General features: G+C 71.0%; 46 protein-coding genes and 2 tRNA genes. 19 read left to right on the top strand and 29 right to left on the bottom strand.

Annotation, left to right across the window (positions count from 1 at the left end):
* The first annotated feature begins 378 nt into the window (after positions 1-378).
* From JMV16_RS12980 to JMV16_RS12965, 4 genes are read left to right on the top strand one after another with little or no spacing between them, the layout of a single operon-like run.
* Positions 379-645 (top strand): hypothetical protein, encoded by a 267-nt coding sequence (locus JMV16_RS12980; protein WP_201494704.1) that lies wholly within the window; start codon positions 379-381, stop codon positions 643-645.
* Positions 645-2,324, top strand: coding sequence for an esterase/lipase family protein (locus JMV16_RS12975; protein ID WP_201494703.1), 1,680 nt, complete (start codon positions 645-647; stop codon positions 2,322-2,324). The genes JMV16_RS12980 and JMV16_RS12975 overlap by 1 nt, the downstream gene beginning before the upstream one ends.
* Before the next feature lie 8 nt (positions 2,325-2,332).
* Positions 2,333-3,367, top strand: a complete 1,035-nt coding sequence (locus JMV16_RS12970; protein ID WP_201494702.1) for a T6SS immunity protein Tli4 family protein — start codon at positions 2,333-2,335, stop codon at positions 3,365-3,367.
* A gap of 14 nt (positions 3,368-3,381) precedes the next feature.
* The gene (locus JMV16_RS12965; RefSeq protein WP_201494701.1) at positions 3,382-3,915 is read left to right on the top strand and encodes a hypothetical protein; all 534 of its coding nucleotides are present in this window, start codon (positions 3,382-3,384) and stop codon (positions 3,913-3,915) included.
* Positions 3,916-3,980: 65 nt separating this feature from the next.
* Here the strand turns inward: JMV16_RS12965 and JMV16_RS12960 are convergent, their stop codons facing one another.
* Positions 3,981-4,937 carry an MBL fold metallo-hydrolase gene (locus tag JMV16_RS12960; protein WP_236580502.1) on the bottom strand — a complete coding sequence of 319 codons (957 nt, stop codon included), beginning with the start codon at positions 4,935-4,937 and terminating at the stop codon, positions 3,981-3,983.
* A 345-nt stretch (positions 4,938-5,282) separates the two neighbouring features.
* Between JMV16_RS12960 and JMV16_RS12955 the strand changes: the two genes are divergently transcribed.
* Both JMV16_RS12955 and ggt read left to right on the top strand, forming a co-directional pair.
* Positions 5,283-6,584 carry a PQQ-dependent sugar dehydrogenase gene (locus JMV16_RS12955; RefSeq protein ID WP_201494700.1) on the top strand — a complete coding sequence of 434 codons (1,302 nt, stop codon included), beginning with the start codon at positions 5,283-5,285 and terminating at the stop codon, positions 6,582-6,584.
* Positions 6,585-6,702: 118 nt separating this feature from the next.
* A complete protein-coding gene (gene ggt / locus JMV16_RS12950) occupies positions 6,703-8,670 on the top strand; it encodes a gamma-glutamyltransferase (protein ID WP_236580501.1) in 1,968 nt (655 codons plus the stop codon).
* Between the two features lie 38 nt (positions 8,671-8,708).
* Here ggt and JMV16_RS12945 read toward each other — a convergent pair whose 3' ends face one another.
* From JMV16_RS12945 to imuA, 4 genes are all read right to left on the bottom strand, one after another.
* The gene (locus tag JMV16_RS12945; RefSeq protein WP_201494699.1) at positions 8,709-9,131 is read right to left on the bottom strand and encodes a PH domain-containing protein; all 423 of its coding nucleotides are present in this window, start codon (positions 9,129-9,131) and stop codon (positions 8,709-8,711) included.
* Positions 9,132-9,196: 65 nt separating this feature from the next.
* Entirely contained in the window at positions 9,197-9,412 is a 216-nt protein-coding gene (locus tag JMV16_RS12940; protein ID WP_201494698.1) for a hypothetical protein, read from the bottom strand.
* Between the two features lie 102 nt (positions 9,413-9,514).
* A complete protein-coding gene (locus JMV16_RS12935; RefSeq protein WP_201494697.1) occupies positions 9,515-11,077 on the bottom strand; it encodes a Y-family DNA polymerase in 1,563 nt (520 codons plus the stop codon).
* Positions 11,037-11,864 carry a translesion DNA synthesis-associated protein ImuA gene (gene imuA, locus JMV16_RS12930; RefSeq protein WP_201494696.1) on the bottom strand — a complete coding sequence of 276 codons (828 nt, stop codon included), beginning with the start codon at positions 11,862-11,864 and terminating at the stop codon, positions 11,037-11,039. The genes JMV16_RS12935 and imuA overlap by 41 nt, the downstream gene beginning before the upstream one ends.
* A gap of 113 nt (positions 11,865-11,977) precedes the next feature.
* Between imuA and JMV16_RS12925 the strand changes: the two genes are divergently transcribed.
* Positions 11,978-12,223 carry a hypothetical protein gene (locus tag JMV16_RS12925; RefSeq protein WP_201494695.1) on the top strand — a complete coding sequence of 82 codons (246 nt, stop codon included), beginning with the start codon at positions 11,978-11,980 and terminating at the stop codon, positions 12,221-12,223.
* On the opposite strand, the gene JMV16_RS12920 is transcribed toward JMV16_RS12925, so the two are convergent.
* The 5 genes from JMV16_RS12920 to JMV16_RS12900 all read right to left on the bottom strand — a co-directional run bounded on the left by JMV16_RS12920 (position 12,207) and on the right by JMV16_RS12900 (position 17,264).
* Positions 12,207-13,166 carry a ketopantoate reductase family protein gene (locus JMV16_RS12920; protein ID WP_201494694.1) on the bottom strand — a complete coding sequence of 320 codons (960 nt, stop codon included), beginning with the start codon at positions 13,164-13,166 and terminating at the stop codon, positions 12,207-12,209. The two genes, JMV16_RS12925 and JMV16_RS12920, sit on opposite strands and share 17 nt — an antisense overlap.
* A 132-nt stretch (positions 13,167-13,298) precedes the next feature.
* A complete protein-coding gene (locus JMV16_RS12915) occupies positions 13,299-13,571 on the bottom strand; it encodes a hypothetical protein (protein ID WP_201494693.1) in 273 nt (90 codons plus the stop codon).
* Between the two features lie 161 nt (positions 13,572-13,732).
* The gene (locus tag JMV16_RS12910) at positions 13,733-14,839 is read right to left on the bottom strand and encodes an MFS transporter (protein ID WP_201494707.1); all 1,107 of its coding nucleotides are present in this window, start codon (positions 14,837-14,839) and stop codon (positions 13,733-13,735) included.
* Between the two features lie 86 nt (positions 14,840-14,925).
* Entirely contained in the window at positions 14,926-15,441 is a 516-nt protein-coding gene (locus JMV16_RS12905) for an ArsI/CadI family heavy metal resistance metalloenzyme (protein ID WP_201494692.1), read from the bottom strand.
* Between the two features lie 17 nt (positions 15,442-15,458).
* A complete protein-coding gene (locus tag JMV16_RS12900) occupies positions 15,459-17,264 on the bottom strand; it encodes a mechanosensitive ion channel family protein (protein ID WP_201494691.1) in 1,806 nt (601 codons plus the stop codon).
* 230 nt (positions 17,265-17,494) lie between these two features.
* Here JMV16_RS12900 and JMV16_RS12895 point away from each other — a divergent pair, with 230 nt between their 5' ends.
* A complete protein-coding gene (locus JMV16_RS12895) occupies positions 17,495-17,950 on the top strand; it encodes an META domain-containing protein (protein ID WP_201494690.1) in 456 nt (151 codons plus the stop codon).
* A 95-nt stretch (positions 17,951-18,045) separates the two neighbouring features.
* On the opposite strand, the gene JMV16_RS12890 is transcribed toward JMV16_RS12895, so the two are convergent.
* The 8 genes from JMV16_RS12890 to uvrC all read right to left on the bottom strand — a co-directional run bounded on the left by JMV16_RS12890 (position 18,046) and on the right by uvrC (position 25,029).
* A tRNA-His gene (locus tag JMV16_RS12890) sits at positions 18,046-18,121 on the bottom strand.
* A 30-nt stretch (positions 18,122-18,151) separates the two neighbouring features.
* Positions 18,152-20,065 carry a SurA N-terminal domain-containing protein gene (locus tag JMV16_RS12885; protein ID WP_201494689.1) on the bottom strand — a complete coding sequence of 638 codons (1,914 nt, stop codon included), beginning with the start codon at positions 20,063-20,065 and terminating at the stop codon, positions 18,152-18,154.
* Positions 20,066-20,261: 196 nt separating this feature from the next.
* A tRNA-Val gene (locus JMV16_RS12880) sits at positions 20,262-20,337 on the bottom strand.
* A gap of 9 nt (positions 20,338-20,346) precedes the next feature.
* Complete coding sequence (locus tag JMV16_RS12875) at positions 20,347-20,616, bottom strand: HU family DNA-binding protein (RefSeq protein WP_201494688.1); 270 nt, start codon at positions 20,614-20,616, stop codon at positions 20,347-20,349.
* 243 nt (positions 20,617-20,859) lie between these two features.
* Complete coding sequence (locus JMV16_RS12870; protein ID WP_236580500.1) at positions 20,860-21,765, bottom strand: DMT family transporter; 906 nt, start codon at positions 21,763-21,765, stop codon at positions 20,860-20,862.
* Positions 21,762-22,328, bottom strand: a complete 567-nt coding sequence (gene pgsA, locus JMV16_RS12865; protein WP_201494687.1) for a CDP-diacylglycerol--glycerol-3-phosphate 3-phosphatidyltransferase — start codon at positions 22,326-22,328, stop codon at positions 21,762-21,764. The genes JMV16_RS12870 and pgsA overlap by 4 nt, the downstream gene beginning before the upstream one ends.
* Positions 22,329-22,388: 60 nt before the next feature.
* Positions 22,389-22,814: a hypothetical protein gene (locus JMV16_RS12860; protein ID WP_236580499.1), complete on the bottom strand. Its 426-nt coding sequence runs from the start codon at positions 22,812-22,814 to the stop codon at positions 22,389-22,391.
* 196 nt (positions 22,815-23,010) lie between these two features.
* Complete coding sequence (gene uvrC, locus JMV16_RS12855; protein WP_201494686.1) at positions 23,011-25,029, bottom strand: excinuclease ABC subunit UvrC; 2,019 nt, start codon at positions 25,027-25,029, stop codon at positions 23,011-23,013.
* Between the two features lie 35 nt (positions 25,030-25,064).
* Between uvrC and earP the strand changes: the two genes are divergently transcribed.
* The 4 genes from earP to mnmC all read left to right on the top strand — a co-directional run bounded on the left by earP (position 25,065) and on the right by mnmC (position 29,783).
* Positions 25,065-26,141 carry an elongation factor P maturation arginine rhamnosyltransferase EarP gene (earP, locus tag JMV16_RS12850; protein ID WP_201494685.1) on the top strand — a complete coding sequence of 359 codons (1,077 nt, stop codon included), beginning with the start codon at positions 25,065-25,067 and terminating at the stop codon, positions 26,139-26,141.
* A gap of 124 nt (positions 26,142-26,265) precedes the next feature.
* Positions 26,266-26,820 carry an elongation factor P gene (gene efp, locus JMV16_RS12845; RefSeq protein WP_201494684.1) on the top strand — a complete coding sequence of 185 codons (555 nt, stop codon included), beginning with the start codon at positions 26,266-26,268 and terminating at the stop codon, positions 26,818-26,820.
* 117 nt (positions 26,821-26,937) lie between these two features.
* Positions 26,938-27,864, top strand: coding sequence for a heme-dependent oxidative N-demethylase subunit alpha family protein (locus JMV16_RS12840; protein ID WP_201494683.1), 927 nt, complete (start codon positions 26,938-26,940; stop codon positions 27,862-27,864).
* Positions 27,861-29,783: an FAD-dependent 5-carboxymethylaminomethyl-2-thiouridine(34) oxidoreductase MnmC gene (gene mnmC, locus JMV16_RS12835; protein WP_201494682.1), complete on the top strand. Its 1,923-nt coding sequence runs from the start codon at positions 27,861-27,863 to the stop codon at positions 29,781-29,783. The genes JMV16_RS12840 and mnmC overlap by 4 nt, the downstream gene beginning before the upstream one ends.
* Here mnmC and JMV16_RS12830 read toward each other — a convergent pair.
* Both JMV16_RS12830 and rpiA read right to left on the bottom strand, forming a co-directional pair.
* Positions 29,768-29,950 carry a hypothetical protein gene (locus JMV16_RS12830; protein WP_201494681.1) on the bottom strand — a complete coding sequence of 61 codons (183 nt, stop codon included), beginning with the start codon at positions 29,948-29,950 and terminating at the stop codon, positions 29,768-29,770. The two genes, mnmC and JMV16_RS12830, sit on opposite strands and share 16 nt — an antisense overlap.
* Before the next feature lie 34 nt (positions 29,951-29,984).
* Positions 29,985-30,644 carry a ribose-5-phosphate isomerase RpiA gene (gene rpiA / locus JMV16_RS12825; protein WP_201494680.1) on the bottom strand — a complete coding sequence of 220 codons (660 nt, stop codon included), beginning with the start codon at positions 30,642-30,644 and terminating at the stop codon, positions 29,985-29,987.
* Between the two features lie 38 nt (positions 30,645-30,682).
* Here rpiA and JMV16_RS12820 point away from each other — a divergent pair, with 38 nt between their 5' ends.
* Positions 30,683-31,723 (top strand): quinone-dependent dihydroorotate dehydrogenase, encoded by a 1,041-nt coding sequence (locus tag JMV16_RS12820; protein ID WP_201494679.1) that lies wholly within the window; start codon positions 30,683-30,685, stop codon positions 31,721-31,723.
* Positions 31,724-31,735: 12 nt separating this feature from the next.
* Here JMV16_RS12820 and JMV16_RS12815 read toward each other — a convergent pair whose 3' ends face one another.
* Positions 31,736-32,767 carry a hypothetical protein gene (locus tag JMV16_RS12815; protein WP_201494678.1) on the bottom strand — a complete coding sequence of 344 codons (1,032 nt, stop codon included), beginning with the start codon at positions 32,765-32,767 and terminating at the stop codon, positions 31,736-31,738.
* A 397-nt stretch (positions 32,768-33,164) separates the two neighbouring features.
* Here JMV16_RS12815 and JMV16_RS12810 point away from each other — a divergent pair, with 397 nt between their 5' ends.
* Positions 33,165-33,677, top strand: a complete 513-nt coding sequence (locus tag JMV16_RS12810) for a sigma-70 family RNA polymerase sigma factor (protein WP_201494677.1) — start codon at positions 33,165-33,167, stop codon at positions 33,675-33,677.
* Positions 33,674-36,271, top strand: a complete 2,598-nt coding sequence (locus tag JMV16_RS12805; RefSeq protein ID WP_201494676.1) for a serine/threonine-protein kinase — start codon at positions 33,674-33,676, stop codon at positions 36,269-36,271. Before JMV16_RS12810 ends, JMV16_RS12805 begins: the two co-directional genes overlap by 4 nt.
* A gap of 37 nt (positions 36,272-36,308) precedes the next feature.
* Here JMV16_RS12805 and JMV16_RS12800 read toward each other — a convergent pair whose 3' ends face one another.
* Genes JMV16_RS12800 through JMV16_RS12785 form a run of 4 tightly spaced genes read right to left on the bottom strand, consistent with a single transcriptional unit; the run spans position 36,309 to position 40,344 of the window.
* The gene (locus tag JMV16_RS12800) at positions 36,309-37,115 is read right to left on the bottom strand and encodes an alpha/beta fold hydrolase (RefSeq protein ID WP_201494675.1); all 807 of its coding nucleotides are present in this window, start codon (positions 37,113-37,115) and stop codon (positions 36,309-36,311) included.
* 37 nt (positions 37,116-37,152) lie between these two features.
* Positions 37,153-38,958 carry a gamma-glutamyltransferase family protein gene (locus JMV16_RS12795; protein ID WP_201494674.1) on the bottom strand — a complete coding sequence of 602 codons (1,806 nt, stop codon included), beginning with the start codon at positions 38,956-38,958 and terminating at the stop codon, positions 37,153-37,155.
* A 37-nt stretch (positions 38,959-38,995) separates the two neighbouring features.
* Complete coding sequence (locus tag JMV16_RS12790; RefSeq protein WP_201494673.1) at positions 38,996-39,634, bottom strand: 3-oxoacid CoA-transferase subunit B; 639 nt, start codon at positions 39,632-39,634, stop codon at positions 38,996-38,998.
* 2 nt (positions 39,635-39,636) lie between these two features.
* Complete coding sequence (locus JMV16_RS12785; protein ID WP_201494672.1) at positions 39,637-40,344, bottom strand: CoA transferase subunit A; 708 nt, start codon at positions 40,342-40,344, stop codon at positions 39,637-39,639.
* A gap of 134 nt (positions 40,345-40,478) precedes the next feature.
* Between JMV16_RS12785 and JMV16_RS12780 the strand changes: the two genes are divergently transcribed.
* On the top strand, positions 40,479-41,150 hold the full coding sequence (locus JMV16_RS12780; RefSeq protein ID WP_201494671.1) for a glutathione S-transferase family protein: 672 nt from the start codon (positions 40,479-40,481) through the stop codon (positions 41,148-41,150).
* Here the strand turns inward: JMV16_RS12780 and JMV16_RS12775 are convergent.
* The gene (locus JMV16_RS12775) at positions 41,132-41,506 is read right to left on the bottom strand and encodes a hypothetical protein (protein ID WP_201494670.1); all 375 of its coding nucleotides are present in this window, start codon (positions 41,504-41,506) and stop codon (positions 41,132-41,134) included. The two genes, JMV16_RS12780 and JMV16_RS12775, sit on opposite strands and share 19 nt — an antisense overlap.
* 3 nt (positions 41,507-41,509) lie before the next feature.
* Here JMV16_RS12775 and JMV16_RS12770 point away from each other — a divergent pair, with 3 nt between their 5' ends.
* Positions 41,510-42,799: a sensor domain-containing diguanylate cyclase gene (locus JMV16_RS12770; RefSeq protein ID WP_201494669.1), complete on the top strand. Its 1,290-nt coding sequence runs from the start codon at positions 41,510-41,512 to the stop codon at positions 42,797-42,799.
* A gap of 55 nt (positions 42,800-42,854) precedes the next feature.
* Here the strand turns inward: JMV16_RS12770 and JMV16_RS12765 are convergent, their stop codons facing one another.
* From JMV16_RS12765 to JMV16_RS12755, 3 genes are read right to left on the bottom strand one after another with little or no spacing between them, the layout of a single operon-like run.
* Positions 42,855-43,274, bottom strand: coding sequence for an acyl-CoA thioesterase (locus tag JMV16_RS12765; RefSeq protein WP_201494668.1), 420 nt, complete (start codon positions 43,272-43,274; stop codon positions 42,855-42,857).
* On the bottom strand, positions 43,264-43,968 hold the full coding sequence (locus JMV16_RS12760) for a YceH family protein (protein ID WP_201494667.1): 705 nt from the start codon (positions 43,966-43,968) through the stop codon (positions 43,264-43,266). Before JMV16_RS12760 ends, JMV16_RS12765 begins: the two co-directional genes overlap by 11 nt.
* A 24-nt stretch (positions 43,969-43,992) precedes the next feature.
* Positions 43,993-44,775 (bottom strand): SDR family oxidoreductase, encoded by a 783-nt coding sequence (locus tag JMV16_RS12755; RefSeq protein WP_201494666.1) that lies wholly within the window; start codon positions 44,773-44,775, stop codon positions 43,993-43,995.
* 144 nt (positions 44,776-44,919) lie between these two features.
* On the opposite strand from JMV16_RS12755, the gene JMV16_RS12750 reads away from it, so the two are divergent.
* Together JMV16_RS12750 and JMV16_RS12745 are read left to right on the top strand one after the other, a co-directional pair.
* A complete protein-coding gene (locus tag JMV16_RS12750) occupies positions 44,920-45,588 on the top strand; it encodes an ABC transporter ATP-binding protein (protein WP_201494665.1) in 669 nt (222 codons plus the stop codon).
* The coding region (locus tag JMV16_RS12745; RefSeq protein WP_201494664.1) for an ABC transporter permease at positions 45,585-46,775 on the top strand (1,191 nt) is incomplete at its 3' end. The genes JMV16_RS12750 and JMV16_RS12745, both read left to right, overlap by 4 nt.

Below are 46,775 nucleotides of genomic sequence, written 5' to 3'. Positions count from 1 at the left end.
GTCATGAGACCTGATGCATTGTCACCAACACATCTGGCACTCGCCTTCAAACGCCCACGCTTATCGGCTGTTGATTGTTAAAGAACTTCGCCTTCCACCTTGCGGCTTGGGCGGCGCTGACTTGTTAGTGATCAGCGAAGCCCTGAACTATGACATCGGTTTCGGGGCCTGTCAACACCCCCGCGAAAATATCTTCAGAGCACAGCATCCGGTGATGCCTGGCACAAGAGGCTGCCTGGCAAGGTGTACGCGCGGCTGCCGGGCCCAGCCCCTGAGCCCGCCCAGCACCGACAGGACGCCCCTGCGGGACAACCCGAGGCGGACGCTACACTGAACCCATTATCTTGCCCGTGGCCACCGCGCCCAGCCATCGACCGCATGACCCAGCTCGGCGAAGCCATCGCAATCGGCCTGCTAGACCCGACCCCCGACCCACTGAGCGACGAGACCATCACCTTCGATGAGCAGTTCCAGTTCGTCGACCACGCAGGCGAGCCGCTGGGCCCGGCACGCTACGAGGTATTGAAGTCCGACGGGTCTCGCCTCAGCGGCGTCTCTGACGACCAGGGCCGCCTTCCGCGTGTCGATGATGCCAGCCCCCTGGTCGTGCGGGTGCGCTTCCTGGGCCTGGTGCGGTCGACTTGATGGCTGCAGAGGAAGAGCGCTTCCGGTATGCGGCGCCGGACCCCGACGGCACGCCTGCCTCGCTGTGGGCGCTGACGCCGACGGCCCGAACCGACCTCGTCAAGTTCGTCGTACGGCCCTGCGTGCTGCCGGTGGTCTTTGTGCCCGGCATCATGGGTTCCAACCTGCGCAGCAAGTCCACCGGCAAGTCGGTGTGGCGGCTCAACGCAACCTTCGGCCAACCGTTGGGGCTGCTGTGGAGCACCGCGATGAAGGGCCCGGGCGAACGCCAGCAGTTGCTGCACCCGGACCGCGTCGAGGTCGATCCGGACGGCGACGTGCCGGCGGTGACCAGCATCGGCGACAAGGCGGCGGTGCGCCGGCGCGGCTGGGGCAGCGTCGGCGAGACCAGCTACAAGGACTTCCTGGTCTGGCTCGAGGTTCACCTCAACCAGCTCAACCCCAATCCGGCTCTCTGGCGCGACTTCCACCAGACCGAGGCCACGATAGGCCCGCTGCCGACGCCCGGCGCCAAGCCCAAGCTGAGCCCGGGCGTGAAGATGGGCCTGAAGGGCCAGCCCTTCGGCGCCGAGTTGGGCTTCGAATCGCTGAAGACAGACGACCTGCTGGCGCGCGCCCGCTATCACATGCCGGTCCATGCCTGCGGCTACAACTGGCTGGCCTCCAACCAGCTGGCGGCCCAGGAACTTGCCAAGAGCATAGACGGCATCATCGAGCAGTACGACCGCGACCCCTTCTGGTGCCAGCAGGTGCTGCTGGTCACGCACTCGATGGGCGGCTTGGTGGCGCGTGCCTGCGCCGGCCTGCCGGGTATGGCGGTCAAGATTGCCGGCATCGTCCACGGCGTGATGCCGGCCGTCGGCGCGGCGGTGGCCTACCGCCGCTGCAAGGTCGGCATGGGCGACGAGGACTACGCGGCCGGCCTGGTGATCGGCAGCGACGGCCAGGAGGTGACGGCGGTCTTCGCGCAGGCGCCCGGCGCGCTGCAGTTGCTGCCCAGCAAGGACTACACGGCGCGCTGGATGCGCGTGGCCCAGGCCAGCCAGCCCGCGCTGGCGCGGCCCGCTGCCGACCCCTATGGCGAGATCTACCGCCGCAAGGATGTCTGGTGGGGCCTGGTGCGCGAGGAATGGCTCAAGCCCAGTGGCGGCGCGCCCATCAGCTGGACCGGCTTTCAGAAGAACGTCGACAAGGCCGAGGCCTTTCATGATTCGATTGCCGGCAATTACCACGGCAACAGCTACGTCATCTATGGCGTCGATCCGGAACAAGGCTCGTTCGAGAAGGTGACCTGGAAGCTGACCCAAGGCCTGCGGCCCGACGACAAGCCGGCACCCTCGGCCGCCGAGGTGACGGCCCTGTCGCCAACCCAGGTGCGCCACGATGGTTCAGCCACGATGTACGTGGGCGGACGAACCGAATTCATCGCCTCGCCCTTCGGCTTCGGATCCACCGTCTACGAGACCAGTTACTGGGAACTGCACTGCGAGAAGCAGGACGGCAGCGGCGACGGCACGGTGCCGGCCAGCTCCGGCCGCGCGCCGCGGCTGCAGGGCGCCGTGAAGCAGCAGTTCGCGATGACCGGATTCGGCCACGAGCCGGCCTACAAGAATGCCGAAGTGCAGCGCGCGACGCTGTACGCCATCACGCGCATCGCCGCGACGGCGAAGAAGCCATGAGCGGGCGCATGAGCGGACACGGACGGCGGCGTCTGCTCTCTGCGCTGCTGGCGGCCTCTGCCCTGCCTGCCGTGGCCGCAGCCCGGCGCTTCGCCAACCCATCGGAAGCCCCCCAGATGAAGACCCATGCCGCCGGCCGTCACCTGATAGCCCTGCCCGCCGGCTTCGAGATCCTCGAAGGCAGCGAGGCCACGCTCTACTTCGGCCTGGACGCTGAGGCACCGCAGGTACGCCTGACGCTGCTGGCCACCCAGGCCTCGCCGGCGGCCTGGACGGCACGCGTGCAACAGCGCGTCAGGGCGCTGGGCCAGGCGCGCCACCAGGCCCTGAGCCGGCCCATGCTGGTGCTGGAGCGCGCCCAGCCGGGTGGCCGTGCCCATCTGATGCGCTCCCATGAAGACCCGCAGCTCACCCATGTGCTGCGCAGCGAGGTCTTCTGCCTGGTGGGCACGGCCATCGCCCATCTCGAGGCCGAGAGCTACCGCGTCGCGCCCGACGAAGCCGAGCAGCGTCTGCTGGCGCTGGCCACACAGCTGGCCTCGCCCGCGACCGAGAGCGCGCCCGGGCCCGGCCTGGCCCTGGGCCCGCTGCGCCTGGCGGCTGACCATGTGCAGGAAATCGCCAACCTGAACTACCGCCACACGGCGCACGCCGATCTGCTGTTCTCGCTGCGCATCGATGCGATGGCGGCCAACGCCCAGCCCGGCTTGCTGCAGCGCTGGGACCGCAAACTGCCGCTGCTGGCGCGCGCCATGCCCGGCACGCCGCGCACGTTGCGGCGCGGCCCGCTCACGCTGGCCGGCATGGCGGGCGAGGAATTGCTGACGCAGGCCAAGCTGGACGGCCGCACGGTACAGAAGTTCTCGGCCGAGTCGTCGCGGCCACGACCCTCGCTGGCGACGCCGCTGCTGACGCTGGCGCTGGACACCGAGCCCGTAGGCCCGCCGGAGCGCTGGCCCGCGCCGGCCTGGGGCGAGGACGAGGCGGTGCAGGCCTGGGACGCCGTCGCGCGCTCGCTGCGCCCGCGGCCTGGCGCCGTATAGCGGGCCCGCCGCCCATGTACCACCTGATCGAGGGCGCTGTGGCCGCCGGCGAGCGCACGGCCGCGCTGACACTGGAAGCCGTCGATGCGCAAGACGCGCAGCGCGACTGGATTGCCGGCCACGCCTTTGAGGCGCCACCGCTGCAGCCGTTGCGACTGCGCGCCTCGGCCCGGCCCGGCACCATGCTGCCGGCGCTGCGCCAGACGCCAGTGCCGCTGATGACGCGTGCCCTGCATGCGGCGATGTGCGAGGCGGGCGTGGCCAACATCGACGTCTATGCGGCGCAGATCGTCGATGCCGACGGCTGCCTGCTGTCCGATGAGCACCTGGCCTTCAACGTCGTGGGCACGCTGCGCAGCGGCCCGCCTTGCGACGGCGCGCGGCTCACCACGGTGCGCCTGAACGCGGCCGGGGCCGGCTCGCTGCTGCTGTTTCGCGTCGTCGATGCGCCCTATGCGCTGGTGGCCACCAGGTTGCTGCGCCGGCGCCTGCCGCCGCAGGCCCTGGCCCAGCTGCGCTTCACGCGGGCGGCCGAGTGGGCCGGCTGAGGGTTCGGAAGCCGGCCCTGCCATCGGGCCAGGCGACGGACTTCATCAACCGATCCGGCTGAGGCTCAACAGCCGGCCGTGCAGCGGGCGTCGGCGTCGAACTCCATGGTCTTGCCCGACAGCGGCACATGCACCGGCACCTTGACGGCCTTGATGAAGGTCTCGGTCTTGCTGCCGGGGCGTACCTTGCCACCGACCGTGCCGACCTCGTTGGCGTGCGAGGCAATCACCGCCGCCGGCTTGACGAGGTTGTTGATCACGTAGGCGGCTTCGCCCGGGCCGGTGGTGAAGCCGTCGCCGATGTTCATCACCGCCAGGCGCGCGGCGTAGTGGTTGCGCACGGTGTCCTGGTCAACCGTGATGCCGGTGTCGCCCGAGAGATAGGCCACCAGCCCGTTGCTGAAGCGCAGCACGTAGCCGGTGGCCATGCCGACATCGCCGGCGATGCCGGCCTCCTTCATCATGCGGCCGAGGTCGCCGCCGATGAAGTCGGGGTCGACGCCATTGCTGTGCAGCGCGTTGACCGTGGCGATGCGCACGCCGTTGATCGTGACGCTGCCGCCGAAGCGGGCCAGCACGGAGTTGGCCGGGTCGCCGCCATTGGCCCTGAGCTTGGCGGCGAAGAAGGCCGGCATCTCGCTGCCGGTGACGATGCGGGCCTTCTTGGCCAACGCGATGTTGACGGCGCTGGTGTTGGGCAGGGCCGAGACCGAGGCGTCGGGCTTGTCGCAGGCGCCTGAGTTGGGCGCCTTGGCGTGGGCATTGCCGACGTGGTCGCCGTGCATGTGGCTAACCAGGATGATGTCGATCTTGCCCAGCCGCGGATCGCCCGCGCCGGCCACTGTGCGACCCGGGTCATAGAGGATGCGCGTGCCATTGGGATCTTCGAAGACCAGGGCGCGATCCTGCGGGCAGAACTCGCCGTCGACGCCGCCCAGCGGCGTCACCTTGACGGAATCGGCCAGGGCCGGCTGGGCTGCGGCAACGAGGGCCATGACCAAGGCAATGAGGGTGTGCTTCAAGGCTGTCTCCTCAGGGGGCAAGAGGGCGGTTGAACCTGGACGCGAAGGGCCGCATCCCGGCAAGGCCCTCGCGGGCGGAGCCCAGCGGGCCAGTATCCCGGCCGCTTCACACCAGAGTCAACACTTGCGCCGCTATCGCAAACACTGAGACCAACGGGCTCGGGATCACAGCGCTCCGCACTAGCATGCCCCGGCGATGGCGAGACCCGCACCGCCCTCGCTGGTCGAGGCTTCGGCGGCCACTGCCGAAGCGCCTGCGGCGCGGATCGGCGCCGCGGGCGACATCGGCGATGGCATGGGCCTGCGCGGAGATAAGACTAACTTTCATACTGCCGGGAGATTGGCATGGGCAAGACCAGTGCTTTGGCCAGCGCGGTGGCGCTGGTGGGAGACGCCGCGCTGCGCTGGCGGCGCTTGCGCGGCGACGCCGGGCCTCAGGCCGTCGGCAGCCAGCCGGCCATCCCCGAGGCCAGGCCGCAGGGACGCATCCCCACGCTCAAGATGCCCACCGCCCAGGGCTGGGCCGCGGGGCAGACGCCGCAGGCCGCACCGGGCCTGAGGGTCAACGCATTCGCGAGCGGCCTGAAGCACCCGCGCTGGCTCTACCGCCTGCCCAATGGCGACATCACCGTGGCCGAGGCCTTGCAGAGCGAGGGCCGGCCGCGCACGCTGTTCGAGCACGCGATGAGCAGCACGATGAAGCGCGCCGGGGCCATCGGCGACAGCCCCAACCGCATCACGCTGCTGCGCGATGCCGATGGCGACGGCGTGGCCGAGACGCGCACGGCCTTCGCCGAAGGCCTGCACCAGCCCTTCGGCATGGCGCTCGTGGATGCCAGCTTCTACATCGGCAACACCGATGGCATCGTGGCCTACGACTACACGCCCGGCGCCACCCGCCTGGCCGGCAAGGGCCGCCAGCTCGCCCGCTTCAAACCCGGCGGCCACTGGACGCGCAGCCTGCTGGCCAGCACCGACGGGCGCCACCTCTACGCCGGCGTGGGCTCGCTGACCAATATCGCCGACGGCGGCATGGACGAGGAACTGGGCCGCGCCTGCATCGTCGAGCTGGACCTGCAGACCGGCCGCACCCGCCCCTACGCCACCGGCCTGCGCAATGCGGTGGGCATGGCCTGGGAGCCGGTGCAGGGCAAGCTCTGGACAGTGGTGAACGAGCGCGACGGCCTGGGCGACGAGACCCCGCCCGACTACCTCACCTCGGTGGCCGAGGGCGGCTTCTACGGCTGGCCCTATTGCTACTGGGGCCGCACGGTGGACGCACGCGTGCCGCAAGACCCGGCCCTGGTGGCACGCGCGCTCAGGCCCGACTACGCGCTGGGCGGCCACACCGCCTCGCTGGGCCTGTGCTGGCTGCCGGCGGGCTGTCTCCCAGGCTATGGGCCGGGCATGGTGATCGGCCAGCACGGCTCGTGGAACCGCAGCACCTTGGCCGGCTACCGTGTCGTCTTCGTGCCCTTTGCCGAGGGCCTGCCCGCGGGGCCGCCGCGCGACATCCTGAGCGGCTTTCTGGCGCCCGACGAGAAGCACGCCTACGGCCGCCCTGTGGGCGTGGCCCTGGCCGCCGACGGTGCGCTGCTGGTGGCCGACGACGTGGGCGATGTCGTCTGGCGGGTCAGCGGGGCCTGATGAAGCCCCACAGCCGACACGGCACCGCAGTGCGGGAGAGACAAGGCCGGCGGCCGGTGCTTGAATGCACGCCGTGCCAACCGGCACGACGAAAAGAATCCACCGGAGACGAACACCCATGAATCCCGTGATCCCTGCGCTGATGCGCCGCGGCCTGCGCGGCAGCCTCGCCGCACTGGCCGCCGCTGGCCTGTGTACCGCCTTTGCCCACGAGACCGTACCCACGCCGGGACTGCCGCCCGGCATCACGCTGCCACCCACCAGCGAAGCCGTGCCGCCGGCGCCGGCCTGGGATGGCCAGGCTTACCGCGGCGGCGTGGTCTCGGTGTCGCATCCGCTGGCAGCCAAGGCCGGCGCCGACGTGCTGGCGCGCGGCGGCAATGCCATCGACGCCGCGGCGGCGATCCAGTTCATGCTCAACGTGGTCGAGCCGCAGTTCTCGGGCATAGGCGGCGGCGGCTTCATGATGGTCCACCTGGCCCGCCACAAGCGCAGTTTCGCCATTGATGCGCGCGAAAAGGCCCCCGCCGCGGCCACGCCCGCGCAGTTCCTGCTCAGCGGCGTGGCGCCGGCCCAGCTCTTCGGGGTGGCCTCCACCAGCGGCCTGTCCGTGGGCGTGCCGGGCACGCTGGCCGCGGTCGACCTGGCGCTCAGGCGCTGGGGCACGACGCGCCTGGCCGACGCCATCGCGCCGGCCGCCGCGGTGGCCGAGAACGGCTTCGCGATCAACCGCTTCCTGGCCGCCAACATCGCCAATGACGGCGGGCGCACCAGCTTCCAGCCCGAGACCGCGGCCGTGTTCCGTCCCGGCGGCGTGCCGCTGGCCACCGGCGCCGTGCTCAAGCAGCCTGATCTGGCCAGGACGCTGCGCCTGATCGCCAGCCAGGGCCCGGGCGTCTTCTATGGCGGCGAGATCGGCCAGGCCATCGTCGCCGCCCAGCAGCGCTCGCGCTCGCCGGTGGCGGCCGAGGGCGCGGGCCGCATGACGCTGCAGGATCTGAAGGACTACCGCGTCGTCATCCGCGAGCCGGTGCAGGTGGACTACCGCGGCTGGAAGGTGACCTCGATGTCGCCGCCGTCGTCGGGCGGCCTCACGGTGGGCCAGATGCTGCTGATGCTGCAGGGCTTTCCCATCGGCGATGCAGCGCGCGGCTATGGCTTCGGCAGCCCGGCCACGCTGCATGCGATGACCGAGGCCATGCGCCTGGCCTTTGCCGACCGCGCCGTGTGGATGGGCGACGAGGACTTCGTCCATGTGCCCAAGGCCGGATTGCTGAACCCCGACTACGTGGCCACACGCGCGGCCTTGATCAACACCAGCGCGCGCATGGCCACGCCCGCCGCCGGCAACCCCCTGCCCTATGACGCCAGTTTCAGCGGCAACAAGGCCACGCGCCTGGCCGCCGACGAAACCGACGAGCACCGCCCCTCGCACACCACCCACTACACGGTGGTCGACAAGTGGGGCAATGTGGTGAGCTACACCACCACCATCGAGGCCACCTGGGGCACGGGCATCACGGTGCCGGGCTATGGCTTCCTGCTCAACAACGAGCTGACCGACTTCAACTTCACGCCCACCGCCAATGCCGCCACCGGCAACCCCGGCGCCAACGACGTGGCCCCGGGCAAGCGCCCGCGCAGCTCGATGGCGCCGACCATCGTCTTCCGCGGCGACAAGCCGGTGATGGCCTATGGCTCGCCCGGCGGCGCCACCATCATCAACTCGGTGCTCAATGTCACGCTCAACCTCATCGACCACGGCATGTCGATCCAGCAGGCCATCAACGCGCCGCGCCTGTCGGTCACCAGTGCCGCCGGCGGCATCAGCTGCGAGGGCGTCGAGGCCTTCATGCAGCCCAGGTTCAGCATCGCCACGCAGGACGCGCTGCGCGCCCTCGGCCACACCGGGCTGGGAGCCCCCGGCAGCAACGGCTGCCTCAACCCGATAGGCTCGGTGCAGGGCATCGTGATCGACCTCGAAAGCGGGCGCCAGTACGGCGGCGCCGACCTGCGCCGCGAAGGCACGGTCATCGGCCTCAAGCCACGCAAGGCCGATGGCGCGAAAGGCTCCGAAGACGATTGATGCCCGGGGCGGGAGCGGCACGCCGCTCCCGCAGGCCTTCACACGCCACTCTTGGCAGAGTCCTGGGCCTCGATGAAGGCGCGGCGGAAGGCCATCGGCGCGGCGATGCCGGCCAGCGGCGCATGCGAGGTGCCGGTGCCCGAGATGACCAGCGTGCCATGGTCGAACATCCGGCCCAGGATGCCCTGGTCGACCTGGATGCTCTCGACCTTGGACAGGTTGACCTCCACCGTCTGGCGCCGGATGAAGCCGTGCTTGACGATGACGCGCCGCGTCGTCACCGCCAGCTCGGTGGACTTGAAGCGCACATGGGCCACGGCCAGGAACACGAGGCCCAGCCCGAAGACCGGCAGCAGCAGCAGGCCCAGGCCGATCAGATGCCACAGCGACCACAGGCTGATGTGGCCGACGTGGACCAGCCTCTCGTCCTTGACCAAGGCCCCTTCGACATAGCTGGACATGCGGTGATCCCGGGCTGCGTTGGCGTTGAGTGTATCGACCGCGGCGTCGCGAGCCGCCCAGGCGCTCAGCTGCGCCACATCTGCCAGATGGCGACGATCAGGTGGCCCCAGACGAGGATGTCGATGCCCAGAAAGGCGAAGACGCGCGTGACATTCCACAGCGTGCGGGCACGGCGCGCGGCCTCGTCGCGCCCCGTGAACGCATAGATCAGCAGGAAGAACACCGAGGGGACCAGCGTTCCGACGATGAGAACGCCCATGACCCAGTAGAAGATCGTCATGGCCGGATTATCGCCGGGCCTTCCGGCCCGCCCCCGCGCCCTGAGGCATCGTTGGTATGACGTTTGCCACCGCCCGCACCAGTCCCGCGGCCGGCCGGGCCTTCAGCCGAAGCGCCCCTGCAAGAACCAGTTCGCCGCCGCAGCGGAGGCGGCCAGGCCCACTGCGTCGGCCGAGAGGCGGCCACGGTAGACCCACAGCAGCGCGCCATCGGCGGCCTGGGCGATGAAGTAATCGCGCACGGCCAGATCGCCGTCCCACCAGCCGGTCTCGATGCGCTCGGGGCCGCTCAGCAGTTGCAGCGGCCGGCCTTCGAACAGCGGCTGGGCCTCGCGCTCGGCCAGCGGCTGCGGCGTGGGCAGCAGCCAGGCCGGGCGGTGCAGCGGCAGCGCCGATGGCGCTGGCGGCCCCTCCTTCGCGCCACCTTGGACGCCCCCAGGCCCGCCCGCATGGCCACCACCCAGTGCCGGCACCGCGCAGCTGGCGCGTTCGGGGCGGTGGTCGGCCACCGCCACCAGGCGCAGCACCTGGTCGTCGCCCAGCCGCGCACGCAGGCGTTCGAGCAGGCGCAGCAGCCCTTCGGCGGCGCCCGCCGCGCTGGGAAACAACTCGCCATTGGGCGCGGCGCCGGTGGCGAGCCGGCTGCAGTGCAATTGCAGTTCGAGCGTGGGCGCGGCCAGCGTGAGGCGGGCCAGGCGTTCGCGCAACAGCAGCTGCAGATGGGCCGGGTCCAGCGAAGGCTCGGCCAGGGCCACATGCAATTCGGTGGCCGGCACGGGCGCGTCGCGATGACGCTCGTGCAGCATGCGCAGCGTGAAGCCGGCCACGCGCGCCTGCCGCGCCCGCGCCCAGGCCAGCAGGCGCGCCAGCAGCAGCGCGCCGGCATGCAGCAGCTGAGCCGCATTGTCGGCACGGGCGTGCAGCTCGAGCCGGCTGTCGAAAGTGGGCGTGGGCTCAAGGGCCAGGCGCGGATCGGGCTTGCGGCCGCAGGCGCGGTCGAACTCGTCGAGCAGGCCCTCGCCGAAGCGCCGCGCCAGGCCGCCGCGCGGCAGCGCGCGCAGCTCGGCCAGCGTGTTCAGGCCCATGCCCTGCAACGCCTCTTGGTGCTCGCGGCCGGCGCCGAGCAGGCCCACCGGAGCGGCATCGAGCAGCGCCTGCAGCGCCGGCAAATGGGTGGCCTGGGCGCCCAGCACGAGATCGCCGCGCCCGGCCGGCGCCCATTGCGCCAGCAGCGCCGAGCCCAGGGCCGTGGGCGCGGCCGCCATCTGCACGCGGTGGCCCAGCGGCGCCAGCGCGTCAAGCAGTTGCTGGCGCAGCGCTGCCAGGCCGCCGAAGAGGCGCAGGCTGGCCTGCACCTCGAGCAGCACGGTCTGCCCGTCCTGCAGCGCGACCATGGGCGTGAAGGCCAGCGCCGCGTGTACCACCGCCTGCAACGCGGCGGCATCGCGCGTGGTGTCGCTTTCGGCCAGCAGCAGATCGGCCGCCAGCGCCAGCGCGGTGGCGCGCCGGATGCCGGGCCGCAGGCCGCGAGCCGCCGCGGCCGCGTTGACGGCGCAAACGACGTTCTCAGCGATCAGCGCCGCCGGGCGAGCGCGCGCCGCCGGCGCGAGCGTGGCGCCGAAGGCCTCAAGCGAGAGCAGAGGCAGGTGCAGCGCCAGCCACAGCATGATGGGCAGACGCGGCCCCGCGCAGGGCGCGCGCCAGGGCCGGCGGTGACAGCACCGGCGGCAGCGCCAGCCGCAGCGGCTGGGCCAGCGGCGGGCCGCGGCGCTTGAGCAGGGTGAGGCGCAGCTCGTCGGGCCCGGCGCAGGCCAGCGCCAGGCGCAGTGGCGCCGCGCTGGGGCGCAGGCGGGCCTCGTCGCCGCGCAGCAGAAAGGCCGGGCCGTCGTGGCCCTGGGCCGCCAGTTGCAGCCGCCGCAGCGCATCGGCCGGCAGCCGCGCCGGCAACCAGGCCAGCACGGCGCCGAGATGGCCGCTGGCCAGCGCCTGCTCCAGCGCCCACAGCAGATCGGCCACCGGCAACCGGCCCTGGCGCGAGCGCACGATGACCAGGCGCCGCAGATCCAGCCCCAGCGCCGCCAGCGCCCAGGCGCAGGGCGCGGCCGGCGGGTCCAGCCACAGCAGGCTGCGCTGCTCCTGCTGCACGGCCGCCAGCGCCGGCGCCAGCAGGCGCAGTTCACCGACGCCCGGATGGGGCAGCAGCAACTCAGTCAGCGCGGAAGCCGGCCAGCCGCCGCCAGGCAATTGCACGTCGAGTTCGGCATAGCCGCTGGCATGCACCGCCTGCTGCTGGCGGCCGAGCTGGTGGGCGCGCCACAGCGCCGGGTGCAGGCTTTCGGGTGCGGCTCTGGCCGGTGCAGATTTTTCGGGCGCGGCCCGCGCCACCGCGCCACGGGCCAGGGCGGCGGGCGCGGCGTGGGGCGAAAGGCGGGTTGCGGGGGCGGGGGCGGGCATCACCCGAAAGACTGTATATCCATACAGTCATTGCCGCAAGCCTGGCGCGGCGCGCTGGCCGTGCTGGTGGAGTAGGCTCAGGCACCGTCCGTGCCGCTGCGAGGTTCTCTGCCTTGGGCAAGCTCTCCACCCCCCTGCCGTTCGGCCTCACGCTGCCGACGCCGGCCTACCTCTTCGGCGCGCTGCTGTTCGGCATCCTCGGCCTGGCCGCCTTCCGCTACGGCCGCCAGAACGAGCGCCCGCGCGCCAAGTGGATGGGCGTGGCGCTGATGCTCTACCCCTACCTCGTCGCGCAGACCTGGCTGCTCTACCTGATCGGCGTGCTGCTGTGCCTGGCCATCGTCAGCGAGCGGGGCTGAGCGACGCGCCGGCCTCGGCCAGCTTGACCAGGGCGTGCAGGGTCTGGTTGACCGGCGTGGCGATGCCCAGTTCGGCGCCGCGGCGGGCGATGTAGCCGTTGAGGTGGTCGATCTCGCTGGCCTTGCCGCGCGCCATGTCCTGCGCGGTGGACGAGAGCTGGGCCGGCATCGCGGCGGCGATGCCCTCGGTGGCCTTGAGCGCATCGGCCAGCGCCAGCACCTGGCCCTCGGCCGCAGCCACCGCCAGCACCTCGCGCACCACGGCCTCCTGCACGGCGCGGATGGCCGGCTGCGCAGCCAGGCGCCCATAGGGCTGCTGGACCAGGCCCGAGATCGCGTTGTAGGCGCAGTTGACGACCAGCTTGCGCCACAGCTCGGCCATCACGTCGGGGGCGATGCGCACCGGCACCTGGGCGCGGGCAAACAGCTCGGCCACGGCCTGCAGGCGCTGCTGCAGGGCGGCGTCCTGGGCCGCGGCGGCGTCGCGCGGGCCCACCACCAGATCGCCGCGGCCGAAGTGCTGCACGACGCCGGGCGCCGGCATGGCCGTGGCCACATAGACCACCACCGGCACCACCGTCTGTCGCAGATGGCGCGCCAGCGTGGCCGCGTTGTCGACGCCGTTCTGCAGGCTCAGCACCAGCGCGCCCTCGGCCAGCAGCGGCGCGAGCTGGCGCGCCACCGCCTCGGTGTCGGTGGACTTGACGCAGACCAGCACCAGGTCGGCCGCGGCGGCGGCGGCCAGCTCGGTGGTGGCGGCCAGGCGCACGGTCTCCGCCGTGCCGCCACGCTGCAATTGCAGGCCGTCGCGGGCGATGGCCTGCACATGGGCGGCGCGGCCTATCAGCGTGACGGGATGGCCGGCGCGCGCCAGCATGGCGCCGAAATAGCTGCCGACGGCACCGGCGCCGACAACCGCGGTGGAGTGCAAGGCCTGGGACATGGTGGAACGGGCATGGAAGGCGCGCTGCGCGGGGCGGCCAGTATGCCGGGGCGCGCACGGCCCGGTGGGCGGCGCGCAGAGCCAGGGACGGCGCGGCCGGGCCTGCCGCCGCGCCAGTGGCTGATCAGCCGATCAGAAAAGCAGGCCGCTGTGGACGTGGCCGACGAAGGCCGGTGAGACTTCCATGCGCGCCACGAGCAGGCCGATCTCGCTGCCGAGATTGCGGCTGTCCATCAGCGCCTCGAGCATCTCGACCTCGCCGACGCCATAGCGCGCGCACATCACCGCCACTGCCGCGATCTTGGCGGCCGCGAAGGCTGCCTCGTAGCGCGGGCCCTGTTGGGCATCGAGGCCGTTTTCCTCGAGATCGCGGATCATGTCCACGAGACTGAGACTGGGATGCATAAGGACTCCTCGGACTTTCGTTCGAGCGCCGCAAACTGCCCGAAGCGGACTCCGCCGGCACCCCCTCGGCGCGATATGCGGCGGTGCCTGCCCGGTTATTCGGCAGCAGACCACCGCTGTGAAGCCGCACGCGGAAATGCAGGACTTGTGTCACGCAATTGTCACGATGGGTGCATTGACGCCGGGCTGCGCAGCGCAAGAAGCGCTGCAAAGGCCGCCAGGCCCAGGCCGGCGGTGAACCACAAGGCACCGGCCTGCAGGCTGTCGATCACGATGCCGAAGAGAAACGGCGCCAGGGCCTGGGCCACGCGCGACGGCAGCATCAGCCAGCCCTGGCGCGCGCCATAGCCGGCGGGGCCGAACAGCGCCAGCGGCAAGGTGCCCTTGGCAATCGTCAGGATGCCGTTGCCGGCACCGTGCAACACCACGAACAGCGGCGCCAGCGCGGGACCGCCGAGCAGCAGCGCGATCGCGCCGACGGGATGGGCCAGCGCGGCCAGCCGCGCCGACAGCAGCGGGTGTACATGGCGCAGCAGGCCGAACTCGAGCAGGCGGCCGGCCACCTGGGCCGGGCCGACCAGGGCCCCCACCGCCACGGCCACGGAAAGGCTGGCACCGGCCGCCTGCATCATGCGCGGCAGATGGGCGGCCATGGCGGTGCTGATGAACCAGGCCGCCGCGAACACGAAGGCCAGCAGCACACTGGCCACCCACACCGACCGGCCCGGCGGCAGATCGCCAGCCGCCGCGGCGGCAGCCGGCGTGCCGCTGGACGCAGCGTCCGGGTGCGGGCCCGCGGTCGGCAGCACGGCGTTCAGCGGCAAGCCCAGCAGCAGGTGCAGCCCGGCCCAGGTGAAGCAGGCGCCACGCCAGCCGTAGCGGGATTCCAGCCAGGCCGAAAGCGGCCAGCCCACCGTGCTGGCAAAGCCGGCCATCAGCGTGATGCCGGTGATGGCGTTGCGCGAGCGCTGGCCGTACAGGCGCACCAGCGACGCGAAGGCTGCCTCGTAAAGCCCGCTGCCCATGGCCACGCCCAGCAGCGCCCAGGCCGCGAACAGCGCCAGCGCGTTCTGCACCAGGCCCAGCGCGGCCAGCGCGGCAGCGAACAGCACATTGGTGGCCATCAGCACCGGCCGGCCGCCATGGTGGTCGATCAAGCGCCCGGCCCCAGGCCCGACCAGGGCCGAGACCGCCAGCGCCACCGAAAAGGCCGCGTAGACCGTCGGCGTGGCGACGCCGAGATCGCGCGCCATCGGCTCGGCCAACATGGCCACCAGGTAGTAGGAGGAGGCCCAGGCCAGCGTCTGCGCCAAGCCCAGCGGGACGACGACGCGCACCGTCCCGCGGCCCAGGCTCAGCAGCAAGTCTTGGCGGCCTTGACGGCGATGCCTAGGGGTTTGCCACCCGGCTTGCGGGCCTGCTGGCCGCTCTGCGCCTCATCGGGCGTCGGTGCGCAGCAGGCCGATGCGGCCTCGGCCGTGGGAGCCGAAGCGGCCTCGCTGAAGACGGGGATGCTGCCCAGCGTGTGGAAATGCTCCCAGGCGATGCCCTGGGGATCGGTGATCCAGTGCTTCTCGCTGCGCGCATAGCAGCAGGTGGTCTGGCCCTCGTCGCGCAGCGTCATCTCGGCGGCCTGGGCGCGCGCCTTGAGCGCGGCCAGTTCGTCGGCGTCGTCGGTCTGGAAGCCGAGGTGGTCGATGCCGGGCCGGCTGCCGCGCGTCGAGATCGCGAAATTGATGCGCGGGTCTTCGAGCATCCACTTGGCGTAGTCGCCCTCGACGCGGGTGGGCGCGGCCGCGAACAGCCGGGAATAGAAGACTATGCTCTGGTCGAGGTCGTCGACGTGCAGGTGGACGTGGAATCGCTTCATGGTGCGGACCTTCGGGTTCAGCAGGGATTGGGGGGTTCGAGCGGCCGCGGCGGCGGCGGCGGCGCGGCGGCCCCGGCCGCGGATCGGGGCAGGCCGTCCGGCCCCGCCGGGCTCTGCACCAGCGCGGGCGACCAAGCCTCGCGCGGCACCACCTGGGCCGGCGCCGGATCTTCGACATAGTGCGGCGACATGATCTGCACGCCGTTCTCGTTGAAGACATCCTGCACATTGGCGTGCAGGCGGCTCATGAGTTCGGAGCGGCGCAGGGCAGCGCTGCCCTGTGCGCACAGCCGGTACTCGACATAGAAATCCGACAAGGCCGTCTGCACCACATAGGGGGCTGGCTGCGCGGCCACGCCGTCGGTGCGCCGCGCGGCCTCAAGCAGCATCGCATGCACCTGGCGCCAGGCCGTGGCATAGCCGATGGTGACGCTGGCCTGCAGCAGCACCTGTCCGGCCGGCGCCAGGCGCGAGTAGTTGCGCACCGACTGTCCGACGATGGCCGCACTGGGCAGGCTCACCTCTTCGCCCATGCCGGTGCGCAGCTTGGTGGCGAACAGGCCGACCACGGCCACCGTGCCCTCGGCCTCGCCGATCCTGACGTATTCGCCGACGCGCAGCGAACGCGAGTACATCAGCGTCAGCCCCGACATCGCCTGGCCCACCACGCCCGAGGCGCCCAGTGACAGCATCAGGCCGGCCAGCACGGTGACGCCCTTGAAGGCCTCGGTGCCGGCACCCGGCAGATAGGGATAGGCCATGGCCAGCGCGAACAGCCAGATCAGCAGCATGGCGATGCGGCGCGTCGGTCCGGCGGTGTCGATGTCCAGCCAGCTGACCTGCAACTCGCCCCGCTCTACCCGCAGCATGAACAGGCTGGTGGCGCGCACCGCCAGGCGGGCAATGAAGAAGATCAGCGCCGCCGTCAGCAGGCCCGGGATGGCATCGGCAGCGGCCAGCGCGAACTGCTTGAGCAGGTCAAGCAGCCAGACCGCCGAGCGCTCGCCCCAGGGTCGCGTGTAGGCGAACTGCCGCAGCACGAATGTGGCCCAGACCTGCAGCAGCAGCAACGCCAGGCCCCAGGTCAGGACGGCGGCCGTGATGCGGGCGCCCGATTGCGCGCTGTCCGCATAGGTCTTGATTACCGCCCCGACCGTCTGCTCGCGATGCCAGCGCTCGAGCCTGCGGTCCAGGCGCGCCAGCGCCTGACGGCGCAGCCACAGCAACAGCCGTATGAGGGCATAGGCAATGGCGCTGGCCAGCGCAGCATAGGCCGCGCCCCAGGCCAGCCGGCGCGTGTCGCGGATCTCGCGCGCTTCCTGCAGCGCGGTTTTCAGGCGGCCCTCGACTCTTTGGGCCGCGACATCGAGCAGCGCCTCGGGACGCGGCCCGCTCACATCGTCGGCCACCAGGAAGAAAAGTGGCAGGCCATCGCAGTCGAAGCGCACCGCGGCACCGGCAGCCGAACGCGTGACCGCGCCGCCGCAGCCGCTTTCCACCGCGTCGGCCAGCGCTGCGCGGGCCATTGCCGCGCGCTCCGCCGCCGAGTCACCCAGCAGCCTGGCGCGGAAAGTGACAATGCGGCGCTGGTTCAGGTAGACCGTGTTCGCATCGATGGCGTCCGGTGTTCCGGCACGGGCTTCGGGTTGCAGCACGGCAGGCGGCGGCGCCACGAAGGGCTCTTGCGCAACGGCTGATGCGGCAGCGAGCAGGCCCAGCAGCCCTGCCAGCGCCATCCACAAGGCGCAGCAGCGACGCGCGGCACCGAAGACATCAAGGCGCACACTGCCACGGTGCGCGGCACTTGCACAGGTCAGCAACAACAAGCGCCTCCCCGGGGTTGATGGGTCGTCTGCCCTTGTCCACATGGCGGCTGGCCGACCCTTGAGGGGCGCCAGCCACTTCGGCACATGCGGTGCAACGATGATACGGTCATGTGCCACGGCAAGGCCCCGGGTGCGGCCGAAGTGCCCACGCCGCGTGCAGGCGGCCTCCGACCTTTGGGCTGCAGTAAGCTGGTGCCATGAAACCGCTTTGCGCGCTGATGCTTCTCATGGCATGGCCGTGGCTGGCCGGTTGCGCCACGCACCCGGCGCCGCTGGCACCGGCCTCGCCGCTGGCGGGGACACGATGGCAGCTGCTGGCCATCGAGTCGATGTCGGACGAACAGCCCACGGCACGACCGGCCGAACCGGCGCGCTACACCTTGTCGTTCGGCGCCGACGGCCAGGCCCGCCTGGGCCTGGACTGCAACCGCGGCAGCGCCAGCTGGCAGGCCAGCCCGGCCCCAGGCGACACGCCGGGCCGCCTCTCGGGCAACCTCGTCCTGGGGCCTCTGGCATCGACCCGTGCGATGTGTGCGCCGCCCTCACTGGAGCCGCGTCTGGCGCAGGCCCTGCCCTATGTGCGCAGCTACCTGCTGCTCGAGGGCCGGCTGCACCTCACACTCATGGCCGACGGTGGCGTCCTGACGTGGGCGCCGCTGGCCCCTGCGCAGCAGCCACCCTGAACCACCGCGCCGGCAAGATGCTGGCGGCATTGCTGCCGCGACGGCCCCAAAAAGCAATCAAGGCCCCTGAGGGCCTTGATTTCAATGCTGCGTCTTGGGGTGGCTGATGGGACTCGAACCCACGACGACCAGAATCACAATCTGGGACTCTACCAACTGAGCTACAGCCACCACCGAACTGCGAATTATAGCGAACTCCGCTCAGCGCACCGGCGCCGAGGCGCTCTCGGCGGGCGCATCGGCCTCGGCCTTGATCTCGGCCTTGAAGCGCTTCTTGAGCGCCTTCAGGTAGGCGTCGCCCTCGGCCATGGCCCAGGCCTGGGTGTACTGGCCGCGCAGGCCAGCGTCGTTGGCCTGGGCATCGTCCAGCGGCAGCACCTTGGTCACGCGCAACACGGCATAGCCTTCGGGGCCGAGGTCGACGCCTGCGGCCACGGGCAGCTTGGCGGCATCGGCACGCATCGCGGCCTCGACCACCGCACGCGGCACGCCGGGCGCCTGCAGGCGCGAAACCACGGCCGCGGTGGGCAGGGCGAGGGCGGCATCCTTCTGCGCCTCGGCCAGACGGGCCTGGCCTTCGGTGCGCGCCAGCGCCGCCGCCTGCTCGCCAGCGACGCGCTCGCGCACGGCCTCCTTGACTTCAGCCAGCGCCAGCGTGCGCGCCGGCGTGTGCTGCAGCACGCGCGCCGAGACGAGCCGGTTGGTGCCGGTCTCCACCGCATCGGTGTTGCGCTTGTTGGTGATGGTGTCCTTGGCGAAGATGGCATCGAGCAGCTTGGGCGAAGCCAGCGGGCCGGCCTCGCCGGGCTGGGCCGTGCGACGCACGGTGGCGGTGCGCTTCTCGAGCTTGAGCTTGTCGATCACCGGCTGCAGGCTGTCGGATTGCTCGTAGACGGTGTTGGTGAACTGCTCGGCCAGTTCGGGCCAGCGCCGCTGCGCCGTCGTCTTGAGCAACTCGAGCTCGATCTCACCGCGCGCCTCGGCAAAGGGCCTGGCATTGCCGCCACGCGCAGCCGTGACCATGATGACGTGGTAGCCGAAATCGGTCTCGACGATGTCACTGATCTTGCCCGGCTCGAGCGCGAAGGCGGCGTCCTCGAAGGCCTTGACCATGGCGCCACGGCCGAAGAAGTCGAGATCGCCGCCCTGGGTGGCCGAGGCCGTGTCCTGCGAGTTCTTGCGTGCCAGATCGGCAAAGGCGGCGGGCGTCTTGCGTGCCTCGGCCAGCAGCGCTTCGGCGCGTTCGCGCGCCTTCTTGCGCTCGGCCTCGGGTGCGGCCTTGTCGGCCTTGATCAGGATGTGGCTGGCGCGACGCTCGGGCGGCGCGGTGAAGCGCGCGGCGTTGTCGTCGTAGAACTTCTTGAGGTCGGCATCGGAGAGCTTGAGGCCCTTGGCGATGGTGTCGAGGTCGAGCATCACGTACTCGATCTGGGCCGACTCGGCGGCCTTGAAGCGGGCCTCATTCTTCTTGTAGTAGGCCTCGAGATCGGCGTCGCTCGGGTTGACGCGGGCGCGGTAGGCGGCCGGGTCGAAGCGCTGCCACTGCAGCTCGCGCTTCTGCAGCAGCGGGTCGAGCCCGGCCAGCGCCACGCCCGGGGTCGCGAACGAGGTGCGCAGCACACCCGACACCACCTGCTGCACCGCGAACTCCTGGCGCAATTGGGCGGCGAACATCTCGGAATTCATGCCCTGGGCGGCGAGCAACTCGCGGTTGACGCTGCCATCGGGGTTGCGCATGCCGGCGAACTGCGGGTCGGTGACGAAGAGGCGCTGCAGACGGGCGTCGCTGGGCGTCAGGTGCATGGCTTGGGCGGCGGCCAGCAGCACGCGATCACGCACCAGGCCCTCCAGCGTGTCGCGGCGCGCCTGCGGCGTGTTGAGCACCGCGGTGTCCAGGCCCGGCTGCTGGCGGCGTGCGCGGTCGACCGTGCGGTCGTGGGCCGAATCCCATTCGGCACGGGTGATGGTGCGGCCGTCCACCTTGGCCACGGTGGCGTTCTCGGCGCCCGTGAAGCGCGTATAGCCCTGCACCCCGAAAAAGACGAACGACGGGATGATCAGCAACAGCATGAAGCCGAGCACCCACCGGGTGTGGTCGCGGACGAAATCGAACATCGAAATACCTCGGGGAGGACGTGACGGAAGCAGCCGCCAGCGCTGTCGCGGGCTGCAGGGCGCACAAGTGGCGGTGCCAGCGGCCAACAAAAAGGCGAACCGCGGTTCGCCTGGATGATGGAGCGGCCCTGCCAGGACCGCCTGCCGCGCGGCACCCGCGCGTGCAGCCGCAGCGGGCCGCGCATTCTATCCGACGTGGTGGGTGCTGACGGGTTCGAACCGCCGACCTACGCCTTGTAAGGGCGCCGCTCTACCGGCTGAGCTAAGCACCCGGTCGGAAATCACATGGCGTCGCGCAGTCCCTTGCCGGGGCGGAACTTGGGCACCTTGGCGGCCTTGATCTTGATGGCGTCGCCGGTGCGCGGATTGCGGCCGGTGCGGGCGGCGCGCTTGGGCGCGGTGAAGGTTCCGAAGCCGGTAATGGTGACGCTGCCGCCCTTCTTGAGCGTGACCTTCACGGCGCCGATGATGGCCTCGAGCGAACGACCGGCAGCGGCCTTGGAGATGTCGGCCTGCCTGGCAATGTGTTCGATCAGTTCACTCTTGTTCACGTCGCACGTCCCTCTGGGTATGTCTCGAATTTGTCTCGGTATGGATATCAGCTTGCCCGGCGGCCTGGCTCGCAGGGGGCCGCCAGGGGGTCTGAACCATTAAATCCCCGGGGCCGAAGCGGTGTCAAGCGGAGCACGGATTCTAGGCGCAACTGCTGCGCTTACCTGTAGCCGGACACCCCCTCAAGGGTGGTGTCTGCACGGCGGAACCTCCGGACCGAAGTCGACGCCGGGCGCACCTGATCAGGACGGCCGACTCGCGGGCTGGGCGGCGCGCACCACCAGTGCCACGCCGGCGGCGGCCAGCACCAGGCCGGTGAGCACGGCGGCACCGAGGGTCTCGCCGAACAGCATCCAGGCGAAGAGCGCGGTGCAAGGCGGCACCAGGTACATCAGGCTGGTCACCGCGGTGGCGGCGCCGCGCTGGATGAGCATGTAGAGCAGCGAACTGCCACCCAGCGTGAGCACCAGCACCGACCAGGCCAGGGCACCGATCAATTGCGGGTGCCAGACCATGCCGCCGCTTTCGAACAGCGACAGCGGCAGCGTGATCGCCAGGGCCGCCAGCAGCTGCACCGTGTTGGCGGTGCGCACGTCGCAGCGCGCCACCCAGCGCTTCTGGTACAGCGTGCCGGCGGTGATGCTGGCCAGCGCGAACAGCGCGCAGGCGATGGTGAGCGGCGCGGCCTCGCCCACGCCCAGCTTGTGCCAGACCACCAGCACCAGGCCGGCCAGGCCCAGCACCAGGCCCAGCCACTGCGTGCGCGAGACATGGTGGGCATGGCCGCGGGCGCTGATCCACAGCGCCGTGATCAGCGGCTGCAGCCCCACCACCAGGGCGGTGAGCCCGGCGCCCAGGCCCAGCTTCACCGCCACCCAGACGCCACCCAGGTAGCCACCGTGCATCAGCATGCCGGTGACGGCCAGATGGCCCCATTGCCGCCGCCCCTGCGGCCAGGTGGCGCGGGCCAGGGCTATCCAGACCCCGAAGGCGGCGATGGACAGCGCATAGCGCCAGCTCAGGAAGGTGAGCGGCGGCGCGTGCGGCATGCCGTAGCGCGCGACCACGAAGCCGGTGCTCCAGATCAGCACGAAGACCGCGGGCATGGCGCGCAGCGGCAGGGCCGCGCCGCCGCCGGCGCCCGTCATTGGGCGCGGGCCTTGATCTCGGGTATGGCGCGACGCAGGTAGTAGATCATCGACCACACCGTCAGCACCGCCGCCACATAGACCAGCACCGTGCCCCAGAGGTGGGTGTCGAGCACGCCGAAGAGATGGCCGTCGTAGAGCAGGAAGGGGATGGCCACCATCTGCGCCACCGTCTTGAGCTTGCCGATCATGTGGACGGCCACGCTGCGCGAGGCGCCGATGTGGGCCATCCATTCGCGCAGCGCCGAGATCGCGATCTCGCGCCCGATGATGATGAGCGCCACCAGCGCGTCGACGCGGCCGTGCTCGAGCAGCACCAGCAGCGAGGCGCAGATGAGGAACTTGTCGGCCACCGGGTCGAGAAAGGCGCCGAAGGACGAAGTCTGGTTGAGGCGCCGCGCCAGCCAGCCGTCGAGCCAGTCGGTGGCCGCGAAAAGCACGAACATCGCCGTCGCCACCAGGTTCTTGGTGGCATCGCTCCAGCCCAGGTAGTACACGCCCACGATGAGCGGAATCGCGGCGATGCGCGCCCAGGTCAGGATCGTCGGGATGGTGAGGAACATCGGCGGATTGTGCCCAAGCGGCGAGCACCGCGCCGCGGTGGCGCGGATTTCTCGCCCGCCTCAGTTGCGGTCGAGGGTGCGCGGCTTGAAGCGCAGGTCGTCGTCGAAGAGAAAGGTCTCGACCACCTTCCAGGGCTTGGGCAGCCTGGAGACATCGCCATAGGGCGCGGCGCGGCGCACCGCGGCGATGGCCAGCGCCGTGGCCTCGTTGCCGGTGGTGGGCTTGCGCAGCACGTTGATGCTGCGCACGCTGCCGTCGGCGTTGAGCTCGACCTCGAGCACGGGGATGGCCAGCAGGCGGTCGGGCGCGCGTGCGGTGTAGCTGGTGTCGGGGTGGGCCGCCACCAGGCGCAGCGCCATCTGCAGGCGCAGGTCGTCGGTGTTGCGCGGCGTGGGCGGCGCGCCCAGCGTCACGTAGCGGGGCGAGCCCGGCTTCTTGCTGCCGGCGGCTGCGGCCTGGGCGGCTGGCGCCGGAGCCGGTGTCACTGCGGCAGGAGCCGGAGCGCGTGCTGTGGAAGGCGGCGCGGCGGGGGCCGGCGCGGTGGCAGGCGCCGGGGCGGGCTTGGGCGCGGGTGCGGGCGCCGTGGCGCAAGCGCCCAGCAGCACCAGTGCGCCCCCCGCGGCGGCAAGCCAGGCAGCGTGCGTGGTGCGGCCTCGCAACCGGCTCCGGGGCGTCGAATCGTCAATGCAGTACACGGTAGATCTCCTCGGCCAGGTCCCTGGATATGCCTTCGACGCTGGACAAGTCCTCGACGCCGGCGTTGGCCACGCCGCGCAGTCCGCCAAAGCGCTGCAGCAGGCGCGCCCGCTTGCGCGGGCCGACGCCGGGAATGTCCTCGAGCTTGCTGCCGCCGGTGCGCACGCTGGCGCGGCGGGCGCGCATGCCGGTGATGGCGAAGCGGTGGGCCTCGTCGCGGATCTGCGCCACCAGCATCAGCGCCGCCGAGTCATGGCCCAGCGCCACCTTGGGCCGGCCATCGGCGAAGACCAGCTCCTCGAGGCCGACCTTGCGCCCTTCGCCCTTCTCGACGCCGGCAATCAGGGCGATGTCCAGACCCAGTTCCTGGAAGACCTCGCGCGCCATCGACACCTGGCCGCGGCCGCCGTCCACCAGCACCAGGTCGGGCAGGCGGGCCAGGCCCTTGCGCGACGCGGGTGCGGACTCCACGGCTTCTGGGGCTTCGGCCTTGCCGGCGGCCACGGCCTCGGCCAGGCGCGCATAGCGCCGGGTCAGCACCTGGCGCATCGCGGCGTAGTCGTCGCCGCCAGTGACGCCCTCGATGTTGAAGCGGCGGTACTGCGCGCTCTGCATCTGGTTGTTCTCGAACACCACGCAGGAGGCCTGGGTCGCCTCACCCGCCGTGTGGCTGATGTCGAAGCACTCGATGCGCAGCTGCGCGGTGTCGGCCACGTCGAGTTCCAGCGCGTCGACGAGGGCGCGCGTGCGCGCCTGCGCCGAGCCTTCTTCGGCCAGCAGCCGCGCCAGCGCCAGTTCGGCACCCTTGGCGCACATCTCGAGCCAGATGCGCCGCTGCTCGCGCGGCTGGTGCTGGGCGCGCACGCGCACGCCGGCGGCCTCGCCCAGGGCTGCGAGCAGGGCCTCGTCGACGGCATGGCTGGTCACCAACTGCGGCGGCACCGGCTGGCCGATGTAGTGCTGGGCGATGAAGGCCTCGAGCACCGCCACCTCGGGCCCGCGCACAGGGTCGGCGGCTTCGTCATCGCCATCCTCGTCGGTAGGGCGGGAGCCCAGCGCCGCGCCTTCGTCGACATGGGTGGGAAAGTAGGCGCGGTCGCCCAGGTGGCGGCTGCCGCGTACCATGGCCAGGTTGACGCAGGCGCGCCCGCCGGCCACCTTGACGGCCAGGATGTCGACGTCCTTCTCGGCCGAGGAAAAGCTGCTGGCCTCGACGCTCTGCTGGTGCAGCACGTTGGACAGCGAACCAATGCGGTCGCGCAGCGCCGCCGCGCGCTCGAACTCCAGCGCCTCGGCGTGAGCCATCATCTGCGCCTGCAGGTCGCTCACCACCTCATGCGGATCGCCAAGCAGAAAGCGCTCGGCATCGCGCACATCACGCGCGTAGTCCTCGGGGCTGACGAGGCCCACGCAAGGGCCCGAGCAACGCTGGATCTGGTACAGCAGACAAGGCCGCGAGCGGTTGGCGAAGACGCTGTCCTCGCAGGTGCGCAGGCGGAACACCTTCTGCATCAGCTGGATCGTCTGCTTCACAGCCCAAGCGTTGGGATAGGGGCCGAAGTAGCGGTGCTTGCGGTCGACCGCGCCGCGGAAATAGGCCAGGCTGGGGTAGCGGTGCGAGACGATCTTGAGATAGGGGTAGCTCTTGTCGTCGCGGAACAGGATGTTGAAGCGCGGCGCCAGCGCCTTGATGAGGTTGTTCTCGAGCAGCAGCGCCTCGGCCTCGGTGCGCACCACGGTGGTTTCGAGCCGCGCGATGCGCGCCACCATCTGGCCGATGCGGGTGCCGCCGTGGTCCTTGTGCAGATAGCTCGAGACGCGCTTCTTCAGGTTGCGCGCCTTGCCCACGTAGAGCAGGCCGTCCTGGGCGTCGAACCAGCGGTACACCCCGGGCAGGCCGGGCAGGGCCGCAACCTCGGCGAGCAGGCGTTCGCGCGCCGCGGCCTGGGGGTCGACTGGCGCCGGGTCCGCCTTGCCTTTGTCCGTTGCCTGCTTGTTGCTCATCGGGCGCGATTTTGACCGCCTTCGATAATCCCGCGATGCCCGCCCCTGCCGTCCCTGTCGAGCCGCCAGCCCTGCAGTGGGATCTCTTCTGCCGCGTCATCGACAACTACGGCGACGCCGGCGTCTGCTGGCGCCTGGCACGTCGCCTGGCCGCCCTGGGCCAGCGCGTGCGCCTGATCATCGATGATGCGGCGCCGCTGGGCTGGATGGCGCCCGCGGGCGCGGCCGGCGTCGAGGTGATGCCGTGGCCGGGGCCGGACGATGTCGGCGACGTCGTCGTCGAGGCCTTCGGCTGCGACCCGCCCGCAGCGCATGTGGCGCGCATGGCCGAGCAGGCGCGGCCTGCGGTGTGGATCAACCTCGAATACCTCAGCGCCGAGCCCTATGTCGAGCGCTCGCACGGCCTGCCCTCGCCGCAGCGCAATGGCCTCACGAAGTGGTTCTTTTTCCCCGGCTTCACCGCGGCCACCGGCGGCCTGTTGCGCGAGGCCCACCTGCTGGAGGGCCGTGCCGCCTTCGACCACCAGGCATGGTTGGCACGCCTGGGTATCGAAGCGCAGCCCGGTGAACGGCTGGTGAGCCTGTTCTGCTACGCCAACAGCCACCTTCCGGCGCTGCTGCAGCAACTGGCGATGGCGCCGACGCTGCTGCTGCTCACGCCCGGCCACGCGCAGCGGCAGGTGAGCGACGCGAACCTGCCGCCCGGCCTGCGCACCGCCCGCCTGCCCTGGCTGACCCAGGACGACTTCGACCGCCTGCTGTGGGCCTGCGAGCTGAATTTCGTCCGCGGCGAAGACTCTCTGGTGCGCGCTGCCTGGGCCGGCGCCGCCTTCGCCTGGCAGGCCTATCCGCAGGACGACGGCGCCCATGCCGCCAAGATCGCAGCCTTGCTGGCGCAAATGCAGGCGCCACCCGAGATGGCGGCCTGGTGGCGGGGCTGGAACGGCATCGCCACCTTGCCCGAACTTCCGGATGCCGCGAACCTGCAAAGCTGGACCGGCGCGGTACAGGCTTGGCGCTCGCGCCTCGTCGATCAGGCCGGCGGCGCCGACCTGGCCGAGCGCCTGCTGGCCTTCGTTCACGGGAAATCCCGCAGTCACCCAGCCGCCTAGGCTAGAATTGCGGGCTTTTCGCCCCGCGCTCCATTGGAGCCGCCTGGTGGCGTCCCGCGCCGCCGCGGAGTTTTCAGCAACCCTGGAGCCGGCGCACACACCTCAGCTAGATCCGGAATCAGCCATGAAACTCGCACAGGAAATCCGCGCCGGCAACGTCATCATGCAGGGCAAGGACCCGATGGTCGTGCTCAAGACCGAATACAGCCGCGGCGGCCGCGGCGCCGCCACGGTGCGCATGAAGATGAAGAGCCTGCTCAATGGCTTTGGCGCCGAGACGGTCTTCAAGGCCGACGACAAGATGGACCAGATCGTGCTGGACAAGAAGGAGTGCACCTACTCCTACTTCGCCGACCCGATGTATGCCTTCATGGATGCCGAGTACAACCAGTTCGAGGTCGAGGCCGAGAACATGGGTGACGCCATCAACTACCTCGAAGACGCCATGTCGGTCGAGGTCGTGTTCTACGACGGCAAGGCCATCTCGGTCGAACTGCCCACCACCGTGGTGCGCGAGATCACCACCGATCCCGCCGTCAAGGGCGACACCTCGGGCAAGGTGCTCAAGCCGGCCAAGCTGGTGGGCACGGGCTTCGAGATCAGCGTGCCCATCTTCGTCGAGAACGGCGACAAGATCGAAATCGACACCCGCACGCACGAGTACAAGAAGCGCGTCTGAGCCCGCAGGCTCGGCAACGACGAGGCGCCCTGCGGGGCGCTTTTTTGCTGAACCGCGAACAGGCGCCCCGCGGGGCGCCTTTTTCATGGTCACGGCGCTGCGGCATCATCGCCGCCCATGAGCTTCGACTTCGACGCCGCCGTCACGGCGCCCTTTCGCATGCAGCCGGGGCTGCGCCGCCTGGCCCCCGGCAGCGCCCAGCTCACTGCGGTGGCGCCCGGCTCGCGCCACCAGCGCGAAAAGCTGGCTGTGCTGTCGGCCTTCTGGCCTCAGGCCCTGTGTACCGTGCCGGGCTTCGATGCCGCGCCGGCCCTCGATGCGCTGTGCGTCCAGGCCGCCGCCGAGCACCCCGCGGCCTGGCGCTGGGACGGCGAGCGCGCCACCGCGCTGGGCTGCGTGGTCAGCCGCGCCGGCCAGGTCGAACACGAGACCGCCGGCACCTTCGGCCTGGGCGACGAGATCCCGCGCTGCCTGCTGGGCCTGCCCGCGCCCTGGCGCCTTGCCGGGCTGCTGAGCCTGGCGTTTGCCGAAGACTTCGCCATCATCGACGGCCGCCGCGCCACCCTGCCCTGGCTGGCCGTGGCCCTGCCCAGCCACTGGGCACCCGAAGCCAAGATCGGCCGCCACTTCGCCGAGGTACACGCGCCGGTGGCCGACGGCGACCTGCTGCGCAAGGCCGGCGATTCGCTGATGCGCCTGGTGAGCGGGCACCAGCGCTGGGAGCGCTTCGTCTGGAACGTCACCGACCAGCCGCGCCTGCACGCCCACCCCGACCGCTGCGACCCCGAACGCTGGCGCCACACGACGGTCGATTGCGCCTGGTTCCGCAGCGAGCGCCAGACCTTCATCCCGCTGCCGGCGCCGGGCCAGGCCATCTTCACCATCGCGGTCGAGGTGCAAGCGCTGGCCGCCGTGCTGGCAACGCCCGGCCGCGCCGCGCGCCTGCATGAGGCCATCGCGACCATGAGCCCGGCGGTGCTGGCCTACCGCGGCCTCACCGCCGTGCGCGAGCCCTTGCTGGCCTGGCTGCGGGCTCGGCCATGAAATCGCTGCCACTGGAGCCGGCGCAGATCGAGTTCAGCGCCGACGGCGGGCCGCCGCGTGCGCCGCGCTATGGCGATCTCTACCACCCCCAGATTGGCGCGCTGGCCCAGGCCCGCCACGTCTTCCTGGGCGGCAATGGCCTGCCGGCGCGCTGGGGCGGCCGCACGCGCTTCGTCGTGCTCGAGACCGGCTTCGGCCTCGGCAACAATTTTCTGGCCACCTGGGACGCCTGGCGACGCGACCCGGCACGCTGCGAGCGTCTGATCTACGTCTCCATCGAGCGTCATCCGCCGTACCGCGTTGACCTGGCGCGGGCCCATGTCGCATCGGATTTGCCGGATCTCGCGGCCCAGCTCGTCGCCGCCTGGCCGCCGCTGGTGGCGGGCCTGCAGACGCTGGAATTCGAGGGCGGCGCGCTGCAGTTGCTGCTGGGGCTGGGCGATGCCTCCGAGTTGCTGCCCGGCCTGCGCCTGGCCGGCGACGCCTTCTACCTGGACGGCTTTGCGCCGGCGCGCAATCCGCAGATGTGGCAGCCGCGCGTGCTCAAGGCCCTGGGCCGCTGCGCCGCGGCCGGCGCCACCGCCGCCACCTGGAGCGTGGCGCGCGAACTGCGCGAGGGCTTGCAGACAGCGGGCTTCGCGGTCGATCTGGCGCCCGGCATTGGTGGCAAGCGCGAGATCACGCGGGGCCGCTTCGCACCGCGCTATGCACCGCGTCCGCTGCCCACGGCGGCGGTGCCCGAGGCCCGCAGCGCCCTCGTCGTCGGCGCCGGTCTGGCCGGCGCCGCGGTGGCGCTGGCACTGGCGCGGCAGGGCCTGGCGGTCACGGTATTCGAGCGCCGCGCCATGGCAGCGGCCGAGACCTCGGGCAACCCGGCCGGCATCTTCCACGGCAGCGTACACGCTGACGACGGCCCCTACGCGCGGCTGTTCCGCGCCGGCGCACTGGCGGCGCAGCGGGAATTCCTGCAGGCGCTGCGCGAGGGCGTGCCCGGCCGCATCGACGGCCTGCTGCGCCTGGCCGAGGGCGAGGGCGGCGGCGAGTTGCTGCAGCGCCTGGGCCTGCCGGCCGACTACGTGGCCGCGCTGGATCGCGCCACCGCCTCGGCGCGCGCCGGCGTGGCGCTGCCGCAATCGGCCTGGCTGTATGGTGGGGGTGGCTGGATCTCGCCGGCCGACTGGGTGCGCCACGCCCTGGCAAGGCCCGGCATCCGGCTCGTCACCGACGTCGATGTCGCGGGCCTGGAGCGCTGCGAAGACGGCTGGTGCCTGCGCGGTGGCGATGGCGCGGCGCAGGGCACGGCGCCCATCGCCGTGCTTGCCAACGCCGCCAGCGCCTCGGCCCTGCTGGCGCCGCTGGGCCATGCGGCCTGGCCGCTGGGCCTGACGCGCGGGCAGGTCAGCTTCTGGCCAAAGGCATCACCCGCCACCCGCCTGGCGCTGCCCGTGGCCGGCGACGGCTATGCGATTCCGCTGCCTGATGGCGGTCTGCTCTGCGGCGCCACGCGCCAGGCCGATGACGTCGACCCCGGGCTGCGCGAAGACGACCACCGGGACAATCTGCGCCGCCTGCAAAGCCTCACCGGCCTTTCGGGGCCGGCCGAGGCCGAGCTCTGGCAGGGTCGGGTCGGCTGGCGCCTGGCCAGCGAAGACCGCCTGCCCATCGCGGGCGCCCTGCCCCTGCCGGCGCTGCCGCCGGGCACGCGACAAGACCAGGCGCGATTGCTGCCGCGCGAGCGGGGGCTTTTCGTGTTGACGGCGCTGGGCGCTCGCGGGCTGACGCTGGCGCCACTGCTGGGCCGCTTGATCGCCGCCCAGGCCACGGGCGCGCCGTGGCCGCTGGAGCAGGATCTGGCCGACGCGGTCGACCCGGCGCGCTGGATCGTGCGCGCCGCGCGGGCGGCTCAGCCCGCGGCTTGACCCGGGCCGGCCGGGGCCGCGCCCTCCTCGGGCTCTTCGGGTTCGTCGGGCATGGGGGGCAGGCCGGCGGCCTTGCGCGCGGCCTTCTCGCGTTCCTTCTCTTCCTTCTTCTTCTTCTTCGCCAGCTCGCGTTGGCGCTTCTCGAACGAGTAGTTGGGTTTGGCCAAAGCGGAGTCCTCAGGGATACGGGGTGGCCCCCGATTAGAACACCAAGGTCTGCACGCCCTGCGCCGTGCCCAGCAGGCAGACGCTGGCGCGATGGCGCGCGAAGATGCCCACCGTCACCACGCCCGGCCACTGGCTGATCTCGGCCTCCAGCGCCAGCGGGTCGGTGATGGCCAGGCCGCTCACGTCGAGCAGCGGGTGGCCGTTGTCGGTGACGACGCCGGGCCGCAGCCGCGCCGTGCCGCCCAGGGCCGCGAAGCGCCGCACCAGGCGCGGCGCCGCCATCGCGATCACCTCCACCGGCAGCGCAAAGCCGCCCAGCACCGGCACGCGCTTGGACTCGTCGGCGATGCAGACGAAGCGCTCGGCCAGATCGGCGACGATCTTCTCGCGCGTGAGCGCGGCGCCGCCGCCCTTGATCATGCAGCCCGTGCCGTCGATCTCGTCGGCGCCGTCCACGTAGACAGGCAGCCGTTCAACCTCGCTGGCCTCGAGCACCGCGATGCCGTGGCCGCGCAGCCGCGCCGTGCTGGCCACCGAACTCGACACGGCGCCCTTGATGCGCTCCTTCATCGTCGCCAGCGCGTCGATGAAATGGTTGACGGTGGAGCCGGTGCCCACGCCCACCAGTTCGCCGGGCACCACGTATTGCAGAGCGGCGCGGCCGACCAGCGCCTTGAGTTCGTCTTGCGTCATGCGCCGATTATCGGCGGCCCTGCGGAGACAATCGGCCCATGCCGCTCGTCCCCTATGCCCTCGCCCGCCCCTTCCTCTTCGGCCTCGACCCCGAACGCGCCCACGAGCTGACGCTGGACAGCCTGGAGCGCATGCAGCACACGCCGCTGCGCTGCCTGTGGCAGGCCGAGCGCGTGAGCGACCCGGTGACGCTGGCCGGACTGCGCTTTCCCAACCGCATCGGTCTGGCCGCCGGGCTGGACAAGAACGGCCGCTGCATCGACGGCCTGGGCGACATGGGCTTCGGCTTCATCGAGGTCGGCACCGTCACGCCGCTGGCCCAGCCCGGCAATCCCAGGCCGCGCATGTTCCGCCTGCCGGCACGCCAGGCACTGATCAACCGCATGGGCTTCAACAACGAGGGGCTGGACGCCTTCGTCGCCAATGTCCAGCGTTCGAGGCACTTCCGCGCCGGCGGCGGCCTGTTGGGCCTGAACATCGGCAAGAACGCCACCACGCCCATCGAGCGCGCGGCCGACGACTACCTCACCGGCCTGAGCGGGGTCTACCCGCACGCCGACTACGTGACGGTCAACATCAGCAGCCCCAACACCAAGAACCTGCGCGCACTGCAAAGCGACGCGGCCCTGGATGCGCTGCTCTCGGCCCTGCAGAAGCGGCGCACCAGGCTGGCGCGCGAACTGGGGCGCAGCGTGCCGATGTTCGTGAAAATCGCGCCCGATCTGGACGACGCTCAGGTGGCGGTGATTGCCGCGACGCTGAAGAACAACGGCATCGACGGCGTGATCGCCACCAACACCACGCTGGCGCGCGACGCCGTGCAGGGCCTGCCCCATGCCGACGAGGCCGGCGGCCTGAGCGGCAGCCCGGTGCGCGAGGCCAGCAACCGCGTCATCGCCGGCCTGCGCGCGGCGCTGGGGCCCGCCTATCCCATCATTGGAGTCGGCGGCGTGATGAGCGGCGAAGACGCCCGCGCCAAGATCGCCGCCGGCGCCGACCTGGTGCAGATCTACACCGGGCTGATCTACCGCGGGCCAGCGCTGGTGGGCGAGGCAGCGCGGGCCCTGGCGGTGCGCTGATCGGGGCGCTGCTCAGGTTGCCAGCGCACCTATCGTCAAGGCGCCATTGCCGCTGACGAGCTTGAAGCTGTCGGCGTCAGTGAAGCCGAGCACCGAGCGAGCGAACTGGTCCATCGGATCGCGCAGTGGCGCGGCCTGCGCCGGTGCGAGCGCCGCCTCCACACCGAGCCCGGCGACCCAGTTCGACAGCAGCAGCGGGTATTCGCTGGCGCTGTTGCAGACCACGCGACGACCACCGATGACGGTGTTGAAGCCACCCTGCAGGAAGGCCGGCGCGTGCGAGTGGCCGTAGCAGCTGGTGTTGTAGAGCAGGCGCAGCTTGCCGGCCAGCTTGAGGCCGGCCAGCCCGCTGGCCAGGTTGGCCACGGCCACACCGGCCGAGCCTGAGCCGGCAAACAGCAGGCTGCCGTCGGCGCCGTGCATGTTGACGATGGTGTCCACGCCCTGGATGCCGGGCGCCTGCGCCAGGTCGCGCAAGGCGTCGAGGAAGGCCTGCAAGGTCGCCGCGCTGCCGTTCAGCGAACGCACGGTCTGGTAGTGCGGGCCACAGATGCTGCGCGCGACGGCGTCGCCCGAGGCCTCGAGGAACTGGTACAGCGCGCGGTACCTGGCCTGGCCCATCTCGACCGTGTTGTTGACCACGAGCAGGGCACGCGCCGACTTGGCCAGGTAGGGCGGCCCCCAGGGCAGGATGACCGGCAGCGGCGCCGTGTTGGCGAAGGGGAAGATCTCGTGCGTGCGGTTGTTGGCGCGGACGCGCAGCTTCAGCAGCAGCACGTCGGTGGGGTCGGGCACGCTCTGGTCGACCCAGCGGCCCCGTGGCGGCCAGCCGCTGACCACCCAGATGCGGAGGTTCTTGTTGTCGCGCCATTCGCTGCTGGTGCCCGAAAAGCGGCCGTCGGCGCCGGTGCGGCCGCTCCAGATCACGTCATCGGTGCCGCCCGGATCGACGTCGATGACCTCCACCTGTGCCCCGGCAGCGGCCACCGCCATGCCCCAGGGGCCCGGCATGTATTGAACGCGGCCATTGACTTGAATGCCCATGCTGTTCTCTCCCATTGAACGGTCGCCGAAGAGGTAGGTCCTGCGCCGCGGCGACCACCGGACCCAGGACAAGCCGAAGCACGGACGGACTGCAGCCACCGGCCTGCCACAGGGCTGCGAAGCAAGGGTTTGCTTGCTCCTGCATCAGGACGGACAGCGGCAGTGCATCCCCGCTCCCTATCCGCATAAGCGCAGCGGGAGGCCGCCGGAGATCAAGGGCCTGGAAAACTTTTTTCATGCCGCCCGGCGGGCGCTGGGCGGCGCGACCCGGCGCTGCGTCAACAGACATACCGATGCGGCACGAAGGCGTGACGGCCGGCAAGCTTCTCGCTGGGGCCCCGTTCACTTATGCTGGCAGCTGCGATTCCGGCGCCAGGCGCCGGCAGCGGAGGCCGGTTTGGTCCACAGCATCGGCAGCGCTTTTGACGACGCCTACCCCGAACTGCTGCGCCTGGCGCGGGCGCGCCTGGCGCGCGAGCAGGCACCGATCTCCACCGGCACCCTGGCGCACGAGCTCTACCTGGGCCTGCAGCACCGCGACGAGTTGCGCTTTGGCACGCGCGCCGAGTTCCTGGCCTACGCCGGGCGTGCCATGCGTTCGCTGCTGGTGGACATGGCGCGCGAGCGCCTGGCGGCCCGGCGCCATGCCGAACTCGTGCCGCTGACGCTGGGCCACGACGTGGCCGACCTGGCCGGCGGCACGCCCGAACAGTTGCTGGCGCTCAACCAGGCCCTGGAGCGCCTGGGCCAAATCGACGAACGCCTGTTGCGCGTGGCCGAGATGCGCGCCGTGCTGGGCCTGGAGGTGGCCGAGATCGCACAGGCGCTGGGCGTTTCCGAACCCACGGTCAAACGCGACTGGCAGCGCGCCAAGGCCTTCTTGCACACCACGCTGGACGTGGCACCGTGAACGACGGCTGCGCGTCGCTGGACCTGGACCGCCGCGCGCTGGCCCTGCTGGAACGCTTGCTCGACAGCCCGGCACCAGAGCGCAGTGCCGAGCTTCAAGGCCTGCGCACCACCGACCCGGCGCTGCAGTTGCGCGTGCAACGCCTGCTGGAGGCCAGCGACGACGGCGAGCAATCCCGCGCCCTGGCGGCACCGCTGTTGGCTGGCCTGCACGAAGCCACGCGCCCGCGCCTGAAGGCCGGCGACCTCATGGCCGGCTGGCGGCTGTTGCGCCCGCTGGGCCAGGGTGGCATGGCCGTGGTCTGGCTGGCCGAACGCGCCGAAGGCGGGCTCAAGCGCGAAGTGGCCATCAAGCTGCCGCTGGCGGCCCAGTTGTCAGGCGTGCTGGCCGACCGCTTTGCCCGTGAACGCGACGTGCTGGCCGCGCTGGATCACCCCAACATCGCGCGCCTGCTCGACGCCGGCACGGCTGCCGGCGGCCAACCCTATCTCGTGCTGGAGTACGCCGCCGGGCAAGCCATCACGGCTGCGGCGCAGGGCCTGGGCCTGCGCCAGCGGCTGCAGCTGTTCCAGCAAGTACTGGCTGCGGTGGACCACGCCCACCGCCATCTGGTGGTCCACAGGGACATCAAGCCCAGCAACATCGTGGTCAATGCCGAGGGCCAGGTGAAGCTGCTCGACTTCGGCATCGCCAAGCTGCTGGACGCCCCCGCCGGTTCGGCCGCGCTGACGCAGGATGCCGGCGCCGTGCTGACGCCGCGCTACGCGGCGCCAGAACAGGTGCTTGGCCAGCCCATCAGCACCGCCACCGACATCTACAGCGCCGGCGTCGTGCTGTACGAGTTGTTGACCGGACGCCTGCCTCACGGCGACGGCCAGGGCGGCCTGGCCCAGGTGATGCAGGCCGTCGCGCAGGACGAGGCGCAGCCGCCCGGCATCTCGCAGGATATCGACACCGTGCTGCTGAAGGCCTTGCGCAAGGCGCCGCAGGACCGCTATGCATCGGTCGAGCGCTTTGCCGAGGATCTGCGTCGCGTGCTGGCTGACGAGCCCATCCTGGCGCGCCGCGTGCCCTGGTGGCAGCGCGCACGGCTGCGGCTGCGGCGCCACCGCGGCGCCAGCGCAGCCGCGGCATGCGCGGCTGCGCTGCTGGTGGGCGCCGGCGGCCTGGCCTGGCACCAGGCACGCGAATCGGCGGCCCAGAAGGCGCGTGGCGACGCGGTGCGCGACTTCGTCTTCAGCATGATTTCCGACGCCGAGCCCGCGGCCGGCCGCAACGAGGTAACCGGCAAGGAACTGCTGGACGCCGCCGTGCTGCGCGTGGGCAGCGAATTCGCCGATCAGCCGCGCCTGCGTGGTGAACTGCTGGGTGAACTGGGGCGGGTCTATTTCCGCCTGCAGCAGACCGAGGCCAGCACCGCCGCGCTGCAGCAATCCGTGGCCCTGTTGCAGGCCCTGGCCAAGCCTGACGATCCGGCGCTCAATCGATCGCGCGCCGTGCTGGCGCTGTCGCTGATGAACAGCGACGGTGCCAGCGCCGCGGCACTGGCGCAGCGCACGCTGGACGATTGCCCGGGCCAGCCCTGCGCCCTGGCGCGCGCCCATGCCCGCTATGCCCTGAGCGCCATCGCCAGCTGGCACGGTGAAAGCGCGCAGGCCCTGATCCATGCACGCGCCATGGTCGAAGAAACCGAGACCGCCCACGGCAGCGCCAGCGCCCAGTTGGCCCCGGCGCTGGAAACCCTGGCCTTGACGGCCCGCAATGCTGCGCAATTGCCCGAGGCCGCCGCCGCCATCCAGCGTGCGCGCGGCCTGCCGGAGCAGGCCACGATGAAGACGTCCAGCCGCAACCGCATGGACCTCACGCAGGCCGTGCTGGACTTCGACCTCGGCCGCCACGACGCGGCGCGCACGCTGCTGGCCACGCTGCTGGCCCGCGAGGCCCCGCCCACCGAACGCTCCATCCAGTGGCGGATGCTGTCCGGCGTCGAATTGGCACAGGGCCGCACCGCGCTGGCGCTGAGCGCTGCCCAACAGGCGTGGCAGGTCCTGCTCCCAGGGCCCGCCACCGCGGTCACCTGGTTTGCGCGCCAGGCCTGGGCGCAGGCGGCGTCCCGCGCCGCCCATCATGAGGCGGCCTTGCAGGCCTATGCCGAGGCCGGCGAGGGCCTGGCGGCGGCGCAGTTCCCCCCCGGCTCGCCCCCGGTCATGAACCTGCGGCGCGGCCAGGCCGAGGCGCTGCTGCGCGCCGGCCGTGACCATGCCGGCACCGTGGCGCTGCGTGGATTGGCCGCCGATCACGAACGGGCGAGGCCGCCGCAGACGGTGGAATCGGCGCGCACGCTGGACGCCCTGGGCTGCGCGGCGGCGCTGGCCGGGCACAACGACGAGGCCTTGCGCCATCACGCCGAAGCATCGGCCCGCTACGGCGGCGCCTTGCCGGCCGAACATCCGCTGCGCCTGCGCAACGAGGTGCTGCGGGCCTTGGCAAACGGTGCCGATGCGGCTGCGGCGGGCGGGCGTTGGCGCGAGACGCTGGCCGCCGACAGCCCGCTGCGGCAGGCCGCCTGGGACGACTGCCGCGCGCTGATCTGAGGCAAGCGCTCGCTGCGGAGGACGGCCGACCTGCGGGCTACGCCAATGCGCTGCGACCCAGGGCCGCAGCAATCACCGGGTTCACCTGATCGGGCTGGGTGACCGGCGCCATATGGCCCAGGCCCTGCAATTCGATCAGATCGGCGCGCGGCAGCAGCGCCGCCAGCGCGGCGCTCACCGCACGCGCCGAGGCGCGCGTCTGGCCGCCGCAGAGCAGGCTCACCGGCAGGTCCAGCGCCGCAAAGGCGGCCGGCACGATGGCCTCGCCCATCAGCGCCCGGGACCAGCCGCGCACCTTGCGCACCGACTCGGCCACCGGAGCCTGGCGCGAGGGCGGCATGGCATCGAAGGCGCCCTCGCCCATCCAGTAGTCGATGAAGATGCGCGCCGCGGCAAAGGTGTCGCCGCGGTCCAGCGCCATGCCGGCGGTTTGAACCGTATCGGCGATGCCGGCCACGGCTGGATGGTCTGGCCGCTGCTGCAACAACACGGCAAACAGCGTCGGCTCGTAGAGCACGAGGCCGGCCACGCGGTCCGGCCAGGTGAGGGCAATCTTCAACGCCACCGCCGCGCCATAGGAATGGCCAACCAGGTGCCAGGGCGCGGGCAGGCGGGCCAGCAGCGGGCGCAGAGCCTCCACCTCATCGGCCAGGCCCACAGCCTTGCCACCAGGGCCACTCGGCCAGGGCGCGCCCTTGCCGGCGCCCAAGCCGTCGGGCGCGACCACATGCCAGCGCGGCGCCAGCAAGTCCATCAAGCCGCGCCACTGGCCCGAGGTGCTGGCATTGGCATGCAGACAGATCACGGCCGGGCCGCTGCCGGCCTCGCGGTAACAGGGCTCCATGGGCGGTCTTGCTCCTTGGTTCTTCAATCACCCGGCCTCAATCACCCATCACCACGCCTTCGCGGCGCGGGTCGCTGCCACCGGACCAGCCGTCAGGCGTGCGCCGGATGGCCTGCAGGCCGCTGGGCAGCGCAGTCTCGTTCACCTCATGACCGCGGGCGCGCAAGGCGTCGAGGGTGGCCGCCGGGAAGCGGCGGCTTTCCAGCACCGTGGGGCCGTTGAAGCTGCCGAAATTGGGCAGATCGATGGCGCGTTGGGCGTCCAGGCCCCATTGCAGGTGGGCGATCAGGGTCTTGGCGACGAAGTGGATGATGGCCGGGCCGCCGGGCGAGCCCAGACTCATCACCGGGCCGGGGCCGCCCTGGCGGTCGAACACCAGGGTCGGGCTCATGCTGCTGCGCGGGCGCTTGCCGGGCTCGATGCGGTTGGCGATGGGCCGGCCTTGGCTGTCAGCCGGCCGGGCCGAGAAATCGCTCATCTCGTTGTTGAGCAGGTAGCCGCCGCCCAGGCCCGTGCCGCCATCGGCCATCAGGCCGGCGCCGAAGAGGTATTCGATGGTGGTGGTCATCGCCAGTGCCCGGCCCTCACCGTCGACGATGCTGATATGGCTGGTGCCGTGCTCTGGTTGCTCGGGCATGTCGGCCCAGCTCAACGGGGACGGCACCGGCTCGCCGGCCGGCGCCTGGCCCATGCTGCGCGCGCCCACCAGGGCGGCCCGTCGGCGCAGGTATTCATCGGCCAGCAGCGTGGACCAGTCGCCGCCGGGGGCGGGCACGAAGTCGGGGTCGGCGACAAAACGGCCGCGGTCGGCATAGGCCAGGCGCGCCGCCTCGGTGTACTGGTGCAGCCAGTCGGGACCGGGCAGGCCGCCTTGCAGCGGCTGGGCCGGCGGCGGCAGGCGCTCCAGCACGCCCAGGATCTGCATCAGCGCCAGGTGGCCGGAGGACGGCGGCGGAAAGCCGCAGACTCGCCAGCGCTGCAGCCAGTCGGTACACAACGCTTCGCGCCTGCGCGGCTGGTAGGCGGCCAGGTCGGCCTCGGTCAGCACGCCAGGCACGGCGTGCTGGTCCACGCGGCGCACCAGATCGGTGGCGATGGGGCCGGTGCTCATTGCCGCGCTGCCGCGCTGGGCGATGGCGCGCAGCACCGCGGCCAGGGCCGGATTGCGCAGCCGATGGCCCACCGGATGGGGCTGGCCGGCGGCATCAAAGAAGTAGGCGCGTGCCAGCGGGTCGCGCTGGAGCCGCGCATTGCCCACCAGCAGGCTGTGCAGGCGCGGGCTGATCGCAAAGCCGCCCTCGGCCAGCGCGATGGCGGGCTCGAACAGGCGCGCCCAGGGCAGGCGGCCAGCTTCCCGGTGGGCCGCCTCCAGCATGGGCACGACGCCTGGCGTGGCGACGGCGCGGCCGCCGTCGATGGCTTGCAGGAAGGGCAGGGGCTGGCCGTCGGGCTTGAGGAAGGCGCGCGGATCGGCCACCTTCGGTGCGGTTTCGCGGCCGTCCCAGGCCTGCAGCGCGCGCCCGTCCCACAGCAGGAGGAAGGCGCCGCCGCCGATGCCACTGGACTGCGGCTCGACCAGGCCCAGCACCATCTGCACCGCGATGGCGGCGTCCAACGCCGAGCCGCCGGCGCGCAGCATGTCGTAACCGGCCTGAGTGGCCAGCGGGTTGGCCGCGGCGACCATGAAGCGCTGGGCGTGCCAGCCCGGCTTGGCGGTCCAGCCCGAGGCCGGCTCGGGCATGGGCGGCAGGGCGGCGGCCGGGGTCTCCCGTGGCACGGGCGCACCGCAGCCGGCCAGCGCCAGCACCAGGGCCAGCGGAACCCATGGCCGCCGCTGGCGCATCGTCAACAGGCTCCGCACCATGCTGGAGCCCGCCGGATCAATGCAGGGGCACGCCGGTCTTGGCCTGCAGTTCCTCGCGCGTCACGCCCGGCGCCATCTCCACCACCTTGAGGCCGTGGGGCGTGATGTCGAGCACCGCCAGGTCGGTGACGATGCGGTCGACCACGCCCACGCCGGTGAGCGGCAGCGTACATGCGGGCAGGATCTTGAGGTCGAAGCCGCCGTCCTTGCGCCGCGCCACATGCTCCATCAGCACCACCACGCTGCGCACGCCGGCCACCAGGTCCATTGCGCCGCCCATGCCCTTGACCATCTTGCCGGGGATCATCCAGTTGGCCAGGTCGCCCTTCTCGCTGACCTGCATCGCGCCCAGGATGGACAGATCGATCTTGCCGCCGCGGATCATCGCGAAGCTGTCGTGGCTGCCGAAGATGCTGCTGCCGGGGATGGTGGTGACGGTCTGCTTGCCGGCGTTGATGAGGTCGGCGTCGACCTCGTCCTCGGTCGGGAAGGGGCCTATGCCCAGCATGCCGTTCTCGCTCTGCAGCCAGACCTCGATGGCGGGGTTCACGAAGTTGGCCACCAGCGTGGGCAGGCCGATGCCGAGGTTGACGTAGAAGCCGTCCTGCAGTTCATTGGCCGCGCGTGCGGCCATTTCGTCGTGGGTCCAGGCCATGGTCAGGCTGCCTCTTGGGTACGGGTGGTGCGCTTCTCGATGCGCTTTTCGGGCTTGGCGTTGAGCACCAGGCGGCTGACGTAGATGCCGGGCAGATGAACGGCATCGGGGTCGAAGGTGCCGGTGGGCACGATCTCCTCGACCTCCACGATGCTGATCTTGCCGGCCATGATGACCGCCGGGTTGAAGTTGCGCGCGGTGCGGCGGAAGATCAGGTTGCCCGATTCGTCGGCCTTCCAGGCCTTGCCCAGCGAGATGTCGGGCACGATGCCGCGTTCCATCACATAGCGCTTGCCGTCGAACTCGCGGATCTCCTTGCCCTCGGCCACCAGGGTGCCGACGCCGGTGCGCGTGAAGAAGGCCGGGATGCCGGCGCCGCCGGCGCGCAGCCGCTCGGCCAGCGTGCCCTGGGGCGTGAACTCGAGCTCGAGCTCGCCGGCCAGGTACTGGCGCTCGAACTCCTTGTTCTCGCCGACGTAGCTGCTGATCATCTTCTTGATCTGGCGCGTCAGCAGCAGCTTGCCGAGGCCGAAGCCATCGACGCCGGCGTTGTTGGAGACGACCGTCAAGTCCTTGGCGCCGCTGTCGCGCAGCGCGTCGATCAGGGCTTCAGGGATGCCGCAGAGGCCGAAGCCGCCGACAGCGAGCAATTGGCCGTCCTTGACGACCCCTTCCAGCGCGGCGGCGGCACTGGGATGAAGTTTCTTCATGCTTGACCTTGTGTTGATCGGGTGGGCCGGGCGCCGCAAGAAACGCGCCGACGATGTGCCTGCGTAGTATCGCCCAAGCCCCTGCGGCCAGGCCCGGCCCGGGGCCCCGTCCCGCCGGCCCGCACAATGCGGCGATGATCACTCTCCACCACCTGGAAAACTCGCGCTCGCAGCGTGTGCTGTGGCTGCTGGAAGAGTTGGGCCTTCCCTACGAGGTCAAGCGCTACGCCCGCGACCCCAAGACGATGTTTGCGCCGCCAGAATTGCAGCGCGTACACCCGCTGGGCAAGTCGCCGGTGATCAGCGACGGTGACGTCGTCGTGGCCGAATCGGGCGCCATCGTCGAATACCTGGTCGACAGCCACGGCCAGGGCCGATTGAAGCCGAAGGGCGGCACGAAAGAGCAGCGGCGCTACACCTACTGGATGCACTTCGCCGAGGGCAGCGCCATGCCCTTCCTGCTGTTGAAGCTGGTGTTCGACAAGGTGAGCAGCGCACCCGTGCCCTTCTTCGTGAGGCCCATCCTCAAGGGCGTGGCAGCGCAGGTGGGCAAGAGCTTCATCACGCCCAATCTGCAGCGGCAGTTCGCCTTCATCGAGGCCGAGTTGCAGGCGAACGAATGGTTTGCGGGCAAGGCGTTCAGCGCGGCCGACATCCAGATGAGCTACCCGGTCGAGGCGGCGGCGCAACGGGCGGGGCTGGATGGAAAGTATCCGGCGGTGGCGGGGTGGTTGGCGCGCATTCATGCAAGGCCGGCCTACCAGCGCGCGCTCGTGGCCGGCGGGCCCTACGATGTAACGCCGTAGTCGATCAATGGCCGTGTCCGGCCGATGCGACTTTCGGCCTGGCGCACGTCACCTAGCGGCGCCCGCTTCAGGGCTGCGTCCACGCTGATCTTGAGGTCGACGACGGGCTCTTTGCATTCAGGCTGTCTGCCTGCGCTGCCGTCGAGTTCATCGAGCTTGTCGATCCGGGCGTCGTCCTCGACCATCGAGGTAGCCAGCTGGAAGCGGACTGTCCCCGCTGACGAACCGCCGATGTCGAGGAAGTCCGCGCCCGAGGTGTCGATCTGGACCTGTATTCCTTCACAGAAGCTGCCAGCTTGAAGGGGCGCGAGGCGGGACAGGAGTGGATCAGCAGGGCGCGGGTCCGATGACAGCATGGTGTGCGCCACCCAAACGCGGGCCACCGCCTCATCTATCGTCCAGCTGTGCTTGTGACTTCGATAACCAACGCCGAACTACTACTGATCGTCCTCCTGCTGCTGCAGTCCCTGTTCGGCCTGCTCTGGCTGGGTGCAGCACGGCTGCGCCTGGCACGCCGACCCGCCCAGCACTGGGCCGCCATGGCTTGGCTGGTGGCGGGGGGCCTGACCCTGATCCTGCTGCGCGGGCGGGCCCCGCAATGGCTGTCGGTGGGAGCGGGCAATGGCTTGGTGCTGGCAGCTTTCGTGACCTTGCGGCGAGGCATTCAACGTTTCGCGCGACTGCCGACCAGCGACCGCGAGTACGGCCTGCTGATGGCGATAGGCGTGTCGAGCACGCTGGGCATGGCATTTGCCAACCTGAGCCCGCTGGCGGCGGTATTGCTGGCGGCGGCAGCCATGGCATGGACGCTGCTGCGCGGTGCCGGCGAGATCCGCGATGCACTGGCCACGGAGTTTGGTCGCACGGCGGCCTCCTGGTGCGCACTGCCCATGGCAATGCTGGCAGCCCTCTTCCTGGTACGCGCCGGAGTTGCCCTGGTAAGCCCCGCTGGCTTCCAGAGCTACCTGCAGCAACCCGGGGGCGGCGGCGTCGCCGCGGCCTTTGTTGCATTGGTCATCGCACTGCTCGTGCAAGCCAATCTCATTGCCATGGTGTTGCTGCGCCTGGTGCGGCGCCTGCAGTACCGGTCGGATCACGACATGCTCACCGGCTTGCTCAGCCGTCGCCCGATGGAGCAAATGCTGCTGGCCGAATCGCAGCGCCAACGGCACTTCGGCCAGAGCTTTGCGCTGCTGTCGATCGACATCGACCACTTCAAGAAGATCAACGATGGCTGCGGTCACGCCGCCGGTGACGCGGTCCTGAAACGCGTGGCCGAGGCGCTGCGCGATGCCGCGCGTGACAGCGACAGCGTGGCACGCATGGGCGGAGAAGAGTTCTGCGTGCTGCTGCCCGGCACGGAGGCGGCCGGCGCCAACACCGGCGCCCTGCGCCTGCTAGAGACCGTGCGAGACCTGCACCATCCCGAGATCGGCGGCAAACCGGTCACCATCAGCATCGGCATGGCGGTGATGGAGGCGCCGGCCGAGCCGATACAGGCCTTGCAGCGACGGCTGGACCAGGCACTGTACGCGGCCAAGGCGGCCGGGCGCGACCGCATTGAACGGGCGGCACCTGCCGCCAGCGCACCGCGTACCCCCTCCATGCCTGAGGATGCTGACCGCGCCGACACGGCGGTGGCCGCGTAGATCGACATCGCCGCTCAGCGAGACCTCCTCGCTGTCGCGATGGCGTGCCCCGGCCCTAAACCAGCAGCGCCCGAAACCACTCCGGCATGGGCGCCGACCGCCTGGCCGCGTAATCAGTCCAAACCATCCGCGCCCCGCCCTCGGCGTAAACCACGCCGGGCTCATCGGTGCGCTCTATCGTGTGGTAGCTCTCGAAGCTGCTGTTGCCGGGCTTGGCGACAAACATCGTCACCCGCACGTCGCCCGGAAATTCGAGCTGGCGCAGGAAGTTGCAGAAGGCGTTGATGATCACCGTGCCCTGGCCGCTGAGGCTGGTGCTGGCGCCGGACTTGTAGAGCCAGTCCAGCCGCGCCACTTCCATGTAGCGGAAGTACAGCGTGTTGTTGATATGGCCCATGGCGTCCATGTCGCCCCAGCGCAGCGGCACCACGGTCTCATGCACCAGCTTCTTCTCGGCCGGCAGTTCAAAGCGCATTCGAAGACTCGCTGCTGCTGACGCCGGCATCGATGCCGAGCTCCTGCGCCATGCGCAGCACCAGGGCCTTGAGCGTGGCCAGCTCGTCGGCCAGACGGGTCTGTTCGGCCTTGAGCGCGGCCAGTTCGCCGGCGCTCACGCTGCCGTCGCCACCGCCACCGGCATACGCACCCCCGCCGCCGCCCAGGCGCGGCGCGGGCTGGGCAACCTCGCCGCACAGCAGATGGGCCCAGCGTGCCTCGCGCTCGCCCGGTGCGCGCTCGAGCTTGATCACGCGCGGCTCGCCCTTGGTGGCCAGTTCTTCCAGAAAGCCCTCGACCGAGGAGATGTCGGCAAACCTGTGCAGGCGCTCGCAGTTCAGGCGCAGTTCGGCCGCCGTTTGCGGGCCGCGCAGCAGCAGCACCGCCAGCAGCGCCACCGCCTGGCTGGGCACATGCAGCACGCGGCCCATGTTGTGCTCGAACTTGACGACGCGGCTGCCGCTGCCCTCGAACACCAGGCTCAGCCCCTTGAGTCCGTCCACCGCGGTCAGCACCTCGGCCTCGGTGGCCTCGATCACCGGCAAGCGCGCCGTCTTCTGGTTGCAACCGCCGACGAGCGCATTCAGCGACATCGGGTAGGTGTCGGGCACGGTGGACTGCTTCTCGACCAGCACGCCCAGCACGCGCGCCTCGAGCGGGGTCAGGTGACGCATCGCTTCTTCTTCCGGTCTTGCGCCCTAGATGCCGAAGCCGTCGTCGGCCGCCAGCACGGCGCCGTTGATGAAGTGGCTCTCATTGGCGCACAGCATCATCAGCGCCGCGTCCAGGTCCTGTGGCTTGCCCACGCGCTGGCGCGGCATGCTCTGCACCAGACGCTTGCCGTTCTCGGTCTGCCACTGGTGGTGGTTGATCTCGGTGTCGATGTAGCCCGGGCAGAGCGCGTTGACATTGATGCCGTAGCGGCCCCATTCCAGCGCCATCGCACGAGTCATGTGGATCACCGCGGCCTTGCTCATGGCGTAGACGCCGATGCTGCCCAGCACGCGCAGGCCGGCCATCGAGGCCACGTTGACGATGCGGCCGCCGGTGTAGGTGCCGGGCGCCTCGCCCTTGCTGCGCGCGATCATGCGCTTGGCCACTTCCTGGGCCACGAAGAAGGCGCCGCGCGAGTTGACGGCCATGACGTGGTCGAACTCCTCGGCCCTGACGTCGGTGAGCTTCTTGGTGAGGGCCACGCCGGAGTTGTTGACCAGGATGTCGATGGCGCCCATCTCGGTCTCGGCATGGGCCACGGCGGCGCGGATGCTGTCGGTGTCGGTCACGTCCAGCGTCACCACATGGGCATCGCCGCCCTTGCTCTCGATCTCGGCGCGCAGCGTCTTCAGCCGCTCGATGCGGCGCGCGGCCAGCACCACGCCGGCACCGGCCGCCGCCAGGGTGCGCGCGAACTGCTCGCCCAGCCCGCTGGAAGCGCCGGTGATGAAGGCCACGCGGCCCGAAAGATCGATCTGGTAGGACATGGTGTGCAGCCCCTCCTTGAAAGGCCGAAAGAACGATAGCACGCGCCCCATCGATGAACGGGCCATGAAAGGGCGAGAAAAAGGCAGGGAAAGCGGCGCACCAGCAAGGAGCAAGCGGGGCTTGCGGCATCATCGGCGCCACCCATGCTGAGCCTCGAATCGCTGTGCAAGCGCTATGACCAGACCCCCGTCTTCGCCGATGTCACGCTGGCGCTGGCGCGCGGCGAGTTCGTGGCGCTGCTGGGCGAATCGGGCGTCGGCAAGTCCACGCTGCTGAACTGCATCGCCGGGCTCGACCGCGCCGACAGCGGGCGCATCGTGGTGGCCGGCACCGATCTCGCCGGGCTGGATGACGACGCCGGCGCGCGGCTGCGGCGCGAGCACCTGGGCTTCGTCTTTCAGGCCTTCCATGTGCTGCCGCACCTGACGGTGGCCGAGAACGTGAGCCTGCCGCTGCGCCTGCTGGGCCGGCCCCATGCCGCGCCCGTGCAGGCCATGCTGGACGCCGTGGGCCTGGGTGCGCTGGCGGCGCGCCTGCCGGCCCAGCTCTCGGGCGGCCAGCTGCAGCGCGTGGCCATCGCGCGTGCGCTGGTGCATGCGCCGGGGCTGATCCTGGCCGACGAGCCCACCGGCAACCTCGACCCCGCCACCGCCGAGCGCGTGCTCGAGGTGCTGCGCACCCAGGTGCGCGAGGCCGGAAGCGCCTGTTTGCTGGTGACGCATTCGGCTGCCGCCGCGGCCCATGCCGACCGTGTGCTGCGGCTCACGCCCGCCGGCATAGAGCCGGCCTTGCGGGCGGCCGTGCAGCCGTGAACCTCGCGCTGCTGCGCCTGCTGATCACGCGCGAGTGGCGCCACCACCCCTGGCGCCACGGCGCGGCGCTGATGGCGGTGGCGCTGGGCGTGGCCCTGGCCTGGTCGGTACACCTGATCAACAGCTCGGCGCTGGCCGAGTTCTCGGCCGCCGTGCGCGCCGCCAATGGCGACCCCGACCTCACGCTGCGCGGGCGCGGCTTTGACGACGCGCTGTTCGAGCGCATCGCCGCCGACGCCGCGGTGCAGCTGGCCAGCCCGGTGCTGGAGGTCGACACCTATGGCCGCGCCAATGATGGCGGCCGCGTGGGCGTGCGCGTACTGGGGCTGGACGCGCTGCTGGCGGCGCCGCTGGCGCCCACGCTGATGCCGCGGCCGGCGGCGGGCGAAGACAGGCTGGTCTTCCTCGACCCCGGCGTCGTGTTCGCCAATGCGGCGGCGCGCGAACGCCTGGGCCTGGTGGACGGCGGCACGCTGGCGCTGCAGGCCGGACCGGCCTACACCGCGCTGCGCGTGGCCGGCACGGTGGCGGTGGGCGGGCCGCCGCTGGTGGTGATGGACATCGCCGGCGCGCAGCAGCGCTTCGACGGCATCGGCCGGCTCACGCGCATCGACATCCGCCTGCAGCCCGGCGCCGACCGCGCCGCCCTGCTGCAGCGCCTGGCCCTGCCGAGCGAGGTGGCGCCGGTGCAGGCCGACGAGGACGAGCAACGCATCTCCAACCTCTCGCGCGCCTACCGCGTCAACCTCACCGTGCTGGCCCTGGTGGCGCTCTTCGTCGGCGCCTTCCTCGTGTTCTCGGTCGTCTCGCTCTCGGTGGCGCAGCGCATGCCGGCCTTCGCACTGCTGGGCGTGCTGGGCTTGACAGCCCGGCAGCGCCGGCTCTGGGTGCTGGCCGAATGCGCGCTGTTGGGCGCGGCCGGCAGTGCCATCGGCCTGCTGCTGGGCGCCGGACTGGCGGCGGCGGCACTGCGCCTGCTGGCGGGCGACCTGGGCGGCGGCTACTTCCCCGGCATCGTGCCGCCGCTGCAGCTGTCGCCGCTGGCCGCGCTGGCCTTCTTCGCGCTGGGCACGGCGTCGGCGCTGGCCGGCGGCTGGTGGCCGGCACGCCAGGCCGAGGCCATTGCGCCGGCCCAGGCGCTCAAGGGCCTGGGCCAGCCGCTGGCCGCGGCGCCGCCAGCCTGGCCC

This window comes from Rubrivivax sp. A210, from assembly GCF_904426505.1.
Classification (GTDB): domain Bacteria; phylum Pseudomonadota; class Gammaproteobacteria; order Burkholderiales; family Burkholderiaceae_C; genus Rubrivivax.
Note: the sequence above shows the minus strand (reverse complement) of the source record. Positions and strands in the feature narration are given on the sequence as shown.

Bases quoted from the DNA above. Each gene is read 5' to 3' on its own strand.
- JMV16_RS12980 (WP_201494704.1), top strand. From the start codon at position 379: ATGACCCAGCTCGGCGAAGCCATCGCAATCGGCCTGCTAGACCCGACC.
- JMV16_RS12975 (WP_201494703.1), top strand. From the start codon at position 645: ATGGCTGCAGAGGAAGAGCGCTTCCGGTATGCGGCGCCGGACCCCGAC.
- JMV16_RS12970 (WP_201494702.1), top strand. From the start codon at position 2,333: ATGAGCGGACACGGACGGCGGCGTCTGCTCTCTGCGCTGCTGGCGGCC.
- JMV16_RS12965 (WP_201494701.1), top strand. From the start codon at position 3,382: ATGTACCACCTGATCGAGGGCGCTGTGGCCGCCGGCGAGCGCACGGCC.
- JMV16_RS12955 (WP_201494700.1), top strand. From the start codon at position 5,283: ATGGGCAAGACCAGTGCTTTGGCCAGCGCGGTGGCGCTGGTGGGAGAC.
- ggt (WP_236580501.1), top strand. From the start codon at position 6,703: ATGAATCCCGTGATCCCTGCGCTGATGCGCCGCGGCCTGCGCGGCAGC.
- JMV16_RS12945 (WP_201494699.1), bottom strand. From the start codon at position 9,131: ATGTCCAGCTATGTCGAAGGGGCCTTGGTCAAGGACGAGAGGCTGGTC.
- JMV16_RS12940 (WP_201494698.1), bottom strand. From the start codon at position 9,412: ATGACGATCTTCTACTGGGTCATGGGCGTTCTCATCGTCGGAACGCTG.
- JMV16_RS12935 (WP_201494697.1), bottom strand. From the start codon at position 11,077: ATGCTGTGGCTGGCGCTGCACCTGCCTCTGCTCTCGCTTGAGGCCTTC.
- imuA (WP_201494696.1), bottom strand. From the start codon at position 11,864: ATGCCCGCCCCCGCCCCCGCAACCCGCCTTTCGCCCCACGCCGCGCCC.
- JMV16_RS12920 (WP_201494694.1), bottom strand. From the start codon at position 13,166: ATGTCCCAGGCCTTGCACTCCACCGCGGTTGTCGGCGCCGGTGCCGTC.
- JMV16_RS12915 (WP_201494693.1), bottom strand. From the start codon at position 13,571: ATGCATCCCAGTCTCAGTCTCGTGGACATGATCCGCGATCTCGAGGAA.
- JMV16_RS12910 (WP_201494707.1), bottom strand. From the start codon at position 14,839: ATGTTGGCCGAGCCGATGGCGCGCGATCTCGGCGTCGCCACGCCGACG.
- JMV16_RS12905 (WP_201494692.1), bottom strand. From the start codon at position 15,441: ATGAAGCGATTCCACGTCCACCTGCACGTCGACGACCTCGACCAGAGC.
- JMV16_RS12895 (WP_201494690.1), top strand. From the start codon at position 17,495: ATGGCATGGCCGTGGCTGGCCGGTTGCGCCACGCACCCGGCGCCGCTG.
- JMV16_RS12885 (WP_201494689.1), bottom strand. From the start codon at position 20,065: ATGTTCGATTTCGTCCGCGACCACACCCGGTGGGTGCTCGGCTTCATG.
- JMV16_RS12870 (WP_236580500.1), bottom strand. From the start codon at position 21,765: ATGACGGGCGCCGGCGGCGGCGCGGCCCTGCCGCTGCGCGCCATGCCC.
- pgsA (WP_201494687.1), bottom strand. From the start codon at position 22,328: ATGTTCCTCACCATCCCGACGATCCTGACCTGGGCGCGCATCGCCGCG.
- uvrC (WP_201494686.1), bottom strand. From the start codon at position 25,029: ATGAGCAACAAGCAGGCAACGGACAAAGGCAAGGCGGACCCGGCGCCA.
- earP (WP_201494685.1), top strand. From the start codon at position 25,065: ATGCCCGCCCCTGCCGTCCCTGTCGAGCCGCCAGCCCTGCAGTGGGAT.
- efp (WP_201494684.1), top strand. From the start codon at position 26,266: ATGAAACTCGCACAGGAAATCCGCGCCGGCAACGTCATCATGCAGGGC.
- JMV16_RS12840 (WP_201494683.1), top strand. From the start codon at position 26,938: ATGAGCTTCGACTTCGACGCCGCCGTCACGGCGCCCTTTCGCATGCAG.
- mnmC (WP_201494682.1), top strand. From the start codon at position 27,861: ATGAAATCGCTGCCACTGGAGCCGGCGCAGATCGAGTTCAGCGCCGAC.
- rpiA (WP_201494680.1), bottom strand. From the start codon at position 30,644: ATGACGCAAGACGAACTCAAGGCGCTGGTCGGCCGCGCCGCTCTGCAA.
- JMV16_RS12820 (WP_201494679.1), top strand. From the start codon at position 30,683: ATGCCGCTCGTCCCCTATGCCCTCGCCCGCCCCTTCCTCTTCGGCCTC.
- JMV16_RS12815 (WP_201494678.1), bottom strand. From the start codon at position 32,767: ATGGGCATTCAAGTCAATGGCCGCGTTCAATACATGCCGGGCCCCTGG.
- JMV16_RS12800 (WP_201494675.1), bottom strand. From the start codon at position 37,115: ATGGAGCCCTGTTACCGCGAGGCCGGCAGCGGCCCGGCCGTGATCTGT.
- JMV16_RS12795 (WP_201494674.1), bottom strand. From the start codon at position 38,958: ATGCGCCAGCGGCGGCCATGGGTTCCGCTGGCCCTGGTGCTGGCGCTG.
- JMV16_RS12790 (WP_201494673.1), bottom strand. From the start codon at position 39,634: ATGGCCTGGACCCACGACGAAATGGCCGCACGCGCGGCCAATGAACTG.
- JMV16_RS12785 (WP_201494672.1), bottom strand. From the start codon at position 40,344: ATGAAGAAACTTCATCCCAGTGCCGCCGCCGCGCTGGAAGGGGTCGTC.
- JMV16_RS12780 (WP_201494671.1), top strand. From the start codon at position 40,479: ATGATCACTCTCCACCACCTGGAAAACTCGCGCTCGCAGCGTGTGCTG.
- JMV16_RS12775 (WP_201494670.1), bottom strand. From the start codon at position 41,506: ATGCTGTCATCGGACCCGCGCCCTGCTGATCCACTCCTGTCCCGCCTC.
- JMV16_RS12765 (WP_201494668.1), bottom strand. From the start codon at position 43,274: ATGCGCTTTGAACTGCCGGCCGAGAAGAAGCTGGTGCATGAGACCGTG.
- JMV16_RS12760 (WP_201494667.1), bottom strand. From the start codon at position 43,968: ATGCGTCACCTGACCCCGCTCGAGGCGCGCGTGCTGGGCGTGCTGGTC.
- JMV16_RS12755 (WP_201494666.1), bottom strand. From the start codon at position 44,775: ATGTCCTACCAGATCGATCTTTCGGGCCGCGTGGCCTTCATCACCGGC.
- JMV16_RS12750 (WP_201494665.1), top strand. From the start codon at position 44,920: ATGCTGAGCCTCGAATCGCTGTGCAAGCGCTATGACCAGACCCCCGTC.